This is a genomic window from Dyadobacter sp. CY351 (assembly GCF_021502625.1).
Classification (GTDB): Bacteria; Bacteroidota; Bacteroidia; order Cytophagales; family Spirosomataceae; genus Dyadobacter; species Dyadobacter chenhuakuii.
In genome coordinates, this window is sequence record NZ_JAKFFU010000005.1 from 1 (window position 1) to 57671 (window position 57671).

General features: G+C 45.7%; 44 protein-coding genes (1 of these 44 running past the window's edge). 26 read left to right on the top strand and 18 right to left on the bottom strand.

Annotation, left to right across the window (positions count from 1 at the left end; genetic code table 11):
• Positions 1 to 812: T9SS type A sorting domain-containing protein (locus L0660_RS12295; protein ID WP_235159737.1), on the top strand; the 812-nt coding region annotated here is incomplete at its 5' end.
• A 27-nt stretch (positions 813 to 839) separates the two neighbouring features.
• Here L0660_RS12295 and L0660_RS12300 read toward each other — a convergent pair.
• Positions 840 to 2381 (bottom strand): capsule assembly Wzi family protein, encoded by a 1542-nt coding sequence (locus tag L0660_RS12300; RefSeq protein ID WP_235159738.1) that lies wholly within the window; start codon positions 2379 to 2381, stop codon positions 840 to 842.
• 273 nt (positions 2382 to 2654) lie between these two features.
• Between L0660_RS12300 and L0660_RS12305 the strand changes: the two genes are divergently transcribed.
• The 6 genes from L0660_RS12305 (at position 2655) to L0660_RS12330 (ending at position 7646) form a co-directional block, all read left to right on the top strand.
• Positions 2655 to 3296, top strand: a complete 642-nt coding sequence (locus L0660_RS12305) for a DUF1080 domain-containing protein (RefSeq protein ID WP_235159739.1) — start codon at positions 2655 to 2657, stop codon at positions 3294 to 3296.
• 25 nt (positions 3297 to 3321) lie between these two features.
• Positions 3322 to 3789, top strand: coding sequence for a YdeI/OmpD-associated family protein (locus tag L0660_RS12310; protein ID WP_255712317.1), 468 nt, complete (start codon positions 3322 to 3324; stop codon positions 3787 to 3789).
• Positions 3790 to 3976: 187 nt separating this feature from the next.
• Positions 3977 to 5251: a DEAD/DEAH box helicase gene (locus L0660_RS12315; RefSeq protein WP_235159741.1), complete on the top strand. Its 1275-nt coding sequence runs from the start codon at positions 3977 to 3979 to the stop codon at positions 5249 to 5251.
• Positions 5252 to 5412: 161 nt separating this feature from the next.
• The gene (locus tag L0660_RS12320) at positions 5413 to 6144 is read left to right on the top strand and encodes a DUF1361 domain-containing protein (RefSeq protein WP_235159742.1); all 732 of its coding nucleotides are present in this window, start codon (positions 5413 to 5415) and stop codon (positions 6142 to 6144) included.
• A 32-nt stretch (positions 6145 to 6176) separates the two neighbouring features.
• Positions 6177 to 6908 (top strand): class I SAM-dependent methyltransferase, encoded by a 732-nt coding sequence (locus tag L0660_RS12325; protein WP_235159743.1) that lies wholly within the window; start codon positions 6177 to 6179, stop codon positions 6906 to 6908.
• Positions 6909 to 7646, top strand: a complete 738-nt coding sequence (locus L0660_RS12330) for a pseudouridine synthase (RefSeq protein ID WP_235159744.1) — start codon at positions 6909 to 6911, stop codon at positions 7644 to 7646.
• Positions 7647 to 7661: 15 nt separating this feature from the next.
• On the opposite strand, the gene L0660_RS12335 is transcribed toward L0660_RS12330, so the two are convergent.
• Positions 7662 to 8117: a hypothetical protein gene (locus L0660_RS12335; RefSeq protein WP_235159745.1), complete on the bottom strand. Its 456-nt coding sequence runs from the start codon at positions 8115 to 8117 to the stop codon at positions 7662 to 7664.
• A gap of 232 nt (positions 8118 to 8349) precedes the next feature.
• On the opposite strand from L0660_RS12335, the gene L0660_RS12340 reads away from it, so the two are divergent.
• The 3 genes from L0660_RS12340 (at position 8350) to L0660_RS12350 (ending at position 13839) form a co-directional block, all read left to right on the top strand.
• A complete protein-coding gene (locus L0660_RS12340; protein WP_235159746.1) occupies positions 8350 to 11664 on the top strand; it encodes a response regulator in 3315 nt (1104 codons plus the stop codon).
• A 166-nt stretch (positions 11665 to 11830) separates the two neighbouring features.
• Positions 11831 to 12520, top strand: coding sequence for a hypothetical protein (locus L0660_RS12345; protein WP_235159747.1), 690 nt, complete (start codon positions 11831 to 11833; stop codon positions 12518 to 12520).
• 116 nt (positions 12521 to 12636) lie between these two features.
• Positions 12637 to 13839, top strand: a complete 1203-nt coding sequence (locus tag L0660_RS12350) for a T9SS type A sorting domain-containing protein (protein ID WP_235159748.1) — start codon at positions 12637 to 12639, stop codon at positions 13837 to 13839.
• A 31-nt stretch (positions 13840 to 13870) separates the two neighbouring features.
• On the opposite strand, the gene L0660_RS12355 is transcribed toward L0660_RS12350, so the two are convergent.
• The 15 genes from L0660_RS12355 to L0660_RS12425 form a co-directional block, all read right to left on the bottom strand.
• Positions 13871 to 14884 (bottom strand): acyltransferase, encoded by a 1014-nt coding sequence (locus L0660_RS12355; RefSeq protein WP_235159749.1) that lies wholly within the window; start codon positions 14882 to 14884, stop codon positions 13871 to 13873.
• 84 nt (positions 14885 to 14968) lie between these two features.
• Entirely contained in the window at positions 14969 to 15409 is a 441-nt protein-coding gene (locus L0660_RS12360) for a glycosyltransferase (RefSeq protein ID WP_026632258.1), read from the bottom strand.
• Between the two features lie 51 nt (positions 15410 to 15460).
• Entirely contained in the window at positions 15461 to 16585 is a 1125-nt protein-coding gene (locus tag L0660_RS12365; protein ID WP_235159750.1) for a glycosyltransferase family 4 protein, read from the bottom strand.
• Entirely contained in the window at positions 16582 to 17109 is a 528-nt protein-coding gene (locus L0660_RS12370) for a serine acetyltransferase (protein ID WP_235159751.1), read from the bottom strand. The genes L0660_RS12365 and L0660_RS12370 overlap by 4 nt, the downstream gene beginning before the upstream one ends.
• 32 nt (positions 17110 to 17141) lie before the next feature.
• Positions 17142 to 18203 (bottom strand): glycosyltransferase family 2 protein, encoded by a 1062-nt coding sequence (locus L0660_RS12375; RefSeq protein ID WP_235159752.1) that lies wholly within the window; start codon positions 18201 to 18203, stop codon positions 17142 to 17144.
• Positions 18190 to 19347: a glycosyltransferase gene (locus L0660_RS12380; RefSeq protein WP_235159753.1), complete on the bottom strand. Its 1158-nt coding sequence runs from the start codon at positions 19345 to 19347 to the stop codon at positions 18190 to 18192. The genes L0660_RS12375 and L0660_RS12380 overlap by 14 nt, the downstream gene beginning before the upstream one ends.
• Positions 19337 to 20284, bottom strand: coding sequence for a glycosyltransferase (locus L0660_RS12385; RefSeq protein ID WP_235159754.1), 948 nt, complete (start codon positions 20282 to 20284; stop codon positions 19337 to 19339). Before L0660_RS12385 ends, L0660_RS12380 begins: the two co-directional genes overlap by 11 nt.
• A gap of 3 nt (positions 20285 to 20287) precedes the next feature.
• Positions 20288 to 21520 (bottom strand): hypothetical protein, encoded by a 1233-nt coding sequence (locus L0660_RS12390; protein WP_235159755.1) that lies wholly within the window; start codon positions 21518 to 21520, stop codon positions 20288 to 20290.
• A 9-nt stretch (positions 21521 to 21529) separates the two neighbouring features.
• Entirely contained in the window at positions 21530 to 22882 is a 1353-nt protein-coding gene (locus L0660_RS12395; RefSeq protein WP_235159756.1) for a flippase, read from the bottom strand.
• Between the two features lie 56 nt (positions 22883 to 22938).
• Complete coding sequence (locus L0660_RS12400) at positions 22939 to 25296, bottom strand: tyrosine-protein kinase (protein ID WP_235159757.1); 2358 nt, start codon at positions 25294 to 25296, stop codon at positions 22939 to 22941.
• Positions 25297 to 25301: 5 nt separating this feature from the next.
• Positions 25302 to 26117, bottom strand: coding sequence for a polysaccharide biosynthesis/export family protein (locus tag L0660_RS12405; protein ID WP_235159758.1), 816 nt, complete (start codon positions 26115 to 26117; stop codon positions 25302 to 25304).
• Between the two features lie 283 nt (positions 26118 to 26400).
• Entirely contained in the window at positions 26401 to 27924 is a 1524-nt protein-coding gene (locus L0660_RS12410) for a DUF1501 domain-containing protein (RefSeq protein ID WP_235159759.1), read from the bottom strand.
• Between the two features lie 14 nt (positions 27925 to 27938).
• Entirely contained in the window at positions 27939 to 29567 is a 1629-nt protein-coding gene (locus L0660_RS12415) for a DUF1800 family protein (RefSeq protein WP_235159760.1), read from the bottom strand.
• Positions 29568 to 29715: 148 nt separating this feature from the next.
• Positions 29716 to 30564: a polysaccharide lyase gene (locus L0660_RS12420; RefSeq protein WP_235159761.1), complete on the bottom strand. Its 849-nt coding sequence runs from the start codon at positions 30562 to 30564 to the stop codon at positions 29716 to 29718.
• 35 nt (positions 30565 to 30599) lie between these two features.
• Positions 30600 to 31079 (bottom strand): glycosyltransferase, encoded by a 480-nt coding sequence (locus L0660_RS12425; protein WP_255712318.1) that lies wholly within the window; start codon positions 31077 to 31079, stop codon positions 30600 to 30602.
• Between the two features lie 711 nt (positions 31080 to 31790).
• On the opposite strand from L0660_RS12425, the gene L0660_RS12430 reads away from it, so the two are divergent.
• The 5 genes from L0660_RS12430 (at position 31791) to L0660_RS12450 (ending at position 36946) form a co-directional block, all read left to right on the top strand.
• The gene (locus L0660_RS12430; protein ID WP_235159763.1) at positions 31791 to 32714 is read left to right on the top strand and encodes a hypothetical protein; all 924 of its coding nucleotides are present in this window, start codon (positions 31791 to 31793) and stop codon (positions 32712 to 32714) included.
• 72 nt (positions 32715 to 32786) lie between these two features.
• Positions 32787 to 34154: an exopolysaccharide biosynthesis polyprenyl glycosylphosphotransferase gene (locus L0660_RS12435; protein WP_235159764.1), complete on the top strand. Its 1368-nt coding sequence runs from the start codon at positions 32787 to 32789 to the stop codon at positions 34152 to 34154.
• A gap of 63 nt (positions 34155 to 34217) precedes the next feature.
• On the top strand, positions 34218 to 35294 hold the full coding sequence (locus L0660_RS12440) for an acyltransferase (RefSeq protein WP_235159765.1): 1077 nt from the start codon (positions 34218 to 34220) through the stop codon (positions 35292 to 35294).
• Positions 35295 to 35354: 60 nt separating this feature from the next.
• Positions 35355 to 35813: a nuclear transport factor 2 family protein gene (locus tag L0660_RS12445; RefSeq protein ID WP_235159766.1), complete on the top strand. Its 459-nt coding sequence runs from the start codon at positions 35355 to 35357 to the stop codon at positions 35811 to 35813.
• 104 nt (positions 35814 to 35917) lie between these two features.
• A complete protein-coding gene (locus L0660_RS12450) occupies positions 35918 to 36946 on the top strand; it encodes an LLM class flavin-dependent oxidoreductase (RefSeq protein WP_235159767.1) in 1029 nt (342 codons plus the stop codon).
• A gap of 18 nt (positions 36947 to 36964) precedes the next feature.
• Here L0660_RS12450 and L0660_RS12455 read toward each other — a convergent pair whose 3' ends face one another.
• Entirely contained in the window at positions 36965 to 39331 is a 2367-nt protein-coding gene (locus L0660_RS12455; protein ID WP_235159768.1) for a GH92 family glycosyl hydrolase, read from the bottom strand.
• Between the two features lie 198 nt (positions 39332 to 39529).
• Here L0660_RS12455 and L0660_RS12460 point away from each other — a divergent pair, with 198 nt between their 5' ends.
• From L0660_RS12460 to L0660_RS12510, 11 genes are all read left to right on the top strand, one after another.
• On the top strand, positions 39530 to 40741 hold the full coding sequence (locus L0660_RS12460) for a DUF4185 domain-containing protein (RefSeq protein ID WP_235159769.1): 1212 nt from the start codon (positions 39530 to 39532) through the stop codon (positions 40739 to 40741).
• Positions 40742 to 40743: 2 nt separating this feature from the next.
• Positions 40744 to 42114 carry a sugar porter family MFS transporter gene (locus L0660_RS12465; protein WP_235159770.1) on the top strand — a complete coding sequence of 457 codons (1371 nt, stop codon included), beginning with the start codon at positions 40744 to 40746 and terminating at the stop codon, positions 42112 to 42114.
• Positions 42115 to 42157: 43 nt separating this feature from the next.
• Positions 42158 to 43117, top strand: a complete 960-nt coding sequence (locus tag L0660_RS12470; protein ID WP_235159771.1) for an ROK family protein — start codon at positions 42158 to 42160, stop codon at positions 43115 to 43117.
• Positions 43098 to 44849, top strand: coding sequence for a class I mannose-6-phosphate isomerase (locus tag L0660_RS12475; RefSeq protein ID WP_235159772.1), 1752 nt, complete (start codon positions 43098 to 43100; stop codon positions 44847 to 44849). Before L0660_RS12470 ends, L0660_RS12475 begins: the two co-directional genes overlap by 20 nt.
• A gap of 67 nt (positions 44850 to 44916) precedes the next feature.
• Positions 44917 to 45648, top strand: a complete 732-nt coding sequence (locus L0660_RS12480; RefSeq protein ID WP_233796779.1) for a GntR family transcriptional regulator — start codon at positions 44917 to 44919, stop codon at positions 45646 to 45648.
• A gap of 315 nt (positions 45649 to 45963) precedes the next feature.
• The gene (locus L0660_RS12485) at positions 45964 to 49116 is read left to right on the top strand and encodes a TonB-dependent receptor (protein WP_235159773.1); all 3153 of its coding nucleotides are present in this window, start codon (positions 45964 to 45966) and stop codon (positions 49114 to 49116) included.
• Between the two features lie 14 nt (positions 49117 to 49130).
• Complete coding sequence (locus L0660_RS12490; protein ID WP_235159774.1) at positions 49131 to 50996, top strand: RagB/SusD family nutrient uptake outer membrane protein; 1866 nt, start codon at positions 49131 to 49133, stop codon at positions 50994 to 50996.
• Between the two features lie 291 nt (positions 50997 to 51287).
• Entirely contained in the window at positions 51288 to 53609 is a 2322-nt protein-coding gene (locus L0660_RS12495) for a PSD1 and planctomycete cytochrome C domain-containing protein (RefSeq protein ID WP_235159775.1), read from the top strand.
• A 16-nt stretch (positions 53610 to 53625) separates the two neighbouring features.
• Positions 53626 to 55086: a DUF1501 domain-containing protein gene (locus L0660_RS12500; RefSeq protein ID WP_026632232.1), complete on the top strand. Its 1461-nt coding sequence runs from the start codon at positions 53626 to 53628 to the stop codon at positions 55084 to 55086.
• A 13-nt stretch (positions 55087 to 55099) separates the two neighbouring features.
• Positions 55100 to 57259 (top strand): FN3 associated domain-containing protein, encoded by a 2160-nt coding sequence (locus tag L0660_RS12505; protein WP_235159776.1) that lies wholly within the window; start codon positions 55100 to 55102, stop codon positions 57257 to 57259.
• 17 nt (positions 57260 to 57276) lie between these two features.
• A protein-coding gene (locus L0660_RS12510; protein WP_235159777.1) for a GH92 family glycosyl hydrolase crosses the window boundary here: on the top strand, positions 57277 to 57671 show its start. Its footprint extends 2770 nt past the window's final position; the window shows 395 of its 3165 coding nt (coding positions 1–395); it begins with the start codon at positions 57277 to 57279; its stop codon lies beyond the right edge, outside the window.

Sequence of the window (57671 nt, forward strand, 5' to 3'; positions counted from 1 at the left end):
CAGTTTACGGGACAGTAATAGCCAACCAGTACCGGGCAGACCTGAAAGACCAGGGTAAGGGGACAGGCAACTATGGCTTTACGATACCAATCCCTGCTGGTCTTAAAGACGGCGCGACCCATACATTGAATGTCAGGGTGAAAGGCAAATCCTATATTGTGCCGACTGCTGCGCCTCGGACTTTGATGTGCCCTGCCAATGTGTATGCTGGTAACTTTGATATAGTTGACTGCAACAGTGCGCGTGGTTGGGTTTGGGACAAGAACAATTCGAGCACTGCCGTGACTGTCGAGCTTTATGAAGGTAGTACAGTCTATGCGACTGGATTGGCCAACATTTACAAGGAAACATTAAAGAATGAAGGCAAAGGAACGGGTAACTATGGTTTCAGCTTGCCTATCCCTGCTAGCTTAAAAGATGGAATGGCACGTTCTCTGAGCATTCGTGTGAAGGGAAGTACTTACACATTGGGCTCATCTTCCAGAAGTTTGACCTGCGCCTCATCAGCGCGCATCGCAGCAATGGAAGAAATGGTACAGGACGATAAATCTAATAATATTTTGGAAATCGGAGTGTGGCCCAATCCAACCCGTGAAACTATCAATTTAGATTTTTACCTGGAAAAAGGAGAATCTGCCAATTTATCGATAGTCAATATGTTGGGGCAACAAATTTGGCAAAAATCGGTAATCGGAGTAGGTAAGCATATACATGAAGGGGTGAACCTTTCACAACATGCAGATGGTGTTTATTTAGTAAACATTAAATCAAATACCAAGTCCGAAAGCAGACGGGTTGTTCTTGCTAAATAGCCTCTCTTTCAGGGAGATTCTCAATAACTACCATTGCTTGGAAAGTTTGACTGAGCCTCCCGTTGAATTATACAAGAGAGATCCGTTGTCAAGAGCAACAGCAAAGGTCAGCGTCATGTTTTGACGCATCTTTTTGCTGGCTGACAAAAATGTTGATAACTGTCTCTCTTCCTGAAAATAAGGTGGCTTGCTAGGAATGCGTATGGAACTTAGGGAATGGCCCCATGGACTTGTCCCGTAGGTTCCGTAGTTTAAGGAGTAAGCGGCCTTTACTACGATAGACCAGTCACGTACAGCAGTTTCTGCTGACACATGAAATGCGCTGATCCTGTTGTTAATAAAATACTCTTGAAGGTAAACGGGCAAATCTTTTCTTGCGTACTTTCTGCTTGTCAATAAGGGATTACCCAAATTCTCACCTTTGTAAGTCCAGCCTTTGGTGTAAATGAAATTATTATAATAATCTTCGTCTCCCGATGGCGTTATTTTTGCATCGATTTCTCCACCTTGGCTTTTAGTATTTAGGTATTCGAAAACGATTTTATTTAGTTGAAAAAAAGCAGATGGGTCTGTCTCTTTATTGGCCACACTGATTCCAAATAGCCCATCTTTAACATTATTTAGATGATACAATCCGCCTACATCATATAGGAATTGATGGTATACTAGAATTTTTTTTGATTTTGTAGTGAATTCAACCGCTTGGTCGATTGAACCAAGATGATTGCCGATTTTAGAGCGTGGTATACCCATACCAGGACCGCCGTAACCTTTGCCAAATATCACATATTTATAAGTTTCAGATGGAGATAATTTGAATTTTTGCCCATTTATTTCTCTCTCGTTCCCCCAAAATACCTGATGGTTAAATCCGGCAAAAAGCTTCAACTTCCAGCTTGGTTTACCAAACCGGGCATAGAATGACTTTTGGTGAAAATAGGTCTTTACTTCATTTACGTCTACATTTTTTACGTCGACATTTCCAAGCCATCCATGTGCAAAGTTACCTTTTACAGCAATAACCCCCTTCAAAAGGGGTAAATCCCAAAACTCAGGAATGGATAGTTCAACCTTTGGAATTCCCAGGCTGTTTCCGGAAATGGAGAATGCGCCGGAAGACAATGTAGAATCAACCAGCCCCATGATATCCCTGCTGCGTCCTGCTTTCAGCTGAAATATTCCTAAGCGACCCTTTGCATAAGTTTCGATAAGCAGTAACTGCGAACCTTTGCCGATGTTCAGTCTGGGTTCGAGGTAAACCCCCCAGTCCGCAAGCTTTCCTTTGCGAACCTTGGAGTAGTCCCGTCCAATATCACCGATAAAGGAAATAGAAGGGCCTTGAAGCGGCATGCTTCCGGCCTGGTTAGACCGCATCCAAAACGGGACTTGGTTATTGGATGTGGCAGAGGCGATTGCAGCTAGTCCGAATCTGAATTGTTTATCAGATGTAGAGACCGTCGTATCCGGTGTCTGTGGGTCAAGATGATCTGCTTGCATCTGCGCTGGAAGAGCGGAAACCATGTCGGAGCAAGCGCATAGTAAAACTAAGGTTAATGGCAATTTAATCAACCGGTGCATGGATTTACGATGTTGAGTAGCTTAAATAAGTCTTTCTTTTGAGCAAATGTAATACGATTTTCTTATGATGTTCATAGTACAGATATACTCGAGGCGATCAAGATAAGTGGGATGAAGGTTGCTGCTCTTTAATTTGCATATGATTTTTTCGCTTTTGCTGTTGGTCTAATTTCTATTTTTAGGTTCATAGAGTAGGTTTCACCCGAAATCCGATTTAAATAAAAAGACCAAACATCACCTGCATCCAAACCATTTTACCTTTCTATGAAAAAAACATTAACAACACTACTCCTAACGCTAGCTCTAAGCCTCAGCCTCCAACTATCCGCCTCCGCCCAGGACGGATGGATCACCCTCTTCAACGGCAAAAACTTTGACGGCTGGAAAATCGGTGCTAACGCTTCTTCCTTCACCATCGTAGACGGCAACATTCAGGTAGCGGGCCCCAGAGCTCACTTGTTCTACGACGGCCCGGTCAAAAACCATATGTTTAAGAATTTCGAATTCAAAGCAACGGTGATGACTAAACCGGGTGCGAATTCTGGGATTTTTATTCATACTGCTTACCAGGAAGACGGCTGGCCTGTGCAGGGTTATGAAGTGCAGGTGAACCAGTCGCATACCGATTACAAGCGTACAGGCAGTTTGTATAATGTGGTTGATGTGAAAGAAACCTTTGTGAAGGATGGTGAGTGGTATATTGAATACATCAAGGTGGAGGGCAAGCATATTACCATTAAGATCAATGATAAGGTGGTTGTGGATTATGAAGAAACTGATGTGGACAAGAGAGAGGGGGATATGAAAAACAAATTCCTTAAAGCCGGAACATTTGCTTTGCAGGCGCATGATCCTAAAAGTGTTGTGCTTTATAAGGACATTATGGTGCGTCCATTGACAGAATAAATCCTGTAAAATTCCACATTGCAACATGGAAAATGATGTCCGTTTTGAATCAATATTAGATCGCCTCCCTCGAAAGGGAGGCGAATTTTATATGGTTGTACCTGATGAAGTGGCGGTTCAGTTTGTACAGGGGCGCAAGCCTGCGCGGGTCAGGTGCTTGTTGAATGGTCATGTCGATTTTCAATGTGCGATCCGGCCGAAGGGTGGGGGAGGTTTTTACATTAATATAGGAACGCCGCTCAGGCAACAGGGGAAATTGGTGCTGGGACAGAAGTTGCATGCGGAAGTCAGGCCGGATGACAGTGAATTTGGCCGGGATGTTCCGGAAGAATTGCAGGAGTTGCTGGAAATGGACGAGGAGGGGAAACGGCTCTTTGATGAGTCCCTGCCCAGCCATCAGCGCGCCATCATTTATTATGTTGCAGGCGCGAAATCGGTTCAGGTGCGTATCGATCGAGCGATAATGATGATCAACCGGTTAAAAGTGAAGTAGCCTTTCCATTTTCTTTGCTGCTGATAATTCGATAGCAGCCCCTATCTCACACCATGTTTTCATTTTCAGCCGGATATTTTTTATATTTGTTCAAATCAAGCGGTTTGCTGACTGGGAAATATTGAAGTCAGCTCTTTTTTTAACGCGTCCGTAGACACTTAAACCTATGGACTTTACAAGCTGAATTTTGAATTTCAATGAATTTGAACTCCACGAGGACGTGCTCAACGCCGTGGATTCCATGAACTACCAGCAGGCAACACCTATTCAGGAACAAGCGATCCCTTACATTCTTGGCGGCAAAGACCTGCTCGCCTGCGCCCAGACGGGTACAGGTAAAACAGCCGCATATCTGATCCCGATCCTTGATAAGGTTGCCCACGAAAATAACGGGAACACTGGCGCATTGATCCTCGTGCCGACGCGCGAGCTCGCTGTGCAGATCGATCAGCAGATCCAGGGACTGGGTTATTTCGTTGGCGCAACCAGTATTGCGGTTTATGGCGGTAACAAGGGTCCGGAATGGGATCAGCAAAAGAAAGCATTAACGCAGGGAGCAGATATCATTATAGCAACTCCGGGAAGGCTTATCGCCCATTTGCAGCTGGGATACGTGACCTTTGGAAATGTAAAACACCTGGTGCTGGACGAAGCAGACAGGATGCTGGACATGGGATTTTTGAGTGATATATTGAAGATTATGAGCTTTTTGCCAGCAAAAAGACAAACGCTCATGTTCTCAGCAACAATGCCGCCAAAAATCGGTGACCTGGCAAAGCGGATCTTGCAAAACCCTGAGGAAATAAGACTTGCCGTTTCGCGTCCCGTTGACCGGATTGATCAGCAGTTCTATATGGCAAAGGACGAACAGAAGCTCCCATTATTATTGCACTTGCTCAGTCAGGTTGAAAATACGAGTATGGTGCTGTTTACTTCGCGCAAATCTACGGTTGAGCCGATCGTACGGGCGTTGCGAAAGCTCGGGCTGGCGGCAAGAGGGATCTCCTCTGATTCCGAGCAGGCAGACCGTGAAATTGTATTAAGGGATTTCAAGAACAGACAATTTCCGGTACTTGTAGCAACGGACGTGCTTTCACGCGGGATTGATATTGATAACCTGAGCCATGTCGTTAATTACGATGTGCCCCGCGATCCGGAAGATTACGTTCACCGTATCGGCCGGACAGCCCGTGCAGAAACGAAGGGCACGGCGATCACGTTTATCAATGAGCAAGATCAGAAATACGTATTGAAGATTGAAAGGCTTTTCGAAAAGGAACTTGAAAAGCAATCCATAACCCAGGATTTGGGCCTTGGAGATGCGCCTGTATTTGAGCCACGGCGGGCAAGGCCCTCGGGTGGTCGCAAGCCGGGGCCAGGCAATAAGCCAGCTCAAAAACCTTCGGGAAGACCTAAAAGACGTAAACCTAATAAAGAAACCAAAAATCCTACTCAGGCCTAGCCTGTCAGCGTTTGTCGAAAATGACGCAGCAAAAGCGACAAAGGATATAACTATATCAATTTTTATTTTAAGGATAAGAATGATATAAATGTGTTATGCCTTTTTTGCTTTTCATTTGCTTAATTTTTAAGTCGTCATGATTAAACTAAAATACCGTACTATTGGACCGTTTGATAGATTGGATAAGGAACCATAGGTTCAGCGTCACAGATCCGCCCATTGTATCAATGGAAGGCCTGTTCTCGCTGCTGTTGCTTTTGCTGTTGAGCCTGGTTGCTGTATTTTTTCACCTTATCCGTATTTTCTTTAATTCCCCCGTTGACTTTTCAATGGACTGGAATTTATTTTTAAGCTGGATTCCGCTGATCACTGCCTTCCTGGCCGATAATTTCACAAAACGTTTCGGCAGCATTCCATTAACGCTGATCGTTTTAACCACGCTCTGGCTTGCATTTTTTCCGAATGCGCCTTATATGATCACGGATCTGGCTCACTTAACCGTTGATTACCACCGAGATCTGACCTGGCATGATGTGATAATGCTCTTCTTCTACGCAGAAGTAAGCCTTTTTAATGGTTTGGTGTCGCTATACTGGATTCACCGCTCCTGGCGCCGCGTTTTTTCCAGGCGTGTCAGCATTACATTCCTTTTACTAAGCCTACCGCTGGCCGGTTTCGGGGTTTACCTGGGAAGGGTGAGGCGCATGAACAGCTGGGACATTATCCATGATCCAAGGGCTATCCTGAACAACCTGATTGAAAGCGCAATGGACCGGACCGCTTGGGTTTTCAGTATGGAAATTGGTATGCTACTCGGGATTTTATATCTGGTGCTGTGGGTTATCGTTCGTTTCCGGATCAGGTATAGCAAGAAGAATCAGGCAGTGGAGTAGGGATTTAGTCATGAAATCAATGTCACTTTGATATGCAGATATCCGATAACGTAAAGGACTCTTATTCTTCACAATATAATGATGACTCCGTTTCCTGGCGCAACACCGGTGCCAAATACAAGGCGCGTAACATTGTAGCACTTTCCAAACACATTAATTTCAAAAATGTGCTCGAAGTAGGCGCAGGGGAGGGAAGTATCCTGAACTGGCTTTCCCAGTGGGATTTTTGCCAGGACCTGAACTGCGTTGAAATTTCTGAAAGCGGCATTGGCTTAATCAAATCCAAGCAAATCAAGCACCTGAATGATGTCCTGCTTTTTGACGGGTACCAAATCCCTTATCCTGACAACCATTTTGATCTGGTCATCTGTTCGCATGTCTTGGAGCACGTTGAGCATGAGCGCATCCTTTTAAGAGAGATCAAACGTGTTTCTAAATATCAGATTTTCGAAGTGCCCATTGATTTTTCTTTTTATGTAGATAAAAAAGTCAAGCATTTCCTATCCTACGGGCACATTAACATTTACACGCCTGCATTACTCCGGTTCCTGCTGATGTCTGAGAACTTTCAGATCAAAAAGGACATTTGCCATCTTTATGATGACGAAGTGATCAAGCCGCTTTTTAAAAACAATCCCTCAGGTTTTTATCTAACAAAAATCAAGCATTTCGTTTTGCGGCTCTTTCCATATCTGATGGGCATCAAGCCAAATGCTTATGCGGTGCTGACAGAGAAAATAGAGAAGGATCTCTCCATATTTTAAGTGACAGAGCCGACACAGTCATCCCTTCAAATCCTTTATCAGGACGCGGAGCTCGTAGCGATCAATAAACCAAACGGACTGCTCGTCCACCGCTCACCCATTGCAGCAGACGCAGACGTTTTCGCTGTCCAGATACTCAGGGACCAGCTCGGCCAAAAAGTATATCCCGTTCACCGTCTCGACCGAAAAACTTCCGGTGTACTGCTCTTTGCCTTGAATGAAGAAATGAACAGCCTGATGCAGCAGCAGTTTCAGGAAGGCAAAGTCGAAAAAACCTATCACGCCATTGTCAGAGGCTACACACCCGATCAGCTTGACATTGACTACCCATTAAAAAAAGAAGACGGCACCATCCAGGAAGCCTTCACCTCACTGCGCACCCTTGAAAGAACAGAAGTTAATTTCGCCATCGGAAAGCACCCAACTTCCCGCTACTCACTGGTCGAGCTTAAACCCACCACCGGCCGCATGCACCAGCTGCGCAAACACATGGCCCACATTTTCCACCCCATCATCGGCGACAGGCCGCACGGCTGCAACAAGCAGAACCGGTATTTTAAGGAGAAGTTAGGGATGAGTACGATGATGCTGCATGCGTCAGAAATAGCATTTCAGGTGCCAAACAAAACCGTGGAGCTGCGAATCTGTGGCAACTTCCAACCGGATTTTCTTGAAGTTTGCCAAAAGCTTTCATTCCGGAGCCAGCTTATAGAAGGACCGGATGAGTTTATAAGCTAGCCGCCAACTTAAACTTCAATTGCCAACATTAAACCCCTCCATTTCCCTAAGCATCTGCAAAGACTTGATTATAGGATCCCAATCCTTACCCCTGAAAAGCAGTTTAAACCACTTCTTATCCCGGTTTTCATACTTAATATTGAAGAAAAGCCATACAGCTGCTGCAAAAAAGATTAATGTTACAATCACCTGGGCGGTTAACCATCCTTGGTTGGCAAACATTTTTTGCTGGATGCTGAAAGTCGTCCAGACAGGTGCATGCAGAAACATCAGCTTGTATATCCATAGCGTAGAGCTTTTTAACTTCGCCAATCGGAACTGTGTTGTTAGCAGGGGCTCGCCCAGGTCTGTTTGATAGATCAATGCAAGCTGGTAAATATAGATTGCGATCACAATTGTCAAAAGCACGGCATGTGTAGCGATTGAAAACCAGAAAAACGGGCTGGCGTAGGCGTAGGTTTGATACAGCACAGAGCTCAGGAAAGCGATCCATATCAGGTCGGTTCAGACAATTATTCGCAATACCAGTAAATAAATCACAGAATTACATCAATTTTTTTGCAGTTAGTATCCCGGGAAGCACCCCATCACTAGTGCTTGGTGCTGTAAGCATACAACTTGCTTGCCAACATTTCTACGATCAGTTACTAATAGTTGAATCAAAATAATTGTATTGAAACTAAAACTAATTGTATTTTTATAGATGAATGAAGAGGTACATGATGTTGACGTCGAAAAAAACGACGCCGTTCCGCTTTCTGTTTTGGAACAAAAAAGATTGAAGACACTGCTTAGCTATTCAATTCTGGATACGGCAGGGCAGGAAGAGTTTGATGGTCTTGCAGATCTGGCCTGCCTGGCGTGCGACGTGCCAGTATGCATCATTACATTTATTGATCAAAAAAGGCTTTGGATTAAGTCCAGCCGCGGAACCCAGCTAAGCGAAATCGATCGCAGAACCTCTTTTTGTCAGTATACGATCCTGCAAGGGTCGGTTTTTGAAATCGAGGATGTCAGCCTGGATGATCGCTTCCGGGGCAACGACTTACTGAATGAACAACCTGACCTTCGTTTTTACGCAGGCTACCCACTTACGGATCCCGCAGGCTACCCGCTGGGCGCGATCTGTGTGCTGGACAATAAAGTCCGAAAACTTACCGAGGTTCAAAGCAAGTCGCTGCAACTGATTGCTTCCCAGGTTATGGCCCTGGTCACATATCACAAAGAACGCATGCATGCTGGCATACAGCGGCAGGGCAATGATAACGCCTTCATTAAAGAAAAAACGAGCAGCGAGGAAAAACTTAAATCATTTTTTGAGAGCTCACAGGGGCTCATGTGCACCCATGATCTGGATGGCAACTTTACCGCCGTTAATTCTGTTGGGGCGGATCTTTTGGGATATACCGTAGAGGAATTTTTGAAAATGAATTTGCTGGATGTGACGCCTCAAAAACACCGGCAAGGCTTACGGGATTACTTCCAGCAGATCACGAATTCGGGCAAATCCAGCGGTTTGATGACAACCGTGCATAAGGACGGGCGTCAGGTCATTTGGAGTTACCGCAATGCACTGGTTATGGACGGAAATGGACACGGTTATGTTGTGGGTAACTGCATAGACATTACCCAAATGCATAATCAGGCCAAGGAACTGCTCCGAACACAGCAAATGCTCATGCAAACCAGCCTTATTGCAGGCATAGGAGGTTGGGAATACAATTTGAACGAAAAAGAGCTTTACTGGTCTGATCTGGCTAGTAAAATCTACCAGCAGGATCCTGATTTGAAGCTCAATCTTGATAATGTGCTGAACCTTTACAAGGACGGTGAGAGTAGGGAAAAAGTGATAAAAGCCATAGCGGATGCCACCAATTATGGCACGGCTCATGACATAGAAGTTCAGATTTTAACAGGTAACCACGAAGAGCGCTGGGTGCGGCTCGTTGTCAATGCCGAGTTCAGAAAAGGGAAATGTAAAAAACTTTACGGGACGGTTCAGGACATTGATGAGAAGAAAAAAACGGCGTTGCAGGTTGAGCATACCAAAGAGCAGCTTAGCATGCAGCAGGCGCGCCTGTTGGCATTTGTCGAGCACATTCCCGCCGTTGTGGCCATGCTCGACAATGATATCCGGTATCTGGCCGTAAGCCGCAAGTGGGAACAGGAATATGGATTGCGTAGCCAAGATATTATTGGCATGAGCCATTACGATGTCTTTACCGATACAGATCAGGAATGGAAAGATATACACCGACAGGCCCTTGCAGGCAAACGCATGCTGCGTGGAGAACAAGTATCCCGACCGGATGGATGGAGCCATGACCGGTATCTGACCTGGGAAGTCTGGCCCTGGTTTCAGTTTGATGGCGCCATTGGGGGAATTATAACGCTCATTCAGGATGTAACGGAAATTGAGCTGCACCGCCAGGAACTGAAAACGGCCCGTCATCTCGCTGAACAGGCCAATATGGCCAAGTCAGAGTTTTTGGCCAACATGAGCCATGAGATACGAACGCCCTTGAATGGCGTAATCGGCTTTACGGACCTGGTTCTTAAAACGCATATGAGCGATACGCAGAAGCAATATCTGAGCTTCGTTCACCAGTCTGCCAACACATTGCTGAGCATTATCAATGATATTCTGGATTTTTCCAAAATCGAAGCGGGTAAGCTCGAACTGGATATTGACAAATATGATATCTATGAAATAGCAGCGCAGACTGCCGACATTATTTCGTTTCAGGTACAGAACAAAGGACTGGAAATGCTGCTGGACATCCCAGCCTGTCTGCCGCAGTATGTCTGGGTGGATGATATCAGGCTGAAACAGGTGTTAATAAATTTATTAAGCAATGCAGCCAAATTTACCGAGTGCGGAGAGATTGAGCTAAAAATTGAAATTCTGGACTACCGACCGGAAAATGACGATATGATTACGTGCCGTTTTATTGTGCGTGATACAGGCATCGGCATCCGTAAAGAGAAGAAAGCCAAAATATTTGAAGCTTTCTTGCAGGAAGACGGTTCAACAACGAAGCGGTATGGAGGAACCGGGCTAGGGCTGACGATCTCCAATCAGCTTCTGGCCCTTATGGGCAGCAGCCTTCATCTGGATAGTGCCGTTGGGGTTGGCAGCACGCTATACTTTGATCTGACCATGAAGTCAGAGCCCGGCGATATAAATCCAAATCAGGCTATCACCAACATTGAAAGGGTGCTGATCGTTGACGATAATACCAAAAGCCGCCAGCTGATAGAACGAATGCTGGACCAGCTGGGAATCAAATCAGATCAGGCTGAAAATGGGGCGCAGGCATTGGATATACTTTCGGCTAACATGGCTTATAATGTTGCGTTAATAGATTACCACATGCTCCATATGGATGGACTGGAAACGGTTCGCCGGATCCGGCAGACACTTTCGGCCGCTCAGCTTCCTATTATCTTACTTAACAGCTCGGCAGATGACGCTGTCGTTCTTCGCGCATCCCAGGAGCTGCATATTAACTCGCGGTTGATGAAACCCATTAAATTGGGGAATATAGCGCTTTCACTTGCCAATTTGTCGCCTGATGAACCCCAGCAGCAAACTCCCGCTGCGGCTGAGGAACAGGGTTTTACTTCCAAAGCACTTACCATTCTTGTTGCCGAGGACCATCTCATTAATATGATCCTTGCCAAAACCGTCATTAAAAAGCTTGCAGTGAATGCAACGATATGGGAAGCGGCCAACGGCCTGGAAGCTCTGGCGCTGTGTCAGAAGCAGTTACCGGATTTGATTTTTATGGACATTCAGATGCCGCTGATGAATGGTCATGAGGCAACTTCGCAGATCAGGAAGCTGCCGGGTGCCGATAAAGTGCCCATTGTCGCTTTGACTGCCGGAAATGTAATGGGAGAAAAAGAAAGATGTCTTGAAGCCGGTATGGACGATTTCGTGGCCAAACCATTTGTACAAAATGCAATCTGGCAGGTATTTGAGCGGTTTTTAGATTTGAACGATCATTCCAAATAGAACGAATGCAAGCAATATGGATGCATTCCCGATATTGCTTCACTAACCAATGTTTAAGGAATTTCATGGCATTGGCCCGAGTTTAGTATATATGTTAGTGGCGTCTATATCGCTAATATCGAATATAGCGTAACAGTAGTGCTTTCGTATTAATCTAAATAACGGGATGAGTAAATTTAAAGTAGAAGTTTTGTCTTTTGAGCACATTCAGGAATTGCCTGGATCCTGGGAAAAAAATGATTTGGTGAACCTCTTGGAAGCAATGGATTACCAAAATCCCAACGAAATAAGGGAAGCTGAGTTGAAGGAAATGTGCATGATGTCACTGACTGATTTTGAGCCGGAAGAGGCGGCAAAAATTGTTTTGGATTACACCATCGCCGGGCGCCTGACCGAGGGCCAGATCCAAAATCTATCCCATGAGATCTTAACTGAAAAACTTTGGGAAGAATACCCGGAGCTAGCCTTGCATCCGGATCTTTACCGCTCCACGCAGCTGCTATACGAAGCTTTTAACGGCAAGTTCCCACGCGTAGAAGCAGTCCAGTTTACGATTCAAATAAGCGGAGACATCAGTATTTTCAATGAAAATCCCGAGGCACCGATCGTCCGTATACTTGCTGCCGGCATGTCCGACAGGAGCCTGATCCATCGTCTGTTCTCTGACCAGATTGAAAGCAGCCAATTTGAAGAAGCCAAGGATATCATCTGGCAATTAAAGCAGGTTTCCCAAAGTGAGACATCGGTTACCTATGAAATCATCAGCTCATCATACTGGCTCGACGAAATCAAATATGCTGATAGCTACGAAGCCGAAACGCATGCCGACGCTACTGACGATGAGGACAGTAAATAGAGGTAGTTAGATAGCCTATTATGCATAAATAGCGGGTTGCGTAGAAAATGTTTGAATATTAAATTGAAAGTATTGTATATTGAAAATGTTTCAATCTACAAGCTTATCGAACATATATGCTCAGAACTGGCGTCTGCATCACATACCTGCTAATTTGCCTTTTTAATTGCTCTTACCAGAACGCTTTCAGCCAGCAGGCCTCAGGCATTTCTACCAAACGTGGTCCGGAAATCGGCAGGGTCACGTTTGGCAAAGAGGTGATTTCGGGTGTGCTGGGCGAGGGGAATTTTATTGATGGTTATGTAAGAAAAAAGGGGGGCGACGAATTCATTTTTCCGGTTGGAGATAATGGTAAGCTAAGGCCCTTCAAAGCAGCGGCCGACGAAATAACGGGTGCGTACTTCCAGTCAGATCCTGGAATGCAATCCAGCGAGCTGCCAGCTAAGGGACCTTTTTCAACCTCATCCAGGGATAATGATGTCAGCGCGGTAAGTAAATTGGAATTTTGGGATATTGCCGGCAAAGGAAATACAAAATTAACACTGACTTGGAACAGTGATAGTCAGATCGGGAATCTATTGAACAACGAAGATTTGAGCAAACTGACCATCGTTGGATGGAAAGCAGGCAAATGGCTAAGAATCTCATCAAGCGTTGACAATGTCTCTATCTCAGGTGAAACCAGCTCCCTGGCAACAGGCTCAATCACTGCAAATGCGTTTTTGGTACCCGATGACTATTCTGCATATGCGCTCGGAGCACTTGGCGAGGGTGCACTTCCCGTAGTGCTGGCCAGCTTTCATGCCAAGGCAGTTGAAAAGGCTGCTCTTTTGGAATGGTCCACGGCCTCTGAGCTAAATGCAAGTCACTTCCTTGTAGAGCGCAGTGCAAACGGCAAGAGCTGGGCTTCTATTGGCAAAGTTGCTATTTCACCAGATATTGCATCCGGTGAAATTTACAACAAAACTTACCAATTCAAGGACGAACGTCCTTTGGATGGAAGCAGCTATTACCGCTTAAAAATGATCGATACGGACTCTTCCTATGGTTATAGTCAAATCAGGGAAATCAGATTTAATATTGAATCGCAAATTTCTGTCTATCCCAATCCCGCCTCTGATAAAGTGTTTTTAACAGGCGTTGCGCTAAACCAGCTTAAAAATGCTGCTCTGATCGATTACAGGGGCGCCGTCGTTTCCAGTTTTACCAACATGTCCGATGGCTTCTGTGTATCAAGCATTCCCCGGGGCATTTACATACTATTGCTAACTGACAAGAATGGGATGTCTGAGAGTCATAAAGTTGCGGTTGAGCGTTAAGTTATTATATAGATCCTATTACGATTTCGATCTAGGCATTTTGAGCATCCCGGCTACTCTTGGCGAGCGTTACAGTTTTAACTGTTTTCTTGCTTGTTAAGTAATTGACTATCACAGCCACAAGCAATGCCAATACTAGTAATACCGGCAAGTCCAGATAATGAATCTGGTTATCAATCGATATCTTGGCAATATAGAAGCTGATCACAAATACGTGCGTCAGATAGAGCGGAAGGGAAATGCTGTCTAAATAGAAGAGGATATTAGAAAACAACCTGATCCGGTAGCATATGATACATATCCCTAAGTAAGCAAGGAAAGAAAAGGAATCATTATACATCTTGCCTATCGATCCAAAATACGTCACTAGCAAACCTGTTACGATGGTGGCTATCACAGCAATGACCACGTATAGCCACAATGGTTTGGAAATGATTTTTTCCATCGAACCGGTTTTGCAGATGACCATTCCCACAACAAATTCCCATAAAAATTGAAGGAAAAAGCTATTCAGCTGTCGGGTTTCCGTTTGACCTATATATACCACCCAGCCGCTATAGATCAGTGAGATCATTGTGGAAACCAGCACAGCGGTTGCAGGTTTTGTTTTATCAACCAAGTGTCTCAGGACAGGAAAGACTAAATAAAACTGCAATAGGGTAGAGATATACCAGAAATGCCCGCCAAAACTTGAAATGTCGGACGTGAACATTTTGTAGAGCAGAATGTGACTTAGGTAGCTTTGCCAGCCATCATTGTATAAATTAAGCGGAATATTTAACAAAAATATGGCCGTAATGATGAAATAATAGGGTTTTACTACCCGGTTGAACCGGGCTTTGAAAAAATTCGCGACACCATTATATCGGCTGTTCATAAGGCCGTAACCTGAGGCAAAAAAGAAGAAGTGTACGCCTGCTCCCCCCAGGTTAATGGCACTGGCCATAAAAGCGGGCAGGCTCATGGGTTGCAGAAAGTGAAAACACACAATTGTGGTAATCGCAAATCCGCGCCCATAGGCTAAAAATGCCTGATGTTTTTGCATGATATTGTTGACGTTGCTCAAAAATTCAAGATTTTGGGCTGTTCAAAATGGAAACATTATTTGCACTGATAGTCGCTCATTTCATCAGAGCACATTGCCGGCATATATAATCTTTTTATCGGCAAGTGTAGGCCACTGCGTGTACACGCGGTCAGCGATGTGAATAGCAAGCCGGCCACTTAGGGAGATATGTTCTACATTGGCGATACTATCCAGCCATATCGTTTTTGCTCCCAGTAGTTTTCCGGCCAGAATGCCAAATACACCCGGTGCTGCGCCAGTTGAAATGACGATGTCGGGTCTTGTAAATACCATTAGTTTCATCACGCGAAAAGCTACCATAAGTAATTTGAATTTATTCCAGCGGCTTGCATCCGGGATCGTATAGAACTTATGCCCTTGTACGGTATCACCCAAGTTCTTATGCGTGGAAATATAGAATACATCGTGGTCTTCAAATGCTGGTGCGATGCGTTGTAGTTCGATCCAGTGTCCGCCGCCTGAGGAGATTGCTGCAATTTTCATAATTGGAAAGTTAGATGGTTATGGAAGGGTTAAAAAGTAATAATTCAAGTGTTAGATAATTTCGCTGGTTGTGGCCACCTGCGCGCGGATTGTATCGGCAGGCAGGTCCTCATAGATGGCTTGGAGTCGCTTGGTGACTGTATGAATATCATAGCTGTCTATTAATTTCAAGGATTGGCGACCCATAAGCTCTTGAAGGGACTTGTTGTTGATAAGCTTGTCTATTCCAGCTTCCATGGCAACTTTATCGCCTGGCGTGATGACGTAGCCATTGATGCCATCCTTGACCACCTCCGGAATCCCACCGACGTGGGTGGTAAGGATTGGTTTACCATAGCTCATGGCTTCCAGAATCGCAATCGGCAATCCTTCATTGTAGGAAGGCAGTGCCAGAACGTCACAAGCCTGCAACAGATCTTTTTTCATGTTACCATCCACCCAGCCCACATACTTGCAGATTTGATTAAGATCGTGATCTTTCAGGTAAGTTTTCAATCGCTCCACTTCACCGTCCCCGCCAATTGTCAGCGACAGTTTGCCTTGATATTCATCTTTATTTTGACTAATCACCGAAAGCAAATCAAATATTCCTTTTCGGTCACCGATTCTTCCCAGAAAAAGAAGGGAAGTTGTTGTGAAATCAGCATTTCTAGCCTTTTGCTTTCTAAGCGGTATTTCTACCGGATTGTGCAAAACCACCACTTTTTTAGGGCTGAACTCTTTATTTATAAAGTTTGCCCAGCTCTCGGAAAGAACAATAATACAGTCAGCATCATTGATTAAATGCTGGATCAGACGCTTGGCAAAACCATTTGTTTCCTGATAGAATGTATGGTATTCGGCAGCGTGCAGGTGGTAGACAAATTGTTTATCGAAAATATATTTGCTGAGAAGGAATATTATGTACTTGCGATAAAAACTGCCAAATGATGCCCCATGCACATGAACCACGCTTATCTTCCGGTTGGTAGAGAGTCTGAGCAAGATTCTGAAAAATGAAAGAAAGAAGAACGGAATGTTGGCAATTGAACCGTAGTTTCCTTCGTAGGATGCAATGAAGCTGAAATCTGGGATATTGTTTTTATAGGTTTCGATCACTGCACCCATCCCGCCTTTGTGGCGAATGTAATTAGGCCCTACATGCAGCACATTTTTGAAAGATATAGGTAAGCTCATAGTACTTGCTCGTATATTTTTTGATTGATATTTGTATTTTTTATAACCCTGGCCGGGTTTCCCGCCACTACAGAATGGGCAGGGACACTTTTAACGACCACAGATCCAGCGCCGATCGTTACATGATCACCAATTACTATATCACCCAATATGCAGACATTGGCGCCGATATTGACATTGTTTCCGATGACAGGACATCCGCCGTTATCGGTTTTATTTCCGATTGTTGTTGCCTGACGCAGCGTGCAGTTCTTGCCGATTTTAACGTCACGATGGATAACAATTCCCGGAAAGTGGTAGACCCTCAATCCTGCTCCGATGGTGACAACGGAAGGGATTTCAATGCCGATAATCCATTCGAAGCATATTTTATAAAATGCCCGGATTGGCACCAACACAATCCGAAGTAGTATGTTACGGGTCTGGAAGTTGGCCAATCTGAAAAATAAGCCGAAAATCCTGCCCTTGGTGTTTACAGCATTTTCCGAAAAATCCTGCGTGATAAAATGATAGATATTGGCCATGGTAATGATAAACTGTTGAGCAAGTTTGAGGTCTAAATGTGCTGGCTGGCTATCCGTTTTTGATATTTCGGATAAGCAATCCTCCCTACAAAGGCTAGCAGCTGTTTATGTGCAAACCAGTTGATGTGGCAAATTAGATAAGCTAACACCTGCGCTTTTTGAACCATATTGCAATAGCCTAGTGACCGCAAGCTCAGCACGACGATTTTTTGCTTTCTCCAGACACTCATTTCGGTATAGGCAGTCTTTGATAAGGGCTCGCTATTATTGACCGTTGAGAAGTAATCCTGTATCTGCGTGTTGATCCTTTTAAGCATTCCGTAGTCGACTGCGCGAGCCTGACCGAGCAGCCATTTGAGATTGTCGGGCTCGATCTCAAAGTCAAATCTGGATTGAAGCAATCCCGAGCTCAATGCAAACATTCTGCTCAACTGTCTGTCCTTTTGCGTATGATTAATGCTGGAATTGGTATCGCGGTAATACAGCAAACATTCATCAATGGTATGGCAAACACAACCGTCTTGTAACATCCTGTTCCAAAGATCAAAGTCCTCAATGTGTTCTCTGGATTCTTCATCACAGTATTGGTAGTGCTTCAATAGGTTGCTTTTAAGCATGACCCCGGGATGTGAAATGAAATTCTGAAGAATACTCAGATGCTTGATTGCCTCGGCCCCCAATGTAATCGACGACTTCTGCTGCCGGAAATAGACGCCACTTTCCTGCATATAAAAAGCATTGATATTGACGATGTCGATTTGCGGATTGGCATCGAACGCGGCTTTTTGTCTTGCAAGCCTTTGGGGCAGTGAAATGTCATCGGCGTCCATTCGGGCAATAAACTTACCCCGTGCCATTTTTACACCCAGGTTCAAGGTTTTAATCAACCTTAGGTTAGAAGGATTTTTTACATATATAATCCGCTCATCCTGATAGGACTGGATGATCTGCTCCGTATTATCGGTGCTGCCATCATTTATAATGATGAATTCAAAATTGCTGAATGTCTGATTCAGGATGCTTTCAATGGCATCTTTGAGGAAGTTGGCACCGTTGTAGACGGGCATAATTACTGAAATCTCAGGCAGCTGCATGCGAAGAATTGATTACCTGGTTAAACATGGTGATATAATTCTGAGCCAATTCCTTGTTGGCGTAGCGGCGGGTGATATGTTCTTGCATCTTACTTTTTAGCTGTCCATAGTCCCGGTTGTGCTTCTCTAACCTTTCAATCATTAATTTTTCCAGATTTTTAACATCTGAGGGGTCGAAAAGATATCCATTTACGCCTTCAACCACCTCGTCTCTGAAACCGGGGAAGTCTGAGGCCAGTACAGGCAGGTTATAATAAAATGCAACCTTCATTGCACCACTCTGAGACACCTGCCGGTAGGGCTGAACAAAATAAGATGCATTGCCGAAAAGGGCTGGGATCTCAACATTATCGATCATGCGAATCTGGCATTCAAATAGTTCAGGATAGCGGATGAAAGATTGATAGTATTCCCAGTTTGCACAAGAGCCGTTGATGGAGATTTTGAAATTATCATATCCCTGCTCGTAAATGTTGCATGCCGCCTCGATGAGCAACTCAATATTTTTACTGTAATTAATTACTCCGAAAGACAGGAATGTAATTTTATCCTGGTCTGTATCAATGGGCTTGTAAGCTCCAAAGGATTTCAGCGCCAGATAGGTGGTAAATATCTCTGACTGAGGATAATTTATTTTGAACTTGCCGGCCTGTGACTTTGAAAACATATTGACAAACCGGGCAAAGGAATAGGAATACTTGAAAGCAATTTTAGTGATTGCTGCAAAATTGAATGCGCCTGTCACCTCGCCGTCATGGGCACAGAAGATGGTCCTGTTTTTATTTAAAAGCCAAAACAGCGGCATAGAGTAAGGATCCGGCACGCAGTTGAAATAATTGATATCCGAGCCGTCCCGATTGATCTTTCTGAGCAGGTTCAGATAGTAACCCAGTCTGCGCGGATCACGTTGCCTGTAAGATGAATACAGAAATTCAATGCGCAGTCCATCCAGTTCCATCAGCTCCTGGAAATCAGCTTCGGAAAACCGGGCATTTTTTGCAGGAAGCAATACGATCCAGTGCACATCGAATGTGTTCAGAATGTGCTTGAAGATGTCGATGTTAAAATCGCAGTCGACAAAATAATCGGGCGTAACCCAGGTGATCTTGCGTTTTGCGTTTTGAGCTTTAAGTTTAGGAAGCATACTGGTATTTTCTTTTTTCTTTAAGACTTAAAATCAAAGCGTAGCAGAATTCCTGAAACGACAGGTGCTTTGCAGTATCCTTCAAACGCCATTTGACAAGCGAAATCAGATTATTTGCGTTTGAATCGCAAATGGTCTGAATCTTCTTTTTTTGGATAAAGACCCTCATCTGGTTCTTGATATTCTCTCGTAAAATCACATCCACGGCATGCTGCGGTTCTTTTTGCAAAAATGTATTGAGCCATTCCTCCTCGCCTTTGATCGCTGCCAGTTTGTTGTACAGGCTTCCGTTTGAGGAGATGGAATGTGTATTTAAGCGATATTCAAAAACAGGCTCATTGGTATGGGCAATGCCATTTTGCATGGAACCAATGTAAGAGGAGATGTCGTCAGAGGCCCAGGCGAGTGGGAGCTTATAAAACCCACCGTTGCTTTTCAATGTGCTGGTGCGGTAAACATAATCCGAAATGAAAAAATGACGGTTTCCCATTATACGTTGTAGAATGGCATCGTATACGCTTTCAAATTCAGGACGTGTCTCCGTGAGGCTAACAGGCTCTGAATTCTCATTAATAATCACAGAACGGCAATGATATACGCCACAATCGGGATACTTGTTTATAAGGCGCGCGAATTCCGAAAGATAGTTGGGGCGCATTCTGTCATCATCACCCAGCAGTACGAAGAATTCTCCCTGCGCCAGCGACAAACACTTGTTCCAGTTATCCACAACGTGTAAAGCCCCGAAGTTTTTTTCATTTCTGAAATATCGAATTTTATCAGAATCGTACTTTCTGACAAAGGATTCAATGTCGTTGGGCGAATTGTCATCAACGATGATGAGCTCAAAGTCAGTGAAGTCCTGGCTGAGGACGCTGTCAATGCACTCCTGGAAGAACACTGTCTTATATGCGGGGATACCAATGCTGAATTTCATTATTTAATTGCGTTTCAATTGGAACATGCTGATGACTTTCTGTTCTTCATACAGCCTGTGGTAACAGTATAGGACAAGCGCCGTGGTTATCACATAATAGTAGGAAACCAGAAAATCAGAGGATAGGGATGTGACCATGATCATCCAGATATAATATTTTAAATAGTAATGGTCGGCATCAACAGGGATTGTGAAGCTCTTAACGAAAATCATCGCAAAGCCAATGATGGCCAGTATCCCGAACACGACATATACTTCTACCAGTCCTACGTCAGACAGGAAATACCCGTAGTTGACGCTGAGGGCGTTCAATGTCTTTCCATAATTGGATGTTTCATTAAAAAACCCGTTTCCAAATATGTAGCTGACCGTGTTGGGTGTAAACTCGGTCAGAAAATACCTGGCCGATAAAATACGGATGTATTCTTCTCCGGCAGAAGTATCTGCCTTTTGCTGCTCTGCCAGACCTCTGCTGATGGGGTTGTCAGAGATCAGAAAAAGATAGCAGCCCAGGCCGAATGTAGTGATTGTGGCAATTTTTAAAGGCAGCTTTACATTGCGCAAAAAATGCAGCATATATATAAAAAGCATGACAGCGATGGTCTGCCTTGTTACTTGCAATACATTCACAATGAGGCCAAATGATGCATATCCAAGCCAAATCATCTTATTCTTTAAATCACTTGTAACTTTATTGATGGCAATAAAACAAGCCAGGAAGAATACGCCTCCACCCGGAAAATTGACCCGGATGATGCCGCGGTCTTCTTTGAATTCTTCAACAGTTCCAAAATAAATGGTGCCCGTATGCGTGAGTTGGAAAAGGAACAGGAGCATGTATATCAATCCATAGATAAGGACGATATTTTCAATGGTTCTGATCGATACATTTGAACCCAGCAGATAAAAGAAAACAAACCATATCATATAGGGAATCGTAGAAACGCTGTGTTCCAAACCCTGGCCCCAGGTATATTTTGCCATAAAAATCGATATGACTATTGCAATGCATATCAGCTGGATCGGTAAAACAAAACCACCTCTGTACCTGAAAAAATTTGGTAATGAGATTAATATCGCCACCACCATATATGCATAGCAAATGTTTTTAAGGATTCCCGCCTGAGCGGCCACAGCTCCGAAATACTTCAGAGAACATATCACTAAAAAGAACAGGAATATGGTCTTTTTATCAGTGATAATGTCGCGCGTACTCGGATAGGTTAAAGACTGCATGTTTCGCTTTTATGGATTGACTTTGGCAGGTTGAAATCTTTTGATCATCGGCTGAATATATTCGCCTATCACCGAGAGCCTGAAATATGCTCTGTTAAATGGGTTTATCCCTTTTTTGATCAAAACTGTGCACATGCAGATCAGGATAAATAATTCCGTTGCCAGCCAGTTTAGTGTTGTTCCAATGTAACCCCATTGCCGGATGAGCATTAAATTCAATAGGATGCTTACAAACGCTGCGGCCACGGATATTTTAAAAAACTGCGTATCCATTCCCAAATTGAGCATGATCTGAATTCCAAATACATTGTTCAAAGAGAAAAGCAAGGGAACAATAGCCAGTATACGAAAGACAGGTACAGCAGCCTCAAATTGCGGTCCGTAAAACAGGGTAATGACAAAGGGACCAAGAACAAACATGGCAATTGATGCAGTCCCTAAGAAAAGTACGATCATAGGCACCAGCTTTTGTACGACTTGCAGTCCCTGTTGACGGCCTTCTCCAAATGCTTTGCCGATAAAAGGATAGAACGCTTGCGCCAGCGGCATTGCTAGTACAGACTGTGCAATGATGATGAGTCGCTGCCCGGCTGTATAATATCCGACCTGCTCCTGGCTTTGGAAAAAACCCAGTATGACGGTATTGGTGCTGGAATACAGGTTGACGAAAATCAGGGACAGGAAGATGGTCTTTTCTTCCCAAAGCACCTGTGCACATCTGCGTAGCGGGGTGTGCAGGAATTTCAGCTTGTATCTGCGAATAGCCCAGAAAAACGACAGCAATGCGACAATGGTTTGTGAAAGCCCTATCAGAAGTGGCTGCCAGATGTAATCTTCATTTTGGCGTATTACCAAAATAATAGAGGCTGTAAACATTAGCCTGCTGATCAGGTTAAATAGGGCAACCTTGGAAAGATCCTGCATGGCCTGATATAACCAGTTCTGGGTAAACAAGAGGCTGATACACAAGGTGTAGGAGAATATCAGGACCGTTTGATTTGCTTTAAAGTCGTCTACGGTAAAAAGCAGAACAGCAAAGGCAGCCGTCGATAAGGCAAATAACAGGCACTGCGTAAAAAAAACTTCACTGAAAATCTGGTTGCGTAGTGCGGCATCATCCGGGCTTTTGGCCAGCTTCCGGGTTGCTGAAAAGTCGAAACTGTAACTTATTATGAGCGTGAAATACGTAATCAAAGCAGCAGCAAAGTTGATTATGCCGTATTTTTCAGGTCCGATGATGCGTGAAATGATGGGGACTGAGATTAATGGCATCACATAAGTAGCAATCTGTACCACTGTCAGGGACAGTACATTCTTTGTAAGCTGCTGCTTTGATTTTTGCGTAGTAACTGATTGAACCATTAACGTTGTTGGTAATAAAGTCGGGATTTGAATGTAGGAAGTACGGATGGCCGGATCTAAAATCTTCCCCAAAAGTCACTGAAAGGCGATGCTATGCCTTTACTTTTTGTGTCATAATAATAATTGGCATTGTAGTTATATCCGTAGCCGTATTTCAGCCTTTGAATGCCGTTAAAAATGATGTTGATATTGGTTAGATTTTTCTGCTCCTGAATTTCTTTCAGAAAGCTCAGCTCTGCTTTTTGCGTCACGCCCTGTCTGATAGTGTAGAAGGTAGTATCCGCATAGCGCGAGATAATCATCGCATCAGACACCAGGTGAACGGGAGGGCTGTCGATGACGATATCATCGTAATGGTTGCGTAAATATTCGATCAGGTAAGCAAGCTGGGGCGTTTCCAATAATTCGCTTGGATTGGATATATGTTCGCCACATCCGATCATATCCAGCCCGGATTCGGAGACCGACACCTGGATAATTTCATCCAGCAAAGCATTTTCATTCAAAAAGTCGGCAATGCCCGGGTGCTGGTTATTGGTGCCGAAAATGGCATTTAGCTTGGGCTTACGAAGGTCCAGTTCTAAAATGATCGTTTTTCTGCCCGACAATGCAAGGCTCACCGCTAGGTTACTGCTCACAAAACTCTTTCCTTCACCCGGCACACTCGATGTAATCAGGGTTACCCGTCCTGTTGAGGCATTGCTGGACAAGTAGGAGAGCTTCAACCGTAAAGACCGGAACTGTTCGCCGATGGCGGTGGCTTTGCTGCTCTTGATTTGAATGGTGTTGCTGGATCTTTCCAAGGGAATTTCGGCAACAACCGGCAAATCTAGCTCGTCTTTGATTTCCTGTATGCTTTGGATTTTGGAGCTGAAAAGTCCGCGCACGTAAATCAGGCCGATGGGAAGTCCCAGACCGATCAGAAGCGCGCCGGCAAAGGCCATAGACCGCTGTGTTTGTTTTGCCGGACCAGAATAAGCATGGTCGACGATGCGATCCTCAGCCAGTTTTGATGCATAGCTCACCGAGATTTCTTCACGCTTTTGCAGCAGATAGGTATATAATGTTTCCTTGATGGCCTGCTGCCTTTTGATGCTGATATACTGGCGCTCCTGCGTTGGAATGCTTTTGATAGAAGACTCGAAGTTCTGATTGAAGGACATTAATTTGCGCTGGGTATTTTGCAATGATGCCCTGATGCTTCCCACATTCTCACGGATTGCCGCTTTTGTTGTTACGATCTGCCGGTTAATGGGTTCAAAGTCCGGGTTTGTTTCAGGAGTCGTTGCCAGCAAACGCTCGCGCTGTAAATTCAGCTGGGCAAGTCTTTCAATCATGCTTCGCAAAGCGGGATCGTCTATTCCGAGCGTCGTGGGTGTTTTGTCCTGACTTTGATTTGAGTTGATATATCGCTCAATTCCCTGAACTACACTCAATTGAACATTAACCTCATTCAGATGCGCATCATTGCTCTGCATATTTTCCAGACTTATCTTGGAATTAGAGCTGATATCAGTAAGACCGCGCGCACTTTTGAAAACCTCTATTCCTTTTTCAGCATCATTAAGTTCTTTGCTAAGGGATGACAAACGCTGGTCAATAAAGTCGAGCGTATTTCTGGCCTCGCGGTTACGCTGCATCGTTCCCGCCAAATTGTAGTTGAAGATGATCCGGTTCAGAACGTCCTTTCCCCGCTGAGGGACCTCATCATCAATGGATAAAATGATGGTTGTCGACAGCTTGTTGGAAAGTGCAACAGATAATTTGCTTTGATAGCTTAAAGCTGTTTTCTCAACATCAGAAATAGAAATCCTGATTTGTTTACCAATGAATGCATCCAGGTTTTCGGTGGGTTCAAGTTTCCATGTACCAAACTTGTTGCTGAAACTATCTTCAAAACTAAATGCCTGGTCTGTTTTATCAGGCATTCTGATGAAAAACGTATCCCGGTCCTTGATGGTCACTGTAACGGTTCCATCCTGACTGCCTGCTTTGAGGACTGTTAATTTTACCGGTCCGGAATTGTATAAATCTTGCGAAAATATACCATCCATTTCCTGGTAGCCAGTGCCTAACGACAGTTCCTGAACAACTTGCTTGATAAGCTGCTTGGATTTGAAAACCTCAATCTCATTTTCGATGATCCTCGACGAGCTTAGTGCATCAATTTCGTGAAGCGGAGAGGCCTGGTTTTGGTTTTTCTTCTCATCCTGTATGACAATGGTTGCATTGATCTCGTAAATCGGCCGGGCAATTTTCAGATAAAAAATGATAGCGGCAATCGAAATGGATAAGCTGATTACAAACAATGGCCAGTGATACAAATACTTGTTGATTGTATTACCGATATTGAAAGATTGTTTTCTTGCCTCAGGCAATGTGAATGTGGCAAGCGTGGCTTGTTGGGTACTCATTAGATTTATCTATATAAGTTCGAAAGAACAATGGCTATGATGGAAAGTCCTGATAACAGGAGCGTAGTAACGCGATAACCCCGATCTACTGTGGCATACTTGGTGCGATCAGGCTGCACGTAGATTTCATCATTATTTTTGAGATAGAAATAGGGGGATTCAAATAGCTTTTTTGATGTAAGGTCAATAGGAATAAAATTTCTTTTTCCATTCTCTTCCCTGACCAAAATAATGTTATTACGCATTGCTGTAATATTCAAATCACCCGCCATACTTAAAATTTGGGTAATGGTTGTCCGCTCGTTTTGCAGGGTATAAATATTGGGATGTTGCACATCACCATAAACGGCAACTTTGAAATTAATGATGCGGATATTTACTACCGGATCTTTATAATAAGTAAGCAGTATTTTGGCTAATGAATCGCTTAAAGAAGTTGTTGTTAAGCCCGCCACTTTCATGTTTCCAATTAAAGGCAAATGGATATTTCCACTAGGATCTACCATGTAACCTGTAATAGGATTACTCGATGATTGATCATAACTACTGCCATTTACGCGGTTTAAATTGTAATTAAATATGGAGGAAGATTCAGGGTTTCTGCTGGTCACATTTATCCCTAATATATCGGCTGACTGGATTGTTAACGGAGAATAATTTTTGACAACTTCCGTGACAAGTGAATCTCTTCTTAAATCAGTAAAATAGGGTACTTTTTTGTAAGAACTGCATGCAAACTGGATCAGTAGAAATGCAGTGATTAAGGAGTAAATAGAAAATCTGAAAATTGATTTAAATAATGTCTGTGCAATTGACTTCATGCTGAGGAGGAACGTTGATTACAGCATAAAATACGTTATAGTAATTGAGTTGCTTCAAGTTTTTGGGGTGTTTCGTAAGGACTCTGGGGTGCAACGGGGAAAAAGGGGGGTGTGAAAATAGGTCCGGGATGCGCATATTTAGAACCCATTTTCAAAAGAAAGTTCCTGGCTGGAATTTGCCAAAGAGCTAATTCGCCAGGAACATTTGAATAGTTCAAAATTATATTGAAGCGCTGATATTTTTATTAATTGCAGAACCTATATTGCTATACGTAAAAGCTTATTATTTGCTGGTCGAGACGGTGTAGTTACCTGCAAATTCCAGTTCACCGCCCGAGCTCACAAACACTTCCTTAACAGCGGCGTCTGCTTGCACTTTTACGGTGTGTCCTCCATTGATCTGAACGGAATCCTTTAAGCCGGGAGGCCTTCCGGTAGACCAAATGGAACGGTCTTGCCAGTTTCCTGAGCCGATCGTTTGGACCAAGTCGGAAAATAGGGATGTGGTTTTAAAGTTTTTAAACAAAAGTTGGTCTGATTTGGACTGCTGGGTGCCAAACCAGTCGGTGAGAAGGTCGTTATATACTCTGCGGAAATCAATTTGCATCTTTAAGTCTTGATTATTAAGACCAGTTTCGCTGGGAGGAACAAGATCCTTTATCAGGTCCGGATTTGTACCAACCTGCTGCCTTTTCAAACCGGTTCCAAACAAAAACATCGGTGCTGCAATCCCATGATCGGTTCCTTTGGACGCATTCGAGCTGGCCCGTCTGCCAAAATCCGAGAAAGTCATTCCCATCACCCGGTCTTCCAAATTCGACATTTGAAGATCTTTCTGAAAAGCGCTGATTGCACTCGATAGATTTTTCAGTAACACCGCATGAGTCCCCTCTGTTGTACTTGAATTGGTCACCTGGGCAGCATGTGTATCAAAGCCGCCCATCTCAACATAGTATATTTTTGTTTTCAGCCCGCCTTGAATCAGCCTTGCCACGATTTTCAGCTGCTGTGCCAGTTCATTCTCGCCCTCCGGGTAAACAGCCATATTCTTTCCTAAACTGGCCGCTTTTCTTATCTCAGAGCTATATTCGATTGCTAAAACCTGCTGCTGTCTTATTGCTTTTATCAGGTCTCCCGAGTCGCAGCAGGGAAGATCTGTTGCGGGCATAAAGCTTTCCTGGCCCACGAGCTGGTAAAATTCATCAGGACTCACCAGTGAAATGCCCATCGACTGTTTGTTACCCAGCAGGCTCGTGGATCCTACGTAGCCGATTTGAATAGCCAACGGATCTTCCATTTCACTGCTTGGGTACTGCTCAGGATATCCGGGAAACCTGTTGTCAAGATACCTGCCGGCCCATCCGCTCGTAGCATATTGATCCGAATCTACGCCCGTCATCCAAATGTCTGATGATCGTACGTGTGAGAAGGTCGGGTTAGGGTAGGATACGGAATGAACAATGGCCAGCTTTCCTTCCGCGTGCAGTTGCTGCAAACCGGTCATTGCCGGATGAAGGCCCGTTTCAGGGCTACCAGCCAATGGTAGTACACTTTTTTCGGGGATTGCGATGTTGCTTCGCAAGTTGTTGTATGCAGAATAATATTCCAGCGGAATCACAGTATTGAGCCCGTCATTGCCACCATTGAGGTAAACCATCACCAATATACGGTCCGAATAGGCCGCGCCGGCCTGTGCAAGGGATTGAACCAACGCTGAATTTTGTGTGAAAGCTCTCAGACCGAAGCCATTCAGCGTTACAGGGACAGCCATAGTTGCCGCTGCGGCTATAAAATCTCTTCTGTTCATGTTATTAGCAGTTATTAAAAAACCTGGAACTCAGCCATGCCGACCATATACTTCATCAAAACTTGCAGCCGCCAGTAAAAATTGGCTTTTGTAGATTCGGATGGATTTCGCCGGTAGGCATTAAATTCATAGGTCCATGAGCTTCGCGTAGAAGTTTGCATCATGATTTTATCAATCAAAAAATCCTTTTGCGACTGAAAAAGCTCGTTAGCAAACAGGTTTTTCGAAAATTCCTCGAATACTTGTTCACAGGTGATACAAGGAGTGCCCTCAACATCCGAAAAGTTCGGTTGTAAAGAAACGACCCAGGCCAGAAAGTCTATACCGTATGTGTGACCCTGATGATATTGATAAGGATATATAAAGGTTTCACCCATTTTGCGCCGCATTCCAATGGTAGAAGCATTAATCCAGTTCATGGAATACCCGGTCTGATAGTAAGGCAAGGAGCCAAAGACTAATGGCTGATCCAGAAAATTCAATTGCATGTCAACCATGCGCCAGTAAGTCGGCTGGGTATAGTTACGAAATGCCGCATATTCCTTTACGGGGTGAGGAACCTTGTGTTTGAAAAGCCTGAGTGAGCCAATAGCGAGCTCAGCGGGTGATTTTACAATGGCACCTACGTTGGAACGATCAAAGAATATTTCGCTCGTCAGCAACTTTTGAAGTACAGGCCCGATTGCAAAATTGTTTTCAGGGCTGGCAAAAAACGCCGCCAGCGGAACGATTACATTGTTTTCTATCTGATCTGTCACGTTTGTATTTACATACCAACGGTACAATTTCCGGCAAATAAATTTGGGTGCCTCCGGATGCGACAAAAGCATTTCCACCAGTTCGTTTATTTCCTGATCGCCGGCGTCGGGCCCTGAGCGCCCGGTTATCACCTTGTTGTTATAATGATGGGAAAACTTTTTGTCTGAGGAATCGTGTCTGCTGCTATTAAATACCGTACCGATTGTAGTAGAGCCATTAACATACTGATTCAGAGCCTGCCATCCGGTCAAAACGCGCGCTGCTTGCTTTACGTCTTCTTCTGTATAGTTGGCCTGGTCGGCTTTATTGCGCTGGCCAACTGTGAATAGCTCCTGCAATTCCCTGCCGTAGTTCTCGTTAGGGTGGTTTTTCTCATTCTCGTTTCCGTTCTGGTATACGAGCATGGAAGGGTCTTTGGTTATTTCGATTGTCAGCGTTTTAAAGCTTCCTAGTCCTTTACTGCGAAGCAACATCAGATATCGGTATATATACCGGTAATCTTCGACGACCTTATGTGTAGTTACAAAATGATTTTGCCAAAATGCGGTCAGCTTTTCGAGAACCGATGGCGCTCCATTCTGTTCTGCCATCAGGCCGATCCACCAATACTTCAGGAAATAAGAATATTCGAACCTGCGCTGGTAATCAAAGGGCTTCTCCATGAATGTCTGCCCGGCAATGCTGCTGTACTCATCCATCACTACGGGCGGAGGAGGAGTAGCTGTCACGGACACATTGTCGAAAAGTTTCTGAACTGCATCCTGTGCAGTCAGACCTGTAAATTGAATGATTTCATCAGGAGTCGGTCCGAAGGTAGCCCTTCTTAATAAATGGGCTACTTGTCGGGATGTTAGAGGGGTTTGGTATTTGTCCAGATAGGGCATAAAAGCTCAGATTGCTTAGAGATTTGTCATAGCGTTAAGTTTATACAATGTTATCTTAATGCGCCTAGTTAACATTTTATAAGCATACCGCAAACAATTCTACATACTATTTCTGGTTTTTTGCCGAACTGGTTAGCATTACATGAAATTAGCGGCTTTGGATAGCAACTTTTTCGTATCCTGAGCTCTCATTGCCCACTTTAACCTCATCTATAAACATGATCCTTGAATTTGTGACCGTCTTGCTTTTCCGCTCCCATCCCCATTTGTATAAACCAATTTTAAAATAGGGATACATTGCGTCATTATAAGCATTTGGCTCATTGATTCGCTGTAAAACAAGCTTTCCGTTTTTCCAAACTTCGATAACGCCTGTGTTGTCATACGACCAGCGGATGTGAAAAACCCAGTCCAGCCACTGCTCTTTGTCTAGTCTTCCCAGGTTCAACCGGTTGAAGGTATAGTCCCCCTGGTGATTCACTTCCTTACTGTCAGACCTGACTTCCAGCACAATGCTATCATTTAAAACGCCAAGAAGCAGGGGAGGGCTTCTCCATTTTTCACCCTTGGAAAAGTCAGGCAACGCCTGCCACTGAACGATACTTTCTTCTATGGTATCTTTTACAAAACTTCGGGGAAAATAGACGGAGAATGCATACCACTCCTCCCGGTTTTTATTAGGTGAAAGGCCAAATTCTGACCAGGGCGCGCCTTGGGACAGGTCACCCTTTCTGAGCTCGATCCTGGCCGAGCGCAAGCCATTCCGTTTGATAGAGTCGGTCAGGGTCGCTGACCAGTCGCAGCAGGTGTTTCTTTCAGCCCATTCACCGATTGTCTCGTTGAAATTATAACTGGCCAGTATGTTGTCAGCTGGTTGCTGAGGGCCGGTCACCTCTTGTGGTTTGTCAATATTCATGGGTTCACAGCTGCTTAGCAACACATGCAAACCCGCAACCAGGAGCATCATAACCCAAGCTGGGATAGATTTAGCTGACATATAGTGCGCGTATTTTGAGGAGTTTATCAGCTGACTCACATTGTCAGGTATGTCTGCAAAGATGTAATCAGCTCATTAGAAGCATATTTTCCAACATTGTGCAGTGGCGTCAGGTCTACCATTGCAGCGGAGATCTTGGATTTTAAAGTTGTGAAATCATAAGCTGCGTGCAGGTAATTGAGGCTTTCCAGCCGTTTTGCTGTGGCTAACTGGTGGTCATTGCGATGCTCACCAAACTTGGCAAGTTTTGGAAAGATAACGATGGGTTTTTTTCTCTCAAAGGCGGAGATGATAGTACCCATGCCTGCATGACTTACAATCAAGTGCGCATTATTAAAATACATTTCCATTTCCAGGGAGCTCGTAAATTCGAAGCTGTGCATATTCCTGACTTTATACTTGCTCGCACCAACCTGGGCAACAATAGGGATGTCTGGCATAGAAAGCGCAAGTTCATCCATTGTCGTGATTAATCGATCAAAGGGGCCTTGGGTTCCGACGGTAACAAAAATCATGAGATAGAGGATTAAAAAGTTGACACAGGTTTCAGGTGTCGGTCTTGTCTCTGCAAGTTTAGCGCTTCAAAGTCCATCTCTGTAACTTTTTGGGGTAATCGTATCGATTATTAGGGTATAGTCCACACTTATTTGGGGGCAGTATTTTCAGGAATTTTCGTGATGAAAATAGCAAATAAACTATTTCTACAATTGGTCGTACAACTAAAAAGATGTGATGCTTGGCGCGGGTATAAATATAAATCTAGTTGGTATAAAACTAAATATTTATTTGCTGTATAAATACTTGAAATAATGATTTCTTTTTATGAAAATCAACTTGGTACTATATATATAATAACACATTGGTTAACCGAATAATGTTTTTGAAATATATATTAATTTAAATAGTGTTTAACCTATAAAAATTCTCAGATCAGGCCAGAAGACAATTTATTAAAATATATAACTATGTTGAGAAAATATATTATCTAAATATAATATGCATTTGAATTTACATTTTGTTAAGTAATGTGTCAATTGTATGCGCCTGGTTATATATATAGGTGTTAATAATTAACTAACCCCCGAGGTATTTAATATCACCCCACAATTAATTGATTTGACCCCAAAAAGAACTGGCTAAAATATCTGTCTTGTAGTTTTGAATCGTCAAATCGGTCTTGTCAACACATTTGTACTTTAAGCCTGAATTTAATTTAACGTAATTGAATGAACAAGAAATTGTTTGACATTCCTATTTTGTTAATCACATTTAACAGACCGGAAACAACTTGCCTGGTTTTTGAACAAATCAGGAAATTAGAACCCACTCATTTATATTTATTTTCTGACGCACCCCGATCAGGTAATACCGAGGATATTGATTTGGTGGAAACTTGTCGATGTCTTCTCAATGATTCTCAAATTGATTGGACTTGTCATGTGGAAAGATGGTTCCCGGAAACCAACATGGGTTGTGCACTCGGTGTGTCTTCTGCAATTTCATGGGCATTTGAATCCAGCGAGCGACTGATTATTTTAGAAGATGATTTTTTTCCGCAGGCCGATTTTTTCAGCTTTTGTAAATCAATGTTGGAAACCTACCGCGATAATGATCGGATCATGCATATTTCCGGAGCGCATAAAAGTGAAAAGGTCGAGGCGAATGATGCTGATCATATGTTCAGCCATATAGCGGAAACCGGCGGTTGGGCTACATGGAAACATGCCTGGAAAAAGTACGATTTTTGGATGGAACAACTCTCGGATATGAAGAGTCAGAAGCTTATTCAGCGGCTCGTCAGAGACAAGCACATTTCCAACTACTGGCACGAGCGCTTTGACCGGGTTTTTGAAGATGGCAAAAAGCAAAATTGGGAAGTCCAATGGCAATATACGCTTTTCAAGAACTATGGTCTGGCCGTAGTTCCCACTACGCATCTGGTCAAAGATATCAGCGGTATGCTAACGTTTAGCGCTCGCCATGGATCGGATGTAGAGCCTTCCTCTGATTACCCGGATGGAAAGCTGTGTTCCGCTGCCAAAGGTTTGGCGCAGAACACATTGAGCCAGGGACAAGCTTCTCTTGCCGCAAGACTCCTGTACAAGTTTTCCGTAATGCTGGGTATAGCTCAAAAAGAGAGCCGTATTTAGCCGCTTTTAGATGAAGTATGCCTGATAATCAATACTACTACTCCCGCCTCTTTTTAAAATCCTCCAAATGTTATGAAAACATACTCTGCTCAACGCCGTTCATTGTTCTACTTATGGACTGATATCCTTTTATTGAATTGCGCTTACATGATCGCCTCCGGTATCAACTGGTATGGTGCCAGATCTTTTGACGACCAGAATTATTCGGGTCTGCTCGTGATCAGTAATTTGTTATGGATTGTGTGTGTAAATCTGTTTGAGAATTATACACCCTCATTCCATTCGCAAAATAATCTGGGACGCTTCTGGCGACTGTTGCTGACCAGCACGGTACATTTAGTTTGCATGGAGCTTTTTATTTATCTGAGCGGAAATCCAACCCAGATAAGTGAGAACTGGATCTTTGCCGGATACCAGGTCTTTACAATTCTCGTATTTATCGTACACTTTACCATCACTGCTGCGCTATGGCTGCTTAAAAAGTCCCGGGTCATGGTGAAGCGGTACGTTATCGTGGGAGACGAGGATCTGAATGATCTGATAAAGCCTTTCTACGAGAACCATTATCAGTTTGGACACGCGTATTGCGGCTCATTCCAGTTTGATAGCGAACACACGCAACTGGAAAAACTGGAAGATTTTATAGAAACCCGTAAACCTGATTTTGTCTATTGTGCATTGGCTGAGATGAATGCAGATCAAGTTAAAGGTGTGATCAGGCTGGCCGAAAGAAAAAATACGCACCTTCGCCTCGTGCCGGACTATCCGAAATTCCTTTCCGGAAAGCTTCACTCGGGAAGACTTGAAGATTTCCCAATCATCGATGTCAAGACCAAAGCACATACGGGCTCAGACGAGCAATTTACCAAGCGTGCCTTCGATCTGCTGTTCTCTTCCATTGTAATGGTCCTGGGTTTTCCTATATTCTTACTGGTCATGGTTGCTGTGAAGGTTTCTTCCAAGGGCAGCATCTTCTTCTTGCAGGAGCGTACAGGAAGGTGGGGTGAAAAGTTTAAAATTATCAAGTTCCGCACCATGTATAGCGATGCACACACCTACGGACTTCAGCATTCCCTGGGTGCATTGGACCCTCGGATCACAGTGGTAGGCAGATTCCTCCGCCGCACACGGTTAGACGAACTTCCGCAGTTTCTCAATGTGCTCAAAGGCGATATGTCAGTTGTCGGGCCAAGGCCACTTCACAAATATGACGTTGACATGTTAATGGGTGAGGCCAGTCATTCATTTCAGAAGGTCTTGACAATCAGGCCCGGCATTACATCGATCGGGCAGATAAAGGTCGGCTACGCAAGTAACATGTCAGAGAATTTGCTGAGGCTCAAATATGATATGCTCTATCTGAATTCATACAGCCTCACAACGGATATCTATCTGATTTTCCTGACGATCCAGGTAATCCTGCTGGGCAAAGGCAGGTAAATATGTTTTCCTTATTACCGAAGCCCATAGTCAATACAAATTTTTTTACTAGTCCCTACTCTAATGGAAAAGTCTTTCCGAATCAATAATTTCGATCTTATCCGGATCTTCGCTGCTATTCAAGTGTTGATATTCCATACATTTGATCACCTGCATATCCCTACGCCTGACTGGGCGGCCCCATTATTATACTTTCCGGGCGTACCCATATTTTATACCATCAGCGGTTATCTGATCTCAGCTTCCTTTGAGCGCAGCAGCGATCTCAGGCACTATTTTCGCAACCGATTTTTAAGGATCTTCCCCGGGCTCTGGGCATGTTTAATCATAACGATCGGCGTGGCCAGCTTCTTTGGTTTTGATTTTTTTAATAAGGCAGCCTTAATTTGGCTCCTGGGCCAAATGGGTGGAATAATTTATACACCGGATTTTCTGTCTGATTTTGGCTTTGGCTCATACAATGGTAGTCTGTGGACGATTTGTGTAGAGATGCAGTTCTATTTTGTTCTTCCTGTTGTTTACTTTCTCGGCCGGAGGACAAAGCGTTTGAACTTCCTCATCGTTGGTTCGTTTCTTCTGTTTTTTGCTTTCGCCTTCATTGCCAAAATTTATTTCCCCGGCATTGGCACCAGCAGTGAGGTCCGCCTCGAAAAGTTGCTGAGATACACGTACTTTCCCCATTTTTACCTTTTTCTGGCCGGTGTGGTAATGCAGCGCTTTCAGATATACAAATCCAGGTGGATCTATGGAAAAGGGATTTACTGGGTTGCAGGCTTCATTCTCATTAAAATTCTATTTCCAGCCCTTAGTTCTCCCGTGCTTTCCATTTTCTCATTGCTTTACCTGTCAGTATGCACCATTTCAGTAGCTTATTCCGGTGTCGGATTGTCTAAGAGGCTGCTCCAAGGCAATGATATCAGTTATGGCGTTTATATTTATCACGGCCTTATTCTCAATATTCTTGTTTCATTAGGCATGACGGGCAACATAAATTATCTGTGGATTGTGATTTTTGGCGCATGTTTGCTGGGATATCTTTCCTGGATTTTAGTTGAAAAGCCATTTTTGTTAAAAAAAGGAGCTTCGCACGCAAATCCTGTTGCTGCTAAACTTACTGATGTTGCTGTGAGTAGAAGCTAGGAATTTTTGATATATTTTGGCTCTTATTTGTTCTTAACGACTACGAGCCACCACAAACCAATGAAAACCCTCCCCATTTTAGTTGCAAGCCTGTTAATATTTGCATCCTGCCAGTCCAAGAAAACGGATCAGGATAGCCCGGTAGTAGCCAATTCTGACAATGAAAAGCTTCTCAAAGAATACTTTGAGAAGTTCAATCAGCACAATTGGAAAGAGATGGCAGCCATGTATTCCGATACGGCAGAATTTAAAGATCCATCGCTGGGGCAGGGTATTGTCAAACAGTCCCACGAGCAGATCATTAAGAAGTATGGCGAGTTGCAGCAAATGATCCCGGATGTTCGCGACAGTGTTGTTAACATGTATCCTTCCGGCGATGAGCACATGATCGTCGAGTTCATCTCGACGGGCACCGCACCTGACAAGTCAAAATTTACAATGCCCATCTGCACCATTTTTACGATAGTAGACGGCAAGATTACACAGGATTTTACCTACTACGACAATTTTACTGAGTAGGAAAAAGCTTGCCTGTTTATTTGCGCAATGATCGCTAAGAGGGAACTCTGTGGCCAGCTAAATGTTTTTTACTAACAGTATTATTATTGTTAGTAAAAACAGATATGGCAGACAAACTTATTGAAGATATACCTTTTTCCATTCTTGATCTTGCACCGATCACCGAAGGGAATAATGCATCGGTAACATTTAAAAACAGCCTCCGGCTCGCACAGCGTGTCGAAGAGCTGGGCTATAACCGGTACTGGCTTGCCGAGCATCATAATATGGAAAGTGTTGCCAGCTCGGCAACTTCGGTTTTGATCGGCTACATTGCCGGTGGCACAAAGAAAATCCGTGTAGGCAGCGGAGGCATTATGTTGCCCAATCACGCCCCGCTGGTTGTGGCCGAGCAGTTTGGCACGCTTGCCTCGCTTTACCCGGGGCGTATAGATCTGGGACTCGGACGCGCGCCCGGAACCGACCAGGTTACTGCCCGCGCGCTCAGACGCAACTACATGGAATCTGCTCAGGATTTTCCCGATGATGTGATCGCATTGCAGAACTATTTTTCGCCGGACAATAAAAACGCCAAAGTGCGCGCTATTCCCGGTGAAGGAGCAGACATACCCATCTGGATACTGGGCTCGAGTACCGACAGTGCGCAGCTGGCTGCCCACCTGGGATTACCCTATGCATTCGCGAGCCACTTTGCACCGACCCATTTCCTGACTGCTATTGAGCTTTACCGCCGCAATTTCAGGCCCTCTAAATATCTTACCCAGCCATATGTGATGGCATGCGTAAATGTGATTGCAGCAGACACCAATCAGGAAGCAGAGCGGATTGCTACCTCTTTCTTTCAGCTGGCTACGGGCATTATTACAGGCAAACGCCGGCCTTTGCAACCACCCGTGGAAAGCATGGACGGACTTTGGGGCGACTACGAAGAAGCGGCCGTCAGACAAATGATGAAATACACTTTTATCGGTGATCAGAAGAAGATTAGTGCTGACCTGGCTTATTTCCAGCGGCATACGCAGCTTGACGAGCTAATGGTTACCAGCCACATCTATGATCCTGATGCGCGCATCCACAGCTATGAAATCCTGAAAGGCGTTCAGAATCAGGTATTAGCAGCGCATTCAGCATGATGATAACTGCCGGGTAGTCTACTGTTCTGATGGAGGCGGCGTCTTTGTTCCCCATTGCTCGTTGGGCTTATCGCCCATGACAAAGCTTAGGGTGCCGCCTTTCATCAGCTCATCACGATACAGCCAGCAGTTATCCAGAGCAGCTCCGTTGAATCTTGCCGATTGGACATATACATGATCCTTGCCGTTATTTTTTGTTTCAATCACAAGGGTTTTACCATTACCCAAAGTAACGGTAACCTTATCAAATAGGGGACTGCCCAGTTCTATCACCGGCCTTTGATCTGTAAAGCCTTTTACATCAAAGAGTCCCAGTGCATTCATTACATACCAGGATCCGAGCTGGCCCTGGTCCTCATCCTGTCCGTAACCATAGCCATGTATGGGCTCGGTTCCGTAAAATTCACGCCCGATGGCCCGGGTCCATTTCTGGGTCAACCACGGTCTTCCTGAGAAATTAAATAACCAGCTGGTATGCAGATTTGGCTGGTTTCCGTGGTTATAAATGGAATTAACACCGGCAAATGCGTCAATGGTTTTACCGCCGCCAAAGCCGAGCTTTTCAGAAACGGTGAAGATGCTGTCTAGCCTGCTATTGAAGTTGTCTTTACCAATGGCATCGATGAGGCCGGCCGGGTTATGCGGGACGTAGAATGTATATTGTACCGAGTTTCCTTCCTGAAAGCCGCGCCACGGCTGGTAAGGATCAAACTTTGCTATAAAAGTGCCATCTATCTTCTTGGGCTGCATCAGCTTGTTTTGCGGGTTGAAAATATGCCGCCAGCCGTTTGATAGTTTAATGAGCTGACTATAATCCTGGGTCTTACCCAATGCCTTGGCCATCTGCGCGGCGGCAAATGCGCTGAAACTGTATTCCAGAGTATGTGATCCTGAAAAGTTAGACCTGGTGGAATCGGTGATAAAATCCTGTCCTGTCCGCTCTAAAAAAGGCACGTAGCCATACGCTGCAAAGGCTTTGGTATCCAGCTTACCAGCGCCGACGGGCCGATTTTTATAATTTAGCTCGTTTGCCTTGATCGCATTATAGGCAAATTCCACATCGTAATTGCGGATACCTGCATTGTAGGCGCCTGCGATGGCCAGCCCCACAAAGTTGGTTCCTACGCCTGATACAAATTCACTGTTGGCAATGCCATCACCAAACCAGCCCTTATCCTTGAAAATTTGCAAATGTGTATTGACAAAACTGCCATACCACTCGGGGTAGGACAGGGCCCACAGCTGGGTAATGTTCCAAAAGGCGCCCCATATAGCATCTGTGTTGATGAATTCGTAGGGCAGGTTCTTACTGTTTTGTACCGGAAGTTGCCCCGTCTTTCCACCGTGCATGGGGTAGGCGCCGTTGACATCGCTGGCAATGCCCCTTCCCAGTAAGGCGTGATAAAGACCGGTGTAAAATTTGATTTTGTTTTGCTCATCGCCGTCTTCAACTGCAATTTTGCCCAACTGCTGCTGCCAGACGGTCTGGGCTTGCGCTTTGGCCTTCTCAAAAGACAAGCCCTGTGCCTCAGCAAGAAAATTTTGTTTTGCGTTCTGAATAGAGGTGTAAGACAGGCCGGTTTTAACTTCAATGATTTCCTTATCTTTTGTCTGATAGTGAAGTGCCAGGCCCGCACCCTTGCCTGCCGAACTACGCTGGTTTGCCATTATCTTATCAGTAGTGAAAGCTGTAACTGAGGCTGGCTTTTTGCTGAGCTCACCATAAAAGAACATGGCGATTTTTCCCTTAGGATCATATATCTTCACATATTTGGGATAGGTGATCACGTAGCCTTCAAAGTGCGTATCATCAAGCATTTTAATGCGGGCATCTGTTACAATGTCGCTTTCGCCCTGCTTGTTTCCAATATCAAGGATAATGTTAGATTGCTTGTGTTCTGGGAATGTATAGCGCTGGAAACCAACCCTTTTGGTGGCCGTAAGCTCAGCGGTAATCTTATAATCCTCCAATAAAACCTTGTAGTAACCGGGCTGGGCCACCTGGCTTTTTCGGTCAAAGCCGGAACGATAACCTGTATGGGCAGAATCCAGATCACCCGGCTTGGTTTTAAGCGGTCCGGTTGCCGGCATATAGCTTACACCGCCTACCTGCCACTCATGAAAATGAACAAAACCTTCTATCGAATTTTGGCGCGTATCATAGCCAACGGCTTCCCATCCCGATGGATTGCCATAATGCCCGTTTGTAGAGGGAGCAAGCTTAGCCATGCCGTAAGGAACCGCAGCTGGTGTATAAAAAAACCAGCGGCTATGTGCAGTACCAATGTTTGGATCGACATATTTAAGAAAACTTTGCGCCTTAGCATGATGATATGCTGATAAGAACAACAGCCAGGCAATAACAACACGGATTTTGGCTTTCATAAAGGTAGATTAGTAATCGCTTTTGGATCTTGTTTATAAACTTATGATCTTTTGTTTGTATTTTTCAATGTGTCAACATGCTGATCACAGATTCAGGCAAAATTTACCTAAACTATTTTTGTTTCACCATAATTTCTATACATTTAAATGTTCATACATACGAACATATTGTTTAGCGCTGACATTTATCGCAAACGAATGAAACTGCAACCCTTCTTTATTTATAGCATGCTGACTCTGCTGACGGCACTATCTTCCTGTGGCGGACAAAAGGTGCAGGATGAGGTCCATATCAATGAAAAGGAATTTACAGCAGAAGCTGATTCGGAGTGGACCAACATGTTCCTTAGAAAATCAGGATGGTTCGGCGGTGACGGGATATTTGCTATTCCGCTGTCGGGCCGCGATAGTGAGAAAAATGACAGTCTGCTGTTTCTGTTCAGTGATACAATGGTGGGAGAAATTCAGGGAGATTCCCTGCAGCCGGGCTTTGTCATGGTCAATAACTCTGTGTCGCTTTTGAAGGGTAAAACGGCTGATTCCTCCAAGATGGCATTCAAAATAGCCAGCCAAAACGGAACCTATAAAGCCATTTTCAGCCCTAAATCAAACAAGCCGGAAAAAGACACCTACTTTTGGCTGGGCGACGGGTTTGTTAATCCCGATGCAGGTAAAGACCTTTTTATTTTTGCTTATCAAATCACCAATACGCACGATAAATCGCCTTTTCCTTTCAAGGAAACGGGTAATGTATTGATCCGCGTGCCAGCCGGAAGTCCTTTTCCTTATGCCGACCAGCAGCAAAAACCGCTTCCATTCAATGACTACAAAGGTGAAGGGGAGACCATATCTTTTGGAGCAGGCATTTTTAATAACAGTGCGTCTGCGGGAGAGGCCGAGCCGGATGGTTTTGCATATGTTTATGGGATAAAAGGCAAAAGTAAGCAGCTCGTCTCTGCCCGGGTTAAGCCCGAACGGATCGATTCCTTCGGCGAATGGGAGTTTTGGAATGGCCGGGGCTGGTCAAAGGATGTCAAGTCCGTGAAAGCATTGAGCGATTCGGTCTCCAATGAGATGAGCGTAAGCCGGCTGGCCAAAGGCAAATACGCATTGGTTTATCAGCTGGGCAGTATTTTTCCCCAGATTTGCATGCAGCTCGGCCCCACGCCCGTAGGCCCGTTCGGTCCCAGGATTGTGCTTTATAAAACCACAAATGATATCCAGGACCCGGATTTGTTTACTTATAATGCCAAAGCGCACCCGGCATTGTCAGCGCCGGGTGAGCTGCTGATTTCCTATAATGTAAATAGTTTTAAATTTTTTGAGATCATCACAAAAAAACCTAACCTGTATCGCCCGCGGTTTGTAAGGGTTAAGTTCAGCCAACAATCTTCCCAACCAAACCACTGAGTATGATAAGCGAAGAGACCGATACATTACCAGCTAAAAACCGGCTGCCCTACATCATGCTCATTACCAGCGTTGCTGCATTCGGAGGCTTTCTTTTTGGCTACGATACGGCCGTGATCGCCGGGACGATTGGTTACCTGCAAGTCAAGTTTAATTTGTCTCCGCTGATGGTGGGCTGGGCTGCCAGCAGTGCCATATGGGGTTGTGTGCTGGGAGCCATGTCGGCGGGTTATCTCAGCGACCGCTACGGCCGCAAGGCCGTTCTGATTGCAACAGCAGTTCTTTTTGCGCTGCCCGCCTACGGCTCAGCGGTTGTCAATGATCTGACGAGCTTCATTATCATGCGGCTGCTTGGGGGCATTGGGGTAGGGGCAGCTTCCATGCTGTGCCCGATGTACATTTCAGAGATTGCCCCTTCGCGCCTGCGGGGCCGCCTGGTGACGCTCTACCAGCTTGCCATCGTGCTGGGAATTAACATTATATATGTTATTAATCTGAAAATAAGCCAGGCGGGTGATCAGGCCTGGAACATTGAATACGGCTGGCGGTATATGCTGGGCTCGGAGGTGATTCCGGCCGTAGTGTTCTTTATATTATTGTTCTTTGTGCCCGAAAGTCCGCGGTGGCTGGCAGCACAGGCCAAAGATGAAGCCGCTAAGAAGATCCTCGAAAAGATCAACGGTAAAGCCGTTGCCCAGCAGATATTCACAGAGATCTCCGAAAGTCTGCGCGACGAAAAAGGCAGGCTAAGCGATTTATTGGACCCAAAGCTTCGTAAGCCACTTTTGATCGGTATTGTGCTGGCGCTTTTCTCACAGATTACCGGCATCAATGCAGTCATTTATTATGCACCCGAAATATTCAAAAGCATTGGTTTTGGCGCCGAATCGGCTTTTACACAGACCATCATTATCGGCGTAGTCAACATGCTTTTTACATTGGTGGCCATCTGGCTTATCGATCGGGCCGGCAGGCGAAGTCTTCTGATCTGGGGTGTGGCCGGCATGATCATCTGCCTTTTTGCCACAGGAATCTGCTTTTATTTCCATTTCGACAAAGGCCCTTGGGTGCTACTATTTATCCTGGGCTACATTGCCAGTTTTGCCGTATCGCTGGGGCCCATTCCCTGGGTGCTGATGTCTGAGATATTCCCCACCAAGATCAGGGGGATTGCTATGTCAGTGGCTACATTGATATTATGGATAGGTGTTGTGGCCATCACGCAGCTTACGCCCTATTTTTTGGGAACATTCGGCGGGGCGGTTACATTCTGGATTTTCATGGTGAATGCAGTCATTATCTGGATTTTTACAATTAAAAAAATCCCGGAAACCAAAAACAGGACCCTGGAAGAAATTGAAAGAAGCTGGTAGGGGATCAAAGAATAAACTGGGAAAGGCTATTGCAGAATCTGAAATGAAAGACATTTTTATAGGAGTTGATTTTGGCGGCACCCGCATTAAATTGGGGATTGTTTTTCAGGGGCAGATCATTGCCGATGCCAACATTGAAGCGGCCTCCGAGCTGAGCTTTGAGCAAAGGCTCGCCGGTATTGCTTTGGAGATGAAGCATTTGCTATCACAAGGTGCATACAGGCTGATAGGGATCGGTTTTGCCTTTCCCGGCATTGTCAATTTTTATACAGGCAGGATTTTATCCAAATATGTAAAATATCCGGGCGCTGAAAATGTAGATCTGCAAGCGTGGGCAAAAGTGAATTTTAGCGTTCCCATAGCCGTTGAAAATGATGCCAGGGCCGCACTCATTGGGGAATGGAAACATGGCGCTGGCATGATGAGCACCGATCTGGTGCTGGTAACGCTGGGAACCGGCGTAGGCACAGGCGCCCTGGTCAATGGCGCGCCGCTGCGGGGAAAGAACTTTATAGGCGGTAACCTGGGAGGGCATTCCACCATCAATTTTGAGGGCAGCATCTGCAACTGCGGCAATGTGGGCTGCGTGGAAAGTGAAAGCTCCACCTGGGCGCTGACCCGGATTGCAAAAGCATCTTCCGAATTTGCTTCAAGCAAACTGGCAGAGTTACAGACCATTGATTTTAAAAACTTGTTTGAGCTGGCAGCTCAGGGCGACGCGCTGGCCATAACATTGCAGGAGCGCTGCCTGAAAGTCTGGTCGTTATGCGTGATTAACCTGATCCATGCCTATGATCCCCAGAAAGTTATTTTTGGCGGGGGGATCATCAAAAGCAGTCACATTATTTTGCCCTATATCAAAGAAATGCTCGATAAGCACAGCTGGATTGGCTCTGGCGATGTGGATCTGGTTGTGGCTGCCCAGCCTGAGCATGCGGGGATATTGGGTGTATATGAATTATTGAAACAAAAAATTACTGATAATGCAATCGAATTACGATAAGTATCCATACGTAGAAATTAGTGAATCCTCGGAGCTGTGTTTTGCTGGCTGGCAGCATATTTTCGATGAAATAATGCGGCTCGCTGAGCTGAAAGGCCAAAGCAAAACCGTGATCTGCATGGACGTGTATCATGGCGTGGACGCAGCAGAAATGCTGGATGCCATAAAGGCGCATCTGCCAGCAGCCACAGTTATCCAAACAAATGCTTGCCTGAAAGATGCAGCTCAGATCCAGCAAATGGTGTTTCCGTATGTAACCGATGATGCTATTTTTGGCAGAATCAATAATCTGCAAATCCATGACTTTTTTGATGGGCCCAAGCTGGAAAAACAAAAAGACCAGATTCGAGATTTAGCCTCAGGCACAGTGGTGGTTTTCGGAGAAGGAGCGGCGCTGTTTGCCGATGCCGACATTTTAATTTACGCAGACCTGGCGCGCTGGGAAATCCAGAAGAGAATGAAGCGCGGACAGGTAGGCAATTTTGGCGTCAATAATCTTGATGAGAGCTTTGCAGCAAAATACAAACAGGGTTATTTTCTGGACTGGCGGGTTTTTGACAGGCATAAGCTCTCCTTTTTTGATCAGATAGACTTTTTCATGGATGCCAACATTGCCGGCGAGCCCAAAATGCTGGGCGCTGAGACATACCGCAGCGGCTTGGACCAGGCCGTCGGGCGGCCCTTCCGGGTCGTGCCTTTCTTTGATCCAGGCCCGTGGGGTGGACAATGGCTGAAAGAAGTGGCCGATCTGGACCGTGATGAAATTAACTATGCCTGGGGTTTTGACTGCGTTCCCGAAGAGAACAGTCTGCTTTTTAAGATTGGTGAGCATTTTTTCGAGCTTCCCTCGATCAACCTGGTTCTCACCCGGCCGCAGCAGCTGCTTGGGCAGGCAGTCTACAACGAGTTTGGAGCCGAATTTCCGATCCGCTTCGATTTTCTGGACACCATGCAGGGCGGTAATCTGAGCTTGCAGGTGCATCCCACGCGGGCATATATCCAGGAGCATTTCGGCATGAGCTATACCCAGGATGAGAGTTATTATTTCCTGGAAGCAGACCAGGATGCCTGCGTATATCTGGGAACACGTAATAATGTAGATGCGGCGACCATGATTGCCGACCTGGAAAAAGCCCAGAAAGAATTAACTGATTTTGATACAGAGAAATATGTCAACAAACTGCCTGTAAAAAAGCACGACCACATTCTGATTCCTGCGGGGACTATCCACTGCTCTGGCAAAAATGCTGTGGTGCTGGAAATTTCGGCCACACCCTACATTTTTACTTTCAAATTGTGGGATTGGGGCCGGTTGGGCATGGATGGCAAGCCGCGGCCCATCAACATTGAGCACGGCAAAAATGTGATCGATTACAGCAGGGATGAGGATTGGGTAAGGCAGCATTTGGTGAATAACGTTACCAGCATTTCGCTCAATGGTCATCTCAAAGAGGAATCGACCGGCCTGCATGAATCGCAGTTCATTGAGACCCGCAGGCATTGGTTTGATTCGAAAGTAACGCACTATACCCACGGAACACTGAATGTGGTCAATCTGGTGGAAGGCAGCCAGGTGCTTGTGGAAAGTCCGGATAATCTGTTTGAGCCTTACGTGATCCATTATGCTGAAACCTTTATAGTGCCGGCTAGTGTGGCAGTTTACACCATTACGCCAGCGGGCAATGCGGCAGGGACCAAATGCGCCACGCTGAAAGCATACGTGAGAACTTAGCGGGTCTGGTTGCTTGAAAGGCATCTGAATTCGCTATTTTTGTGATTCTCTACTCAATTTGTCGACCATGAAATTTAGCATAGATCATAAAAGCCCGGTTCCATTACATATTCAGGCAGAAAACCTGCTGCGGACGATGATCAATGATCCCGAGCATTTAAATGGTAAATTCCTTCCCAACGAGGTGGAGCTGGCCAAGCAGTTGGCTATATCCAGGTCTACGCTGCGTCAGGCGCTCAATAAATTGGTGTACGAGGGATTACTGATCAGAAAAAAAGGAATTGGCACCAAAGTAGCAGAGCCGGTAATAAGCTCAAAATCAAAGAACTGGCTGAGCTTTACCCAGGAAATGAATGCCAGGGGGATCAATGTCAAAAATTTTGAGCTGCATGTTACCTGGGTTACGCCTGATGAGAAAACAGCCAACTTTTTTGACATAGATCCCTCCAAAAAGATCCTGAAACTCGAACGGCTCAGGGGTAAAGTGGAAGGGCCCTTTGTTTACTTCATTTCCTATTTCCATCCCCGGGTGGGCCTGACTGGGGAGGAAGATTTCAAGCGGCCGCTTTACGACATTCTAGAAAAAGACCATTTGGTTGTCGCCACGCTTTCCAAGGAAGAAGTTGGCGCCATTGCTGCCGATAAATTTATTGCCGCAAAGCTGGAAGTGGAGGTAGGAAGCCCGATTTTGTTTAGAAAACGTTTTGTCTTTGATCAGGGCGACAGGCCCATTGAATACAACCTGGGCTATTACCGCGCCGACAGTTTTGTCTACACCGTCGAAAGCGTACGGGAATAATATAGCATTCAAATATAATCATGCTGCGTTTACAGCTAAGCGTTAGGCTACGGTCTGCGATGGATGCGCCTATATAGGTATCTCGCCTAAGTGTAGTAGCAGCTTTCGCGTCTATCTTCCTATCAACCTTCCTTTCCCATTTCTGTATAAAATGTCATTATTTCTTTAAAATATATTAGGAGTCCTTGTTTTTCAAAAATATGTTTATATGTTTGTACATATGTAAAATGTATTGAGATAGAGTGCTTTGCGTACTGATTAAATCCTAAATCCTCACTTCGTGGGAAAAAAGCCATTTAACCACTAACTGCTTTTATGAAACCAAAACTACTTGCAAAAAACGGGCGGAGATCGTTGAGCACCTGTCTGGGCTTGGCACTGGGAATCTTTCTGGCCTCTGCCGTGCAGGCCGCTATCCCCCTGCACAAGGCCTCTGGCTCCATTAAAGATGTCAAAGGGGCCCGCACCGCGGCAGAACAGACCATTACCGGAATGGTTACGGACGAAAACAATGCGGGCATACCAGGCGTAAACGTGCTGGAAAAAGGAACTACCAATGGTGTGGTTTCGGATGCCAATGGAAAGTATTCGATACAGGTGAAAGGCGCTGGCAGCGTGCTGGTATTTTCCTACATTGGCTACATTACCAAAGAGTTAACGGCAGGATCGCAGGCCGCTTTGGACATTCAAATGGAGGTTTCCTCCCAGGAGCTGAGCGATGTAGTGGTGGTGGGTTACGGAACCCAGAAAAGATCCGAGCTCACCAATGCAGTCGTGCAAACAACGGGTGCGGAGATCAAAAAATCCAGCGCAGCATCCCTATCCAACTCGCTGGCCGGAAGGATGGCAGGCGTGTATGTGACCCAAAGGAGCGCTGCCCCGGGTTTTGACGATGCCCAGATCCTGGTCAGGGGCGCCAGTACTTACCGCAACACCTCCGCCCTGATTGTAATCGACGGCGTTGCCAATGCAGATCCCGATGGTTTAAACAGGCTTGATCCCAATGATATAGAGTCAATTTCGGTGCTCAAAGATGCTTCGGCGGCAATATATGGGGCGCAGTCGGCGGGCGGCGTGATCCTGGTTACCACCAAGAGAGGCGTGACGGGCAAGCCCGCGTTTGATTTTTCCACAACGCAGTCCTGGCAGTCGCCGACTATGAAGGTCCAATCAGCCGATGCATTCCAGTATATGCAGGCCCTCAATGACCGCAGGGCCCTGGAAGGGACACCGGCCGACTTTCCTGACGCGTTGGTAGAATCATTCCGGAACGGAACAAGAAGGCCTGAGGACTGGTGGAAGGCATTGATCGGCCCGCCCGTCAGGCAGACCAGATACTCGCTGACTATGCGCGGAGGAACGGATAAGGTGCGCTATTTTGTGTCTCTGGGTACGGCCAGCCAGGGGGGGATTCTTCGTGGCGACAACAAATCCAAGCTCAGACAATATAATGTAAGAAGCAATGTGGATGTGACCGTAACCAAAGACCTGGAAGTAGGCCTGGACCTGTCGATCCGTGAAAAAGCAACGCAAACGCCTCAGGGCGGCCCGGGCGGGGAAGTAGGCTCGCTGGCCACCACCAGCCCTTTGCAGGAAGCCTATATTGGAGGCGATTACCGTTATCCGGGAGAAGGATGGTCGCATCTGAACCCCGCCGCCCGCCTGCTGAGCCCGGGTTACCGCAAATACAAAACCGATGTAGCCAGCGGAACAGTCCGCTTCAAGTACAATATGTCCTTTCTGGAAGGATTCAGTATCGATGGCTATTTGTCTGTTGTCAAAACCGTGGGATACGATAAGCAGTTTAATTACATCTGGCCTTATTTTGAAAAAGATCCGGATGGCAACATTGTAGAAAAGCAGTCCAGATCCGTAGAGGACATCGGCTTGCGCGAAGATTTCAGACAAAGCCTGCGCACCACCGGAAATGTGAAGCTCAATTATAACAGGACGTTTGCACAGGATCACAAACTCTCAGCTTTCGTGGCTTATGAGCAGATGACTTATGATGATAACACTTTCTTTGCCCAGCGTCTGGGTTACGATTCCCCGCTGATCGATCAGCTATTTGCCGGCACTACCAACCGCCTGAACTGGAACAATGATGGTTCTGCCACAGAGTCGGCCCGCCAGAATTTTTTCGGACGGTTAAGCTATGATTTTAAGCAAAAATATCTGTTCGGCTTCAGCGCCCGCTACGACGGTTCGCCTATCTTTCCAAAGGACAAACGTTTTGGGTTTTTCCCGCAGGTTTCAGCAGGCTGGGTGATCAGCAACGAGGCGTTTATTCCAAAAAATGTGCTTAGCACTTTGAAATTAAGGGCTTCCTGGGGAAAGCTGGGTAACGACCGGGTGGATCCGTTCCAATACATTGCCGCTTACGGGTATACCGACGGATGGGTTGTCAACGGCGTAGACGCGCGCGGTATCGCCGTGCAATCCACGCCTAACCCCAACATTACCTGGGAAGTGAGCGAGAAAACGGACATTGGTCTGGAAGCAGCTTTCCTTAATAACCGCCTGACCTTCGAGCTGGATCTTTTCCAGAACAAAACTTCAAACATTCTGGGAAAAAGACAGGCCTCGATTCCGAGTTACACCGGGCTGCTTCTGCCCGATGAAAACATTGGTAAAATGAACAGCCAGGGCATCGAGCTTCAGGCAGGTTACCGGCACAATTTCTCAGATCTGACCGTGCGGGTCAACGGAAACTTTTCTTATAACAAAAACAAGATCATTTACTTCGACGAAACGCCCCAGGCAGAAGAGTATCAAAAGCTGGAAGGTGAGCCTTTCGGATCCAGGCTGGTATACAAATCCGTCGGCATATACCGCACCCAGCAGGACCTGGATAACAATGTTAATTATCCCGGAGCATCATTGGGCGGTTTGATTTTCGCCGATCTGAATGGGGACAAGATCATCGACAGCAATGACCAGTATATGTTCAACTCGACCTATAATACGGACGCAAATAATGTCACCACTGTTTTTCCAAGTACGCAGTATGGACTGAGCATTGGGATGAATTACAAGAATTTTGACCTGGCCATGCTTTTGCAAGGACAAAGCGGTGCAAAGTTCCGTCTGAGCAATGGATTCAACTCGGGCGCTGGTGGTAATGGTTTGGAGTACGTGGCGCTCAACAGCTACACATTATCCAATGTAAACGCGGAACTTCCGATGATCTCGCCGACAGGCTTTGCAGGCTCAGACAGCGACTTTTATTACCGCACTGCCACGTGGATGCGTATGAAGAACGTTCAGCTGGGCTACACGCTTCCCAAAAGCCTGCTTTCAAAAGTCCGGATCGCAGCATTCAGGGTGTACGTTTCGGGCGACAACATCTTTATGGTATTTAATTCCCTTAAAAAATACGGTAATGGTGATCCCGAATTCCTGAGCGGGAACGGCAGCGCTTATCCCAACATGAAAACGCTGAGCTTCGGAGTTAATCTTACCTTTTAATCTGAGAACGACCTATGAAATATTTCATCAAAAATAGATTGGTAAAAAGGGCGCTGAGTATCTCATTTATCGGCATCATTGCCACGGCAACCTCCTGTAATGTTCTGGACAAAAAGCCGCTTGATGCCATATCCGACGAAGCGGTTTTCAATGATGCCGTGTTTTTGCAAAACTATGTTTACAACATTTATAATGGCATCAAGCCGCCCTGGGCGCCGGGTACCGGAGGCTTTGACGCCCTGACCGACATTGCTGTCAATCAGCCCGAAACCCACGAGCGCTCAGCCGGTATCCGCAATTATCTGGAAGGCAACCTGACGGCTGACAATGTCAATGATCTGCTTTCAGTTGCCAAGGAACAGCCCGTGCCTATCCCGCTCTGGGACTACGAGTATGGCTTCATCCGGAAGGCGAATGTGTTTTTTGAAAATATAGAAAGCTCTGCCATCGCCGAAGACAAGCTGGGTCCCATGAGAGGAGAAGTGCATTTTCTGCGTGCCTGGATGTATTTTGAGCTCATGCGCACATTTGGCGGTGTGCCCATTGTTACAAACAGCTTTCAGCTAAATTCGGAAACCTTTGATGTGCCCAGAAACAGCTTTGAGGAATGCGCCCAGTTTATACTCAGTGAAACGGATCTTGCCATAGGTTTTCTGGATGGCCTGCCGGTAAATACAGGGAAAATCAGCAAGGCCGCAGCACTGGCCTTCAAGGCCCGGGTGCTGCTATATCTGGCCAGTCCGCTGAATAACCCAACCAAAGACCTGGCCAAATGGAAGGCCGCCGAGGCTGCCACCAAAGCCGTCCTCGATCTGGGTTTTACCTTGCACCCGCAGTATGCCGAGCTTTTCAAGAAACCATTGAAAACCGACGAGACGATCTTTGGCAAATCATTTACGCCCGCAACCAGAATACCAGGCTGGGGTTACAATTATGATTACTGGCCCAGCGGCTTTGACGCCCAGCAGCGGCTTGTTCCGACCCAGAATTTTGTCAATATGTTCCAGCTCAAAAATGGTGAATATCCCTATCTGGCAGACGGCGTGACCGTGAATCCAGCCTCCGGGTATGATCCTCAAAAGCCCGAGAAAAACCGCGACCCGCGTTTCTATGATGCCGTCATTTATCCGGGAGCAGGTCCGCTTAACATTATCGACGGATCAAAAAGCACGGTGCGCACTTATGAATATTGGGAAGATGCCAATCCCAACCCCGACAATGCAGCTCCCTACATTAACCCCAATAAGGTGGATCCCAAAAATGGCCAGAACCTTTTTGACTTTGGCAGGGATTCGAAAACCTATTGGGTGAAAGGCCTTACTCCCTTCCACTGGCGCGTGCAGACAGGTTATACATTCAAAAAAACGGATGACTTCGCAGGGCCGCGCGCAAGCTACGATAATGATTACAACCAGGTCATCGTATTTATGCGCTTAACCGAGTTTTATCTGAACTATGCCGAAATACAAATTGCTTTGGGAAATGAGGCCATGGCCAGAGCGTACATCAACAAGGTTCGCAAAAGATCCTCTGTGAACATGCCCGATATCAAAAGCACGGGAGCAGCACTTGTCAGGGATTACCGCAACGAAAGGGCCATCGAGCTGCATCTGGAAGATTCGCGCTTTTTTGATCTGATGCGCTGGAAGGCGGCGCCCGGACATGTGGACATAGCCGTACGCGGACTGACCAAAGTAACCATGGACTGGACAGGGGCCAAGCCCGGTGATGCCCTCGGAAAGCTTACCTACACGTATGGCATCATTCCCGAAGCTGAGGTGAGAAAACCATGGAAAGGGGATCATTACTATCTGTTTCCGATCCCCAACACCGAGATCAGAAAAAGCAACGGGGCGCTTAAACAAAACCCTGGTTACTGATCATCTAGCTTTTAGTTAGGTTAGATAAATCCTTTCACGTACTTTATCAATGGCCGGGCATTGCTCTGCCATTGATTTTTTCAATGGTATTCCGTTTTAAAGCATCCCCGGATAAGTAGCGATACTTTGTATGTACAAAGTATATGGTTTAGCATTGAATTGCCATTAAATAATTTAACTTTGTATTTAAATATTTGGCTTAAAGCAATATTGTGCTGATAAAGTTGCGTTAGCTAAGTAGTTTGTACAAACATAGTATGTAACGGCAGGCTTTGTGAGCCTGTTTTAGATATGAAAAAAAAGCTTTTCCTTTTCCTGGCATTGAGTAGCGTAGCCTTTTTTGTGGTCGTCTCCTGCTTTCAAAAAAATAATACTTTACAAAAAGGCGGCAGTGAAGGGCTTGTGAGCTACAATTTTGACATTCGTCCGATCCTTTCCGACAAATGCTACGCCTGCCATGGCCCGGATGCAAACAAACGCGAGGCGGGCCTCAGGCTCGATGTAGCCGAAAATGCTTATGCGAAGCTGAAAGATGGAAAAGGGGTTGCGATTTTTCCGGGTAAGCCCGAGCAATCAGAGGTTTATAAAAGGATCACTTCGGTGGATCCGGCCTATCAGATGCCCACTCCGGAATCACACCTGGGCTTACTGAGTGAAACTGAAATTGGTCTGGTTCGTAAATGGATCGAGCAAGGGGCCAAGTATGAAAAGCACTGGGCATTTACAGCGCCGGTTTTGCCGGCTCTGCCCGAAATTTCAGATAAAGAGTGGCCCAAGAATGAGATCGACCATTTTGTTTTGCAAAAGATGGAAGGGGCTGGGCTTGCTCCCAACGAGCAGGCTGACAAAAGCCACCTGCTCAAAAGGGTTTCGCTGGATCTGACGGGCCTGCCGCCGACACTGGATTTACAGAACCGTTTCGCAGCTGATGAAAGCGGCAATGCCTATGAAAAGGTCGTCGATGAGCTGCTCAGCCAGAAAGCCTATGGAGAGAAAATGGCAATTTACTGGCTGGACGTGGCGCGCTATGCCGATTCTTACGGCTATCAGGATGATGAAGTGCGCACGCAGTGGCCATGGCGCGACTGGCTGATCAGTGCATTCAATAAAAACATGCGCTATGATCAGTTTCTGACCTGGCAGATTGCCGGTGATATGCTGCCTAATGCAAGTAAAGAGCAGATTTTGGCAACCGCATTTTTCCGAAATCATAAATACACCGAGGAGGGTGGCGTAATTCCCGAGGAGTACAGGATCGAATACAACATTGATAAAACCAAAACATACAGTACGGGTGTGCTGGGGCTTACTGTTGAATGCGCCCAATGCCACGATCACAAGTATGACCCCATCTCACAGGAAGATTATTACCGTCTTTTCGCGTTTTTCAATAATTCCAAAGAGCTTGGCTTTGAAGGAGATATCTCGCGCACAAAGCCGGCGAAAAACCCTATTCTGCGTATTTCAGACGAGGAGGCTAAATCCCTTTTGACATTTATCAACAAGCCTGATACGAGCCTGCTGATGGTGTCGGTGATGGGAGACCGTGATACGCTCCGGCCCACCCATATTCTAAACCGCGGCGTGTATGATGCGCCTGGCCGCGTGGTTACGGCCTCCGCGCTGCCTGCGGTAATGAAATTTGATACCAACGGACTTCCTCAAAACCGATTGGGCCTGGCCAAATGGACGACCAGCAAGAGCAACCCGCTTACTGCCCGCGTTTTTGTAAACCAGATATGGCAGGAATTTATCGGACGGGGCATTGTAAAAAGCACAGGCGATTTTGGAATGCAGGGTGATTTGCCTACTAATCCTGCGCTGCTGGATTGGCTCGCAGTTGACTTTATGAACCATGGCTGGGATATAAAAAGGCTTGTTAAACAGATTGCAACATCGGCTACCTACCGCCAATCGGCCAAGATTACCGAGCAGAAGCTCAAAGCGGATCCTGACAATATATTCCTGTCGCGCGGGCCGCGTTACAGGCTTCCTGCCGAACTGGTCAGGGATATGGTGCTTTCTACGAGCGGGTTATTGGTATCCAAAATAGGAGGGCCCAGCGTAAAGCCTTACCAGCCAAAAGGATTATGGGAAGCGGCTACCTCGGGCAGGGGCACATTGAAAACCTACCAGCAGGATAAAGAGCAGGCATTATACCGAAGGGGAATGTATACATTCATCAAGCTGACGGTTCCGCCGCCGTCCATGATTATTTTTGATGCCAGCAACCGCGATCATTGTGAGATCAAGCGCTCCAAGACCAATACACCCTTGCAGGCGCTGGTTATGCTCAATGATCCTACGGTTCTGGAAGCATCCCGGGTTTTGGCAGAAAGGCTTACAGCCAAATCAACCAATATTGAAACCAACATTAAGGAATCTTTTCAGAGAATCGTCTGCCGCCAGCCTACGGATAAGGAAGTCAAGCTGCTTACCGAGTATTATAACAGTGAAGCTTCCATGTTTGCAAAGGACAAAAAGCATGCTTTCAAAGTATTGAATGTGGGTGAGTACCCAAGGAATGAAAAGGTAAATGAAGTACAGGCGGCCGCCCTGATGCGGGTGATCAATACACTGTACAACATGGAAGAAACCATTACAAAAGGCTGATTAACAGCTTCAAATCATGGAAAAACAAGTTTTTGATTACGGACTCAATACCACACGAAGACACTTTTTGTCCAAAATGAGTTTGGGCCTTGGAGGCGCTGCTTTGGGCTCGCTGCTGATTCCTGACCTGTTTAAGGGAAGCGGCGGGGAAGTTAATTCGGATGCGATCATGGCAGGCCTGCCGCATTTTGCGCCAAAAGCCAAACGCGTGATTTATCTCTTTCAGAACGGGGCGCCTTCGCAGCTGGACTTGTTTGATTACAAACCCATGCTCAATAAAATGCACGGGCAGGACCTGCCCGAATCCATACGCGGTACGCAGCGCTTAACGGGGATGACGGCCAATCAGGCGAAATTTCCGCTGGCAGGCTCCGTTTTTAATTTTAAACAATACGGAAAATCAGGTGCCTGGATGAGCGAGCTGCTGCCGCATATGTCTGGCATAGTAGATGATCTTTGCATCATTAAAACATTAAATACCGAGGCCATTAACCACGATCCGGCCCTGACGTTTTTTCAGACGGGCGCCCAGGTAGGTAACCGGCCAAGCTTCGGCTCCTGGCTGAGTTACGGGCTGGGCAGTGAAAATCAGAATCTTCCGGGTTTTTGCGTGCTGCTTTCCCGTGGTAAAGGAAATGGCCAGGGCGTTTATTCCAAGTTGTGGACGAATGGCTTTCTGGATTCAGTGCACCAGGGCGTGCAGTTCAGCAGTGGTGAAAATCCGGTTTTGTATTTAAATGATCCTGAGGGCATGGACAGGACCCAGCGCCGTAAGATGCTCGATAAGCTCTCTGAGCTCAACCAGGGAACGTATAATGAGTTCGGTGATCCTGAAATTACGGCCAAAGTCCAGCAGTATGAAATGGCTTTCCGGATGCAGACAGCCGTTCCGCAAATCACTGATATGAGCAAGGAGCCCGAGTCCATTGTCAAAATGTACGGCCCCGAATGTCTCGTGCCGGGCACTTATGCGGCCAATTGTCTTCTGGCCAGAAAACTCTCCGAGCAGGGCGTACGCTTTGTGCAGCTCTATCATCAGGGCTGGGATAGCCATGGCGGGCTGCCGAATGAAATCAAAGGCCAGTGCATGGATGTGGACCAGGCCTCGGCAGCGCTGGTGACGGACTTAAAACAACGCGGGCTGCTGGATGAAACGCTGGTGATCTGGGGAGGGGAATTTGGCCGGACCAACTATTGCCAGGGAACACTGACCAAAGACAATTACGGGCGCGACCACCACCCGAGGGCATTCACCGTGTGGATGGCAGGCGGGGGCGTAAAACCTGGCATCGTTTACGGCGAAACGGATGAATTTGGCTACAACATTGCCAAAGACCCGGTGCATGTGCACGATTTTCACGCTACGATACTCAACCAGCTGGGTCTGGATCATGAAAAACTGGTTTATAAACACCAGGGACGCCGTTACCGCCTGACGGATGTGGCAGGCAAACTGGTAAAAGGTATTATTGCGTAAATAAAAGCTTACAATGCGCCGATTTGTATCAGATTGGAAAGGGTTGATTTTCAACGCAGCCCTTTTTCTGAATGGGTTACTCGTTTTTCTCTTGATTTTCGAAAGCCGCTTTGCGGTTCCGTTTTGGATGCAAGCCGTGGGAAGGATGCACCCCTTGGTGCTGCACTTTCCGCTGGTGGTGCTGATTTTGTACAGCATTTGGGTCGTAGCCATCGAAAGGCCGGACTCTACGCGCTGGAATGCCGAGATTGCCGATACCCTGCTGGCTATTGGTGCATTTACAGCGGCGGTTGCAGCATTTTCGGGCTTTGTGCTCTCGCGCGAGGATGGATACGAGTCGGATACATTGCAGTGGCACAAATGGCTGGGCGTTGCCATTTCGCTGATGAGCATCGGCTGGTACGGACTACGGCAGTATCTGATGCCCTGGAAGCTGCTATCAAAGCTAGTTGCGGGCATCTTTTTGCTGGTACTATTTGTAGGAGGACACCTGGGAGGAAACTTAACGCACGGGGAGGATTTTCTGATCTCGCCGCTTGGCCCTTCGGCTGAGGAGCGTCCCAAAGTTGCATTGGAGCAGGCAGAGGTGTATGAGCACCTGGTAAAGCCCGTTTTGGAGCAGAAATGCATTTCCTGTCACAATCAAGAAAAATCAAAAGGCAATTTGCAAATGCAAACGCAGGCGCTGCTTGTAAAAGGAGGGAAAAGCGGCGCGCTATGGGATACGACCAAAGCTGACCTGGGTTTACTGATCAGCAGGCTGCATTTGCCATTGGACGACAAAAAACACATGCCGCCACGCGGGAAAGTTCAGCTTACCGAAGAAGAGGTGGTTTTGCTGGCGGCCTGGGTGAAGGCTGGTTCTCGTTTTGATCAGAAGGTCAGCACATTATCAGGCCAGGATCCCATCTATGCTTATGCCCAGAATACATTAGGGGGCGACCGCACCGAGGAGCAGTACGATTTCAGTGCAGCAGATGCAGATGAGGTAAAAAAACTGAATTCCACTTACAGGCTCATCAAGTCGCTTTCTGCCGAATCCCCTGCATTGTATGTCAATTTTTACAACAGCGCTAATTTTACAAGTGAAGAGATAGCAGGCCTGACGCCCTTAAAGAACCAGATTGTTTCTATGGATTTAAGTAAAATGCCATTGAAAGATGCTGATCTTAAATCTCTTACACAGTTTACCGAGCTGCGCAAGCTGATCCTGAACTTCACAGACATTACCGGGGCTACGCTGGGTGAGCTAAAAAAACTCGAAAAGCTCAGAGAGCTTTCACTGAGCGGAACAGCCGTCAAAATGGAGCACGTAAAGTCGCTGGAAACTTTTCCTTCTTTGAAAAAGGTCTTCATATGGAGCACCGGCCTGACTACCGATGAGCTTGCATCATTAAGAAAAGGTCAGAAAATAGCATTTGAAACAGGTTTTAGAAGCGATACCGTTATTCTTCCGCTCTCGCCGCCTACCATTGTCAACGAAAGCCAGATCCTTGCAGCTGATGGGTTGGTCTCTCTCAAACACCAGATTCCTCAGACCACCATTCGCTATACATTAGACGGCTCTGAGCCCGACAGCACCCAGTCGCTGGTCTATAAAAAACCCATTCAGCTATCTGAAAATAAGCTTTTAAAAGCCAGAGCCTACAAAGACGGCTGGTATGGCAGCAAGCCCGTCAGCAGACGTTTCTTCAAAGCCAGTATGAAAATAGACAGCGTAAGATTGGTCAAGCCAGCCGATCAGCGCTATGCAGGCAAAGCTGGGGCGACACTCATAGACGGTGTGAAAAGTGAAGATGAGCAAAACAGTGGAAAGTGGCTGGGCTACAATGAGGATTTTCAGGGTTATCTGTATTTCAAAAAGCCTGTCCAGGCCAGGCGCGTTACCCTTAGCATGCTCCGAAATTTGAACGGCTCTATTTTTCCGCCTACGCGTATAGAGGTGTGGGGAGGCGCCGATGAAAACTCGCTTAAATTACTCAAAGTCATCACGCCGCAAATGCCGGTCAAAGATATTCCTGGGGTGGAAACGATTCTGTATGAAGCGCCATTTGAGCAGCAGCAACTCAGCTGCATTAAGGTGATAGCTAAACATTTGCCTAAACTTCCGGCATGGCATTCCGGTAAAGGCAACAAGGCGTGGGTGTTTGTCGATGAGGTGTTTGTCAATTAATAAAATCAAAAATCGCGATGTTCAAACTGACCGGAATCCGTTCTTTTATAAAGCTATTGTCTTTGCTGATGCTTTTTGGTCTTCACCAGACTTACGGCCAGCAAAAAACGATCTGGAAAATAGGGGAGGCTGATAATTCGCCTGGCGGCCTGGCCGTGGCGCCCGACCAGTTTAAGCGTTTTCTGGAAAAGGATTTTGGTTATGAAGATAATTTTTTCCTGGTAGGACACTCCGACGCTCAGAAAGACTGGCCTTACGTTTTGCCCGGACCTGTTAATGGTTGGGGTGGAACAGGAGGAACTTCCGGGATCCGCTCGCACTTTCTGACCGTATTATTTGACATTAAAAATAAACCTGCTTCTGGCAAATGGGAGTTGTTGATAGATGTTCTGGAAACAGATTCGCTCTCTGC

Bases quoted from the DNA above. Each gene is read 5' to 3' on its own strand.
- L0660_RS12400 (WP_235159757.1), bottom strand. From the start codon at position 25,296: ATGAGTACCCAACAAGCCACGCTTGCCACATTCACATTGCCTGAGGCA.
- L0660_RS12475 (WP_235159772.1), top strand. From the start codon at position 43,098: ATGCAATCGAATTACGATAAGTATCCATACGTAGAAATTAGTGAATCC.
- L0660_RS12380 (WP_235159753.1), bottom strand. From the start codon at position 19,347: ATGCTTCCTAAACTTAAAGCTCAAAACGCAAAACGCAAGATCACCTGG.
- L0660_RS12430 (WP_235159763.1), top strand. From the start codon at position 31,791: ATGAACAAGAAATTGTTTGACATTCCTATTTTGTTAATCACATTTAAC.
- L0660_RS12360 (WP_026632258.1), bottom strand. From the start codon at position 15,409: ATGAAAATTGCAGCAATCTCCTCAGGCGGCGGACACTGGATCGAACTA.
- L0660_RS12345 (WP_235159747.1), top strand. From the start codon at position 11,831: ATGAGTAAATTTAAAGTAGAAGTTTTGTCTTTTGAGCACATTCAGGAA.
- L0660_RS12310 (WP_255712317.1), top strand. From the start codon at position 3,322: ATGGAAAATGATGTCCGTTTTGAATCAATATTAGATCGCCTCCCTCGA.
- L0660_RS12355 (WP_235159749.1), bottom strand. From the start codon at position 14,884: ATGCAAAAACATCAGGCATTTTTAGCCTATGGGCGCGGATTTGCGATT.
- L0660_RS12385 (WP_235159754.1), bottom strand. From the start codon at position 20,284: ATGAAATTCAGCATTGGTATCCCCGCATATAAGACAGTGTTCTTCCAG.
- L0660_RS12460 (WP_235159769.1), top strand. From the start codon at position 39,530: ATGAAACTGCAACCCTTCTTTATTTATAGCATGCTGACTCTGCTGACG.
- L0660_RS12350 (WP_235159748.1), top strand. From the start codon at position 12,637: ATGCTCAGAACTGGCGTCTGCATCACATACCTGCTAATTTGCCTTTTT.
- L0660_RS12480 (WP_233796779.1), top strand. From the start codon at position 44,917: ATGAAATTTAGCATAGATCATAAAAGCCCGGTTCCATTACATATTCAG.
- L0660_RS12440 (WP_235159765.1), top strand. From the start codon at position 34,218: ATGGAAAAGTCTTTCCGAATCAATAATTTCGATCTTATCCGGATCTTC.
- L0660_RS12485 (WP_235159773.1), top strand. From the start codon at position 45,964: ATGAAACCAAAACTACTTGCAAAAAACGGGCGGAGATCGTTGAGCACC.
- L0660_RS12365 (WP_235159750.1), bottom strand. From the start codon at position 16,585: ATGAGCTTACCTATATCTTTCAAAAATGTGCTGCATGTAGGGCCTAAT.
- L0660_RS12450 (WP_235159767.1), top strand. From the start codon at position 35,918: ATGGCAGACAAACTTATTGAAGATATACCTTTTTCCATTCTTGATCTT.
- L0660_RS12375 (WP_235159752.1), bottom strand. From the start codon at position 18,203: ATGCAGCTGCCTGAGATTTCAGTAATTATGCCCGTCTACAACGGTGCC.
- L0660_RS12470 (WP_235159771.1), top strand. From the start codon at position 42,158: ATGAAAGACATTTTTATAGGAGTTGATTTTGGCGGCACCCGCATTAAA.
- L0660_RS12445 (WP_235159766.1), top strand. From the start codon at position 35,355: ATGAAAACCCTCCCCATTTTAGTTGCAAGCCTGTTAATATTTGCATCC.
- L0660_RS12495 (WP_235159775.1), top strand. From the start codon at position 51,288: ATGAAAAAAAAGCTTTTCCTTTTCCTGGCATTGAGTAGCGTAGCCTTT.
- L0660_RS12455 (WP_235159768.1), bottom strand. From the start codon at position 39,331: ATGAAAGCCAAAATCCGTGTTGTTATTGCCTGGCTGTTGTTCTTATCA.
- L0660_RS12305 (WP_235159739.1), top strand. From the start codon at position 2,655: ATGAAAAAAACATTAACAACACTACTCCTAACGCTAGCTCTAAGCCTC.
- L0660_RS12425 (WP_255712318.1), bottom strand. From the start codon at position 31,079: ATGATTTTTGTTACCGTCGGAACCCAAGGCCCCTTTGATCGATTAATC.
- L0660_RS12420 (WP_235159761.1), bottom strand. From the start codon at position 30,564: ATGTCAGCTAAATCTATCCCAGCTTGGGTTATGATGCTCCTGGTTGCG.
- L0660_RS12490 (WP_235159774.1), top strand. From the start codon at position 49,131: ATGAAATATTTCATCAAAAATAGATTGGTAAAAAGGGCGCTGAGTATC.
- L0660_RS12505 (WP_235159776.1), top strand. From the start codon at position 55,100: ATGCGCCGATTTGTATCAGATTGGAAAGGGTTGATTTTCAACGCAGCC.
- L0660_RS12370 (WP_235159751.1), bottom strand. From the start codon at position 17,109: ATGGCCAATATCTATCATTTTATCACGCAGGATTTTTCGGAAAATGCT.
- L0660_RS12465 (WP_235159770.1), top strand. From the start codon at position 40,744: ATGATAAGCGAAGAGACCGATACATTACCAGCTAAAAACCGGCTGCCC.
- L0660_RS12410 (WP_235159759.1), bottom strand. From the start codon at position 27,924: ATGAACAGAAGAGATTTTATAGCCGCAGCGGCAACTATGGCTGTCCCT.
- L0660_RS12405 (WP_235159758.1), bottom strand. From the start codon at position 26,117: ATGAAGTCAATTGCACAGACATTATTTAAATCAATTTTCAGATTTTCT.
- L0660_RS12325 (WP_235159743.1), top strand. From the start codon at position 6,177: ATGCAGATATCCGATAACGTAAAGGACTCTTATTCTTCACAATATAAT.
- L0660_RS12415 (WP_235159760.1), bottom strand. From the start codon at position 29,567: ATGCCCTATCTGGACAAATACCAAACCCCTCTAACATCCCGACAAGTA.
- L0660_RS12390 (WP_235159755.1), bottom strand. From the start codon at position 21,520: ATGCAGTCTTTAACCTATCCGAGTACGCGCGACATTATCACTGATAAA.
- L0660_RS12395 (WP_235159756.1), bottom strand. From the start codon at position 22,882: ATGGTTCAATCAGTTACTACGCAAAAATCAAAGCAGCAGCTTACAAAG.
- L0660_RS12435 (WP_235159764.1), top strand. From the start codon at position 32,787: ATGAAAACATACTCTGCTCAACGCCGTTCATTGTTCTACTTATGGACT.
- L0660_RS12340 (WP_235159746.1), top strand. From the start codon at position 8,350: ATGAATGAAGAGGTACATGATGTTGACGTCGAAAAAAACGACGCCGTT.
- L0660_RS12500 (WP_026632232.1), top strand. From the start codon at position 53,626: ATGGAAAAACAAGTTTTTGATTACGGACTCAATACCACACGAAGACAC.